Source organism: Rhodovulum sp. DZ06, assembly GCF_050586345.1.
Taxonomy (GTDB): Bacteria; Pseudomonadota; Alphaproteobacteria; order Rhodobacterales; family Rhodobacteraceae; genus JBOCEF01.
Genome location: NZ_JBOCEF010000020.1, coordinates 1 through 56592 on the forward strand (window position 1 = coordinate 1; position 56592 = coordinate 56592).

The 56592-nt window shown below is 72.3% G+C and carries 47 protein-coding genes and 1 tRNA gene (1 of these 48 only partly in view); 27 read left to right on the forward strand and 21 right to left on the reverse strand.

Annotation, left to right across the window (positions count from 1 at the left end; translation table 11 throughout):
* Window positions 1–90 precede the first annotated feature (90 nt).
* From accC to ACQ5SO_RS10575, 4 genes are all read right to left on the reverse strand, one after another.
* Entirely contained in the window at window positions 91–1437 is a 1347-nt protein-coding gene (accC, locus tag ACQ5SO_RS10560; RefSeq protein ID WP_430941562.1) for an acetyl-CoA carboxylase biotin carboxylase subunit, read from the reverse strand.
* 17 nt (window positions 1438–1454) lie between these two features.
* Window positions 1455–1946 carry an acetyl-CoA carboxylase biotin carboxyl carrier protein gene (gene accB / locus ACQ5SO_RS10565; RefSeq protein WP_430941563.1) on the reverse strand — a complete coding sequence of 164 codons (492 nt, stop codon included), beginning with the start codon at window positions 1944–1946 and terminating at the stop codon, window positions 1455–1457.
* Between the two features lie 159 nt (window positions 1947–2105).
* Entirely contained in the window at window positions 2106–2876 is a 771-nt protein-coding gene (locus tag ACQ5SO_RS10570) for a DsbA family protein (protein WP_430941564.1), read from the reverse strand.
* 153 nt (window positions 2877–3029) lie between these two features.
* Window positions 3030–4379, reverse strand: coding sequence for a M48 family metalloprotease (locus tag ACQ5SO_RS10575; protein ID WP_430941565.1), 1350 nt, complete (start codon window positions 4377–4379; stop codon window positions 3030–3032).
* 153 nt (window positions 4380–4532) lie between these two features.
* Here ACQ5SO_RS10575 and ACQ5SO_RS10580 point away from each other — a divergent pair, with 153 nt between their 5' ends.
* Entirely contained in the window at window positions 4533–5666 is a 1134-nt protein-coding gene (locus tag ACQ5SO_RS10580; RefSeq protein ID WP_430941566.1) for a pyridoxal phosphate-dependent aminotransferase, read from the forward strand.
* Window positions 5667–6007: 341 nt separating this feature from the next.
* Window positions 6008–6631 carry a choice-of-anchor E domain-containing protein gene (locus ACQ5SO_RS10585; protein ID WP_430941567.1) on the forward strand — a complete coding sequence of 208 codons (624 nt, stop codon included), beginning with the start codon at window positions 6008–6010 and terminating at the stop codon, window positions 6629–6631.
* Window positions 6632–7099: 468 nt separating this feature from the next.
* Here the strand turns inward: ACQ5SO_RS10585 and ACQ5SO_RS10590 are convergent, their stop codons facing one another.
* A complete protein-coding gene (locus ACQ5SO_RS10590) occupies window positions 7100–10642 on the reverse strand; it encodes an Rne/Rng family ribonuclease (RefSeq protein WP_430941568.1) in 3543 nt (1180 codons plus the stop codon).
* 497 nt (window positions 10643–11139) lie between these two features.
* On the opposite strand from ACQ5SO_RS10590, the gene ACQ5SO_RS10595 reads away from it, so the two are divergent.
* A complete protein-coding gene (locus ACQ5SO_RS10595; RefSeq protein WP_430941569.1) occupies window positions 11140–12366 on the forward strand; it encodes an N-acetylmuramoyl-L-alanine amidase in 1227 nt (408 codons plus the stop codon).
* Between the two features lie 290 nt (window positions 12367–12656).
* On the forward strand, window positions 12657–15686 hold the full coding sequence (locus ACQ5SO_RS10600; protein ID WP_430941570.1) for a penicillin-binding protein 1A: 3030 nt from the start codon (window positions 12657–12659) through the stop codon (window positions 15684–15686).
* Window positions 15687–15788: 102 nt separating this feature from the next.
* Here the strand turns inward: ACQ5SO_RS10600 and ACQ5SO_RS10605 are convergent, their stop codons facing one another.
* On the reverse strand, window positions 15789–21719 hold the full coding sequence (locus ACQ5SO_RS10605; protein ID WP_430941571.1) for a hypothetical protein: 5931 nt from the start codon (window positions 21717–21719) through the stop codon (window positions 15789–15791).
* A complete protein-coding gene (locus ACQ5SO_RS10610) occupies window positions 21716–23161 on the reverse strand; it encodes a hypothetical protein (protein WP_430941572.1) in 1446 nt (481 codons plus the stop codon). The genes ACQ5SO_RS10605 and ACQ5SO_RS10610 overlap by 4 nt, the downstream gene beginning before the upstream one ends.
* 512 nt (window positions 23162–23673) lie before the next feature.
* On the opposite strand from ACQ5SO_RS10610, the gene ACQ5SO_RS10615 reads away from it, so the two are divergent.
* The 4 genes from ACQ5SO_RS10615 to ACQ5SO_RS10630 all read left to right on the forward strand — a co-directional run bounded on the left by ACQ5SO_RS10615 (window position 23674) and on the right by ACQ5SO_RS10630 (window position 27251).
* The gene (locus ACQ5SO_RS10615; RefSeq protein ID WP_430941573.1) at window positions 23674–23994 is read left to right on the forward strand and encodes a hypothetical protein; all 321 of its coding nucleotides are present in this window, start codon (window positions 23674–23676) and stop codon (window positions 23992–23994) included.
* Window positions 23995–24609: 615 nt separating this feature from the next.
* A complete protein-coding gene (locus ACQ5SO_RS10620) occupies window positions 24610–24936 on the forward strand; it encodes a hypothetical protein (protein WP_430941574.1) in 327 nt (108 codons plus the stop codon).
* Window positions 24937–25038: 102 nt separating this feature from the next.
* Window positions 25039–26166: a peptide chain release factor 2 gene (gene prfB, locus ACQ5SO_RS10625; RefSeq protein WP_430941575.1), complete on the forward strand. Its 1128-nt coding sequence runs from the start codon at window positions 25039–25041 to the stop codon at window positions 26164–26166.
* Between the two features lie 692 nt (window positions 26167–26858).
* A complete protein-coding gene (locus ACQ5SO_RS10630; RefSeq protein WP_430941576.1) occupies window positions 26859–27251 on the forward strand; it encodes a hypothetical protein in 393 nt (130 codons plus the stop codon).
* A gap of 157 nt (window positions 27252–27408) precedes the next feature.
* Here the strand turns inward: ACQ5SO_RS10630 and ACQ5SO_RS10635 are convergent, their stop codons facing one another.
* From ACQ5SO_RS10635 to ACQ5SO_RS10655, 5 genes are all read right to left on the reverse strand, one after another.
* Window positions 27409–27957, reverse strand: a complete 549-nt coding sequence (locus tag ACQ5SO_RS10635) for a bactofilin family protein (protein ID WP_430941577.1) — start codon at window positions 27955–27957, stop codon at window positions 27409–27411.
* Window positions 27947–29365: a DUF5930 domain-containing protein gene (locus tag ACQ5SO_RS10640; RefSeq protein ID WP_430941578.1), complete on the reverse strand. Its 1419-nt coding sequence runs from the start codon at window positions 29363–29365 to the stop codon at window positions 27947–27949. The genes ACQ5SO_RS10635 and ACQ5SO_RS10640 overlap by 11 nt, the downstream gene beginning before the upstream one ends.
* Window positions 29366–29497 carry a hypothetical protein gene (locus ACQ5SO_RS10645; protein ID WP_430941579.1) on the reverse strand — a complete coding sequence of 44 codons (132 nt, stop codon included), beginning with the start codon at window positions 29495–29497 and terminating at the stop codon, window positions 29366–29368.
* 164 nt (window positions 29498–29661) lie between these two features.
* A complete protein-coding gene (gene argF / locus ACQ5SO_RS10650; protein WP_430941580.1) occupies window positions 29662–30591 on the reverse strand; it encodes an ornithine carbamoyltransferase in 930 nt (309 codons plus the stop codon).
* Complete coding sequence (locus tag ACQ5SO_RS10655; RefSeq protein WP_430941581.1) at window positions 30588–31784, reverse strand: aspartate aminotransferase family protein; 1197 nt, start codon at window positions 31782–31784, stop codon at window positions 30588–30590. The genes argF and ACQ5SO_RS10655 overlap by 4 nt, the downstream gene beginning before the upstream one ends.
* A gap of 337 nt (window positions 31785–32121) precedes the next feature.
* Here ACQ5SO_RS10655 and ACQ5SO_RS10660 point away from each other — a divergent pair, with 337 nt between their 5' ends.
* The 3 genes from ACQ5SO_RS10660 to ACQ5SO_RS10670 all read left to right on the forward strand — a co-directional run bounded on the left by ACQ5SO_RS10660 (window position 32122) and on the right by ACQ5SO_RS10670 (window position 32984).
* Entirely contained in the window at window positions 32122–32580 is a 459-nt protein-coding gene (locus ACQ5SO_RS10660) for a glyoxalase superfamily protein (RefSeq protein WP_430941582.1), read from the forward strand.
* A gap of 132 nt (window positions 32581–32712) precedes the next feature.
* A complete protein-coding gene (locus ACQ5SO_RS10665) occupies window positions 32713–32898 on the forward strand; it encodes a hypothetical protein (protein WP_430941583.1) in 186 nt (61 codons plus the stop codon).
* Window positions 32877–32984: transfer RNA gene (locus tag ACQ5SO_RS10670), tRNA-OTHER, on the forward strand. The genes ACQ5SO_RS10665 and ACQ5SO_RS10670 overlap by 22 nt, the downstream gene beginning before the upstream one ends.
* Before the next feature lie 163 nt (window positions 32985–33147).
* On the opposite strand, the gene thrS is transcribed toward ACQ5SO_RS10670, so the two are convergent.
* The 3 genes from thrS to ACQ5SO_RS10685 all read right to left on the reverse strand — a co-directional run bounded on the left by thrS (window position 33148) and on the right by ACQ5SO_RS10685 (window position 36217).
* Complete coding sequence (gene thrS, locus ACQ5SO_RS10675; protein WP_430941625.1) at window positions 33148–35109, reverse strand: threonine--tRNA ligase; 1962 nt, start codon at window positions 35107–35109, stop codon at window positions 33148–33150.
* 248 nt (window positions 35110–35357) lie between these two features.
* Window positions 35358–35777, reverse strand: coding sequence for a hypothetical protein (locus ACQ5SO_RS10680; protein WP_430941584.1), 420 nt, complete (start codon window positions 35775–35777; stop codon window positions 35358–35360).
* A complete protein-coding gene (locus tag ACQ5SO_RS10685; protein ID WP_430941585.1) occupies window positions 35774–36217 on the reverse strand; it encodes an NUDIX domain-containing protein in 444 nt (147 codons plus the stop codon). The genes ACQ5SO_RS10680 and ACQ5SO_RS10685 overlap by 4 nt, the downstream gene beginning before the upstream one ends.
* Window positions 36218–36557: 340 nt before the next feature.
* Here ACQ5SO_RS10685 and ACQ5SO_RS10690 point away from each other — a divergent pair, with 340 nt between their 5' ends.
* Window positions 36558–37583, forward strand: a complete 1026-nt coding sequence (locus tag ACQ5SO_RS10690) for an Hsp33 family molecular chaperone HslO (RefSeq protein ID WP_430941586.1) — start codon at window positions 36558–36560, stop codon at window positions 37581–37583.
* Between the two features lie 245 nt (window positions 37584–37828).
* Here ACQ5SO_RS10690 and ACQ5SO_RS10695 read toward each other — a convergent pair whose 3' ends face one another.
* Together ACQ5SO_RS10695 and ACQ5SO_RS10700 are read right to left on the reverse strand one after the other, a co-directional pair.
* Entirely contained in the window at window positions 37829–38908 is a 1080-nt protein-coding gene (locus ACQ5SO_RS10695) for a threonine aldolase family protein (RefSeq protein ID WP_430941587.1), read from the reverse strand.
* 1 nt (window position 38909) lies between these two features.
* The gene (locus ACQ5SO_RS10700; protein WP_430941588.1) at window positions 38910–39377 is read right to left on the reverse strand and encodes a YcgN family cysteine cluster protein; all 468 of its coding nucleotides are present in this window, start codon (window positions 39375–39377) and stop codon (window positions 38910–38912) included.
* Window positions 39378–39690: 313 nt separating this feature from the next.
* On the opposite strand from ACQ5SO_RS10700, the gene ACQ5SO_RS10705 reads away from it, so the two are divergent.
* Window positions 39691–40038, forward strand: coding sequence for a cyclophilin-like fold protein (locus tag ACQ5SO_RS10705; protein WP_430941589.1), 348 nt, complete (start codon window positions 39691–39693; stop codon window positions 40036–40038).
* Window positions 40039–40068: 30 nt separating this feature from the next.
* Here ACQ5SO_RS10705 and ACQ5SO_RS10710 read toward each other — a convergent pair whose 3' ends face one another.
* The gene (locus ACQ5SO_RS10710) at window positions 40069–40551 is read right to left on the reverse strand and encodes a cyclophilin-like fold protein (RefSeq protein ID WP_430941590.1); all 483 of its coding nucleotides are present in this window, start codon (window positions 40549–40551) and stop codon (window positions 40069–40071) included.
* Window positions 40552–40777: 226 nt separating this feature from the next.
* Between ACQ5SO_RS10710 and ACQ5SO_RS10715 the strand changes: the two genes are divergently transcribed.
* The 13 genes from ACQ5SO_RS10715 (at window position 40778) to bluB (ending at window position 53549) form a co-directional block, all read left to right on the forward strand.
* Window positions 40778–41227, forward strand: a complete 450-nt coding sequence (locus tag ACQ5SO_RS10715; RefSeq protein ID WP_430941591.1) for a (2Fe-2S)-binding protein — start codon at window positions 40778–40780, stop codon at window positions 41225–41227.
* 14 nt (window positions 41228–41241) lie between these two features.
* Window positions 41242–43542, forward strand: coding sequence for a molybdopterin cofactor-binding domain-containing protein (locus ACQ5SO_RS10720; RefSeq protein ID WP_430941592.1), 2301 nt, complete (start codon window positions 41242–41244; stop codon window positions 43540–43542).
* Between the two features lie 154 nt (window positions 43543–43696).
* Entirely contained in the window at window positions 43697–45208 is a 1512-nt protein-coding gene (locus tag ACQ5SO_RS10725; protein ID WP_430941593.1) for an adenylate/guanylate cyclase domain-containing protein, read from the forward strand.
* A 349-nt stretch (window positions 45209–45557) separates the two neighbouring features.
* Complete coding sequence (locus ACQ5SO_RS10730) at window positions 45558–46109, forward strand: (R)-mandelonitrile lyase (RefSeq protein ID WP_430941594.1); 552 nt, start codon at window positions 45558–45560, stop codon at window positions 46107–46109.
* 336 nt (window positions 46110–46445) lie between these two features.
* Window positions 46446–47498, forward strand: a complete 1053-nt coding sequence (locus tag ACQ5SO_RS10735) for a PQQ-dependent sugar dehydrogenase (RefSeq protein ID WP_430941595.1) — start codon at window positions 46446–46448, stop codon at window positions 47496–47498.
* A gap of 144 nt (window positions 47499–47642) precedes the next feature.
* Window positions 47643–48539: a LysR family transcriptional regulator gene (locus tag ACQ5SO_RS10740; RefSeq protein ID WP_430941596.1), complete on the forward strand. Its 897-nt coding sequence runs from the start codon at window positions 47643–47645 to the stop codon at window positions 48537–48539.
* 138 nt (window positions 48540–48677) lie between these two features.
* Window positions 48678–49439: a carboxymuconolactone decarboxylase family protein gene (locus ACQ5SO_RS10745; RefSeq protein ID WP_430941597.1), complete on the forward strand. Its 762-nt coding sequence runs from the start codon at window positions 48678–48680 to the stop codon at window positions 49437–49439.
* Between the two features lie 80 nt (window positions 49440–49519).
* Window positions 49520–50158, forward strand: coding sequence for an NADPH-dependent F420 reductase (locus ACQ5SO_RS10750; protein ID WP_430941598.1), 639 nt, complete (start codon window positions 49520–49522; stop codon window positions 50156–50158).
* Between the two features lie 33 nt (window positions 50159–50191).
* The gene (locus tag ACQ5SO_RS10755) at window positions 50192–50587 is read left to right on the forward strand and encodes a (R)-mandelonitrile lyase (protein WP_430941599.1); all 396 of its coding nucleotides are present in this window, start codon (window positions 50192–50194) and stop codon (window positions 50585–50587) included.
* Window positions 50588–50771: 184 nt separating this feature from the next.
* Window positions 50772–51461 (forward strand): dihydrofolate reductase family protein, encoded by a 690-nt coding sequence (locus ACQ5SO_RS10760; RefSeq protein WP_430941600.1) that lies wholly within the window; start codon window positions 50772–50774, stop codon window positions 51459–51461.
* A gap of 34 nt (window positions 51462–51495) precedes the next feature.
* On the forward strand, window positions 51496–51630 hold the full coding sequence (locus ACQ5SO_RS10765; protein WP_430941601.1) for a hypothetical protein: 135 nt from the start codon (window positions 51496–51498) through the stop codon (window positions 51628–51630).
* Complete coding sequence (locus ACQ5SO_RS10770) at window positions 51627–52823, forward strand: MFS transporter (RefSeq protein ID WP_430941602.1); 1197 nt, start codon at window positions 51627–51629, stop codon at window positions 52821–52823. Before ACQ5SO_RS10765 ends, ACQ5SO_RS10770 begins: the two co-directional genes overlap by 4 nt.
* Window positions 52824–52925: 102 nt before the next feature.
* A complete protein-coding gene (gene bluB, locus ACQ5SO_RS10775; protein WP_430941603.1) occupies window positions 52926–53549 on the forward strand; it encodes a 5,6-dimethylbenzimidazole synthase in 624 nt (207 codons plus the stop codon).
* A gap of 75 nt (window positions 53550–53624) precedes the next feature.
* Here the strand turns inward: bluB and ACQ5SO_RS10780 are convergent, their stop codons facing one another.
* The 3 genes from ACQ5SO_RS10780 to ACQ5SO_RS10790 form a co-directional block, all read right to left on the reverse strand.
* Window positions 53625–54563, reverse strand: coding sequence for a bifunctional riboflavin kinase/FAD synthetase (locus ACQ5SO_RS10780; protein ID WP_430941604.1), 939 nt, complete (start codon window positions 54561–54563; stop codon window positions 53625–53627).
* Between the two features lie 68 nt (window positions 54564–54631).
* Entirely contained in the window at window positions 54632–55075 is a 444-nt protein-coding gene (locus tag ACQ5SO_RS10785; RefSeq protein ID WP_430941605.1) for a MaoC family dehydratase, read from the reverse strand.
* A gap of 308 nt (window positions 55076–55383) precedes the next feature.
* Window positions 55384–56178, reverse strand: coding sequence for a protein-disulfide reductase DsbD domain-containing protein (locus ACQ5SO_RS10790; RefSeq protein ID WP_430941606.1), 795 nt, complete (start codon window positions 56176–56178; stop codon window positions 55384–55386).
* Window positions 56179–56302: 124 nt separating this feature from the next.
* On the opposite strand from ACQ5SO_RS10790, the gene ACQ5SO_RS10795 reads away from it, so the two are divergent.
* Window positions 56303–56592: the 5' end (the start) of a YqgE/AlgH family protein gene (locus ACQ5SO_RS10795; RefSeq protein WP_430941607.1), read on the forward strand. It continues 295 nt past the right edge of the window; the window shows 290 of its 585 coding nt (coding positions 1–290); the start codon lies at window positions 56303–56305; its stop codon lies beyond the right edge, outside the window.

Genomic DNA, 56592 nt, shown 5'->3' on the forward strand with positions numbered 1-56592 from the left:
CCCCCCCCCCCCCCCCCCCCCCCCCCCCCCCCCCCCCCCCCCCCCCCCCCCCCCCCCCCCCCCCCCCCCCCCCCCATTCCGCGAAGCGGATCAGGCGGTCATCTGCTCCAGCCAGCCTTCCAGCCAGCGGATGTCGTAATCGCCCGAGATCACCGCCGGGTCATGCACCAGCGCGTCGAAGAGCGGCGCGGTGGTGTCGATGCCGTCGACGATCAGCTCGGACAGCGCCCGGTCGAGGCGGGCGAGCGCGGCGGGCCGGTCCTCGGCATGGACGATCAGCTTGCCGATCAGCGAGTCGTAATGCGGCGGGATCCGGTAGCCGTCATAGATGCCGCTGTCCATGCGCACGCCGAGGCCGCCGGGCGCGTGGAACGCGGTGATCTCGCCGGGGCAGGGGGCGAAGCTGGGCAGGCGCTCGGCGTTGATCCGGCACTCGATGGCATGGCCGACGGGGACCAGGTCCTCCTGGCGCATGGTCATGCCCTCGCCCGCCGCGACGCGCAGCTGCTCCTTCACCAGGTCCACGCGGTAGACGGCCTCGGTCACCGGGTGCTCCACCTGCAGGCGGGTGTTCATCTCGATGAAATAGAACTCGCCGTTCTCGTAGAGGAACTCGATGGTCCCGGCGCCGCGATAGTTCATCGCCGCGACGGCCTCGGCGCAGGTCTTGCCGATCTCGGCCCGGCGCGCGGCGTCGAGCGCGGGCGAGGGGCATTCCTCGAACACCTTCTGGTGGCGGCGCTGGAGCGAGCAGTCGCGCTCCCCCAGATGCACCGCGCGGCCCATGCCGTCGCCGAAGACCTGGATCTCGATATGCCGCGGGCGGCCGAGATATTTCTCGATATAGACGGTGTCGTCGCCGAAGGCGGCCTTGGCCTCGGACCGGGCCGAGGAAAAGGCGACGGCGAGGTCGTCCGCCGTCTCGGCCACCTTCATGCCGCGCCCGCCGCCGCCCGAGGCGGCCTTGACGAGGACGGGGAAGCCCATCTCCTTCGCGACCTCCATCGCCTCCTCGACCGTGGCGACGCCGCCGTCGGAGCCCGGGACGCACGGGACGCCGAGCGCCTTCATGGTGTCCTTGGCGGCGATCTTGTCGCCCATCACCCGGATATGCTCCGCGGTCGGGCCGATGAAGGCGAGGCCGTGATCCTCGACCACCTGCACGAAGGCGGCGTTCTCGGACAGGAACCCGTAGCCGGGGTGGATCGCCTCGGCGCCCGTGACCTCGCAGGCCGAGATCACGGCGGGGATGTTCAGGTAGGAGCGCCCGGCGGGGGGCGGGCCGATGCACACGCTTTCATCCGCCAGGCGCACATGCATGGCGTCGGCGTCGGCGGTGGAATGGATGGCGACGGTGGAGATTCCCATCTCCTTGCACGCGCGGTGGATGCGCAGCGCGATCTCGCCCCGGTTGGCGATCAGGACCTTGCGGAACATTCAGGCGTTCCCCCCGATCACTCGACGATCATCAGCGGCGCGCCGTATTCGACGGGCGAGCCGTCGTCGACGAGGATCCGCTTCACCGTGCCGGCATGGGGCGCGGCGATCTGGTTCATGGTCTTCATCGCCTCGATGATCAGCAGCGTCTGGCCTTCGGAGACCTGGTCGCCGACCTTGACGAAGGCGGGCGCGCCCGGCTCGGCCTGGAGGTACACGGTGCCGACCATCGGGGACGGGACCGCGCCCGGGTGCAGGGCCGGATCCTCGGGGGCCGCGGCGGCCGGGGCGGCGGCGGCGGCCGGGGCCGCGACGGGCGCCGGGGCGGCGGCGGGGGCGGCCACGTGGTGAATCGCCGGGGCGACCGAGCTCTGGCGGCTGACGCGGACCTTCAGCTGGTCGTCCTCGCCATATTCCCGCTCGACTTCGATCTCGGACAGGTCGGTCTCCCGCAGAAGCTCGGCGAGCTGGCGGATGAAGGCGATGTCGCTGTCATGGGTCTTGGTCATGGGGATCTGCCGTCCGGATTTTTCACGCGCGGGTCGAAAGCGCCGCAGGGTTGGCGCGGGAGTACACCAAGGAACTAGGGATGAAAAGCGCCGCGGAAAAGAAGGGGCGCCGCAAGGGCGCCCCGGATGGGTTCGAATTTCGCCCGATCGGCGGGCGGATCAGCCCTCGCGCTCGGCCCGCACCACGTCCTGCAGGTCCTTGAGCGGCTTGAACCCGCGCACCAGCTGGTCGCCGATGACGAAGGTCGGGGTGCCCTCGATCCGCAGTTGCTGGGCCAGCGCGTAGGTGCGCTCCAGCTTGCCCTTGATCTCGGGGGACTGCATGTCCTCGCGCATCTGCGCCAGGTCCACGTCCGAGGCCTTGGCCAGCCGCTCGATCGTCTTCATGTCGAGCCGGCCGCGATGGGACATCATCGCGTCGTGGAACTCGTAATAGTCGGCGCCCTGCATCATCGCGGCCATGGCGGCGCGGGCGGCGAGGACCGAGGATTCGCCCAGCACCGGGAATTCCTTGATGACGTAGCGGATGTTGCCGTCCATGCGGAGCATCGCCTTCACGTCCTCATGCGCCTTCTTGCAGTAGCCGCAGTTGTAATCGAGGAACTCTACCACCGTGACGTCGCCGTCGGGATTGCCCGCGACGAAGGAATAGCCGTCGTCGCGCAGCTCGCCGCGCAGCGCGGCCAGCACCTGCGCCTCCTCCTCGGCCTGGGCGACGCGGCGGCGCTTCTCCAGCTCCTGGATCGCCTCCATCACCACCTCGGGATGCTCGAGCAGGTAGGCGCGGATCTCGGTGCGCAGCGCCTCGCGCGCGGCGTCCGACAGGCCCTCTTCGGCGGCGGCCTGCCCGGGGGCGAAGGCCAGCGCGGCGGCGAGCGCCGGGGCGGCGAGGGCGGGGGAGAGGCGGCGGAGCGCGGAAGCTCGGATCATCTGGGCGGTTCTCCTGGGCCGGTTGGACGGGCGGCGGCCCGGTCCTGCGGGGGTCTGTCGCGCCGCCCCTTGCCCGCGCGGCGGGGGAGCGGCGGAAAGTACGGGCCTCGCCCGTGGTTCAGGGCGGAGCCTAGCGGACGCGCGCGCGGGTTCCTAGTCGCGCGGCCCGAGGCTCGCGGTGATGTCATCGGCGCGCAGCCACTCGGGCGACCCCTCGGGCAGCAGCGACTTGGCCCGGCGCGCCTGGATCACCGCGTCGTGCCGGGCGCCGACCAGGGCCAGCCGCTCGGCCGTCGCCAGCGCCGCCTTGCCCTCCTCGCCCGCGCGGGCATAGGCGAAGGCGAGGTCGCGCAGCACCGACGGATCGCCCCCGTCGGCCTCGCGCGCGCCGGTCTCGAGCAGTGCGACCGCCTCGCGCGCCGCCGCCTCGCCCTCGCGGGTCAGCAGCGCGCGGCCCAGCTGGGCGCGGATCAGCGGCTGGTCGGGCGCCAGCCGCGCCGCCTCGCGATAGGCGGCGACGGCGTCGGGCCCCTCGCCCGACTCGAGCAGGAACTGGCCCTTGAGCTCGTGGTAATAGGCATCGTCCGGGTGCAGCGCGATCAGCCGGTCGACGGTCGCCTGCGCGCCCCGGGGATCGGGCAGCCGGTGCAGCGCGACCGCCCGGCGCAGCAGGTCGAATTCATCGAGGCCCTCGGGCCCGCCCACGTCGTTCAGCACGCTGGCGGGGTGGTCGAGGAACCCGTCGAGCTTGGCCTTCATCCGCGCGAAGGCATAGACGAATTCCGGGTCCGGCGCCTTCCCGGCGGCGGGGCTTTCCGCCGCCCGCCGCTGGGTGAACGCGAGGCGCGAGGAGCTGATCGGGTGGGTGGAGACGTAGGGGTCCCGCTGCGCGGCCGAGAAGATCTCCTGCCCGCGGAAGCGGTCGAGCACCTTGAGCATCCCCGCCGGGTCCACGCCCGCGGTCTCGAGATAGGTGAGCGCGGCCTGGTCGGCGGCGGCCTCCTCCGAGCGCGAATGGGCGAGGAGCGCGCGGCGCGCGGCTTCCTGCGGCCCGAGCCCGCCGGCCAGCGCGGCCTCGCCCGATCCCGCCGCGGCGGCCGCCGCGACCCCGAGGATCGAGGCGACCAGCGCCGGGCCCTGCAGGTTGCGCGCGGCGATGGCGCGGCGCGCCAGGTGCCCGCCGGTCATGTGCCCCGCCTCGTGCGCGATCACGCCCAGGAGCTCGTCCGGCCCGTCCATGTCCTGGATCAGCCCGGTGGTGATCACCAGCTGGCGGCCCCCGAACACGAAGGCGTTCGGGGCGCCGTCATTCACCAGGTAGATGTTGACCGCCTCGGGGCGCAGCCCGGCGGCCTGGAAGATCGGCCCGGACAGGGTGCGCAGCGTGGTCTCGATCTCGGCGTCGCGGATCAGCGACAGCGCCGCGGCGGGGGCGGCCGACGCGGCGGCGACGGCGAAGCTGAGGGCGGCGGCGAGGGCGCGGCGGCCGGGCAGGGGGCGCATGGCGGCGGTCTCCGGGTCGGCGCCCGCAGGGGGCGCGGCAGGGGCGCGGCAGGGGGCTGCGTTGACGGCGCGCGGGGCGCCGCGTAGCCCTGAAGGCGACGGCCGCGTCCCGATCCCGGGGGCGGCCGAACTGTTAGAATAGGGCGATCCATCATGAAGATTTCAAGGCGTTCCGCCGTCGAAGCGTTCCGTGTCATGGATGTGATGGAGGCCGCGCGCCGCCGCGAGGACGCCGGTCACGACGTCGTGCATCTCGAGGTCGGGCAGCCCGCCACCCCCGCCCCGCGCCGCGCGCGCGAGGCCGCGGCGCGGCTGCTGAAGGACGGCGCGCCGATGGGCTACACCGTGGCGCTGGGCATCCCCGAGCTGCGCGAGCGGATCGCGCGGCGGATCAAGGAGGAATACGGCGCGGACGTCCCGGCCGAGCGGGTGATCGTCACCTCCGGCTCCTCCGCCGGGTTCATCCTGTCCTTCCTGGCGCTGTTCGACGTGGGCGATTCCGTGGTGATCGGCGACCCGGGCTACCCGTCCTACCGCAACACCCTGGCCGCGCTGGGGCTGGCGCCGCGGCGGGTGGCGACGGGCCCGGCGACCCGCTGGCAGCCGGTCGCGGGGGATCTCGGCGACGCCGCGGGGCTGCTCGCCGCCTCGCCCGCCAACCCCACCGGCACCATGCTGGACGAGGCCGCGATGAAGGCGCTGGTCGACGCCTGCGCGGCCTCGGGCGCGGCCTTCATCTCGGACGAGATCTATCACGGGCTGCACTGGAACGGCCGCTCGGTCTCGGCGCTGGAGTTCTCGGACGACGCGATCGTGATCAACTCGTTCTCGAAATATTTCTCCATGACCGGCTGGCGCGTGGGCTGGATGGTGGTGCCCGACAAGCTGGTCCGCCCGATCGAGAGGCTGGCACAGAACCTCTTCATCTGCGCGCCGCATGTCAGCCAGGTCGCCGCGCTGCACGCGCTTGATGCAACCGAGGAGCTGGAGACCTACCGCGCCGTCTACGCCCGCAACCGCGAGATCCTGCTCGACGGGCTGCCGGGCGCGGGGTTCGGGAATTTCGCGCCCTGCGACGGCGGCTTCTACATCTATGTGGACGTCTCGGAGCAATGCGACGACAGCCAGGACCTGTGCCGCCGGATGCTCGAAGAAGCGGGGGTCGCGGCGACGCCGGGGGTGGATTTCGACCCGGATCGCGGGGCGCAGGGGCTGCGCTTCTCTTTCGCCGGGTCCGAGGCGGACATGGTCGAGGCATTGCGGCGCCTGCGCAACTGGAAGCGTTGAGGTTTTCTTAGGCATTGATCGAAGCGTGCCTTTAAGCGATGCTTTCCGAGGTTGCCGTGGGAACGGGACACCCTCGCGATTCCCACGGAGGCCTCGCGCCGCACCGTCAGACGGGCGGTTAACCCTTTGGCTTCGCTTGAAGACTCAATTCTTACTGAGTTCTTCACAAAGCCGCTGCGGTGCGGTATCGTTCGATGGAATCGAAGGGACGGGGGTGAGTCGGCTTTCTTGGGGCGTCGACGCAGTCTGAATAAACACCGGCCTCGGTTTCATTTTTTGGGGATTCATCCTTGGAGAGCATCATGCGCAACACTCTCATCGCTGCTTCCGCACTGGCCCTTATGGCCGGCGCTGCGAACGCCGCGTCCATCAGCTACACCGCGTCGACCGATGGCGCCGCCATCGTCGGCTCGACCGGCGGCGGCTTCATCCAGCTGCCCGACTTCGACTCCGTGCTCGGCACCCTGACCGGTATCACCATCGAGTTCACCGGCTCCTGGTCCGACGAGTACCGTGCGGTGGCCGACACCGCCGCGGGCGACGCCTCGGCCGCGGATGACTTCGCGACCGCGACCATCGCCAACACCTTCACCACCCCGGGCGTGTCCTTCGCCGACATCACCGACGACGCCGGCCTGGCGTTCGACGTGTTCGTCGACTTCGGCGCTCCGTACGGCCAGGTCGTCTCCGGCGCCCTGTCGTCGACCGAGAACGTCCTGGCGGCCTTCTTCGGCGGCTTCACCGACGTGGGCACCGTGACCTTCGGGTTCGACGGCGACGCCGACCAGTCGTCCTCGGCCGACTCGGGCGTGCTGACCGGCCTGGTGGACTTCGCGTACGACCTCGACGCGACCATCACCTACACCTACACCGCCCCGCCCTCCGACGTCCCGGTGCCGGCCGCTCTGCCGCTCCTGGCCGCCGCGTTCGGCGTGATGGGCCTGGTGCGCGCGCGCCGCGCCTGATCCTTACCGGATCGGAGAATTGGGAACCGGCGGCCTTCGGGCCGCCGGTTTTCGTTTGCGCGCATGGTCGGGCGGCGGGCCTTGCAGGCGCCACCGCGCGGCCCCGGGATGCCTCGCGGCCCCGGCGGGCGGATGGCGCCGCCGGACCGCGCGCTGCAAGGGACGGCGGAGAGACCGGGGCGAGGGGAGGAGCGCCGCAGACCGCAGGCCCCTGGCGCAGGCGGCAGAGCGGGCCTGCGGACCGTCGCGGGCGCGGTCCAACGCCGCCCGGACCCGGCTCCACGGGTCCTGAACGGGCCGGCAGCGCGTCCGCACCCTGTCCCCGGGCGCCTGGCCCCACGCGCCCGGACGCGACGCGCCCGGAGCGGCTCGGGCCCCAGTCTGCGGACACGAAAACGGCGCGCTCCTCGCGGAGCGCGCCGTTTCATTTTGCATCGCGGCGTCGGACGGCGCCGGGCCTCCGGCCTGTCAGCCCTTGGACCACCAGCCCTTGCGCTTGGGCTTGGGCGGGCCGTCCTCGGCCTTTTCCTCGACCGCGGGGGCAGGGGCCGGGGTCTCTTCCTCCGCCGCGGCGACGGGGGCGTCCTCGGCCGGGGCCTCGTCCTGCGGCTGGGGCTCCGCCTCGACCGGGGCTTCGGCCACGGCTTCGGCCATCACGGCCTCGGCGGGGGCCTCTTCGGCGGTCTCGGGCTCGGCCTCGGGCTCGGTCGGGGCCTCGGCAGCAGGCGCAGCCTCGGCGGGCGCCTCTTCCGCGGTCGCCTCGGCCTCGGTCGCCGCCTCGGCGGGCGCATCGGGGGCTTCCGCAGGGGCCTCGGTCACGGCCTCGGCCGCGGGGGCCGGGGCCTCGGCGGCCTCGACCGTCCCGGCCTCATCGCCATCCGACTTCCGCTTGCGGCGGCGCCGGGTGCGCTTGGGGCTGGGCAGCGCGGCGGCGGCGTCCTCGGCCGCGGCCTGCTCCTCGGGCGTCGGGGCGGGCACGGCCTCGACCGACTCGTCCACATTCGGCACCGAGGAGACGGTCACGCCGGTGCCCTGCACCGAGCCCTCTTCGCCCTCGTCCGACTTCTTGCGCCGACGGCGACCGCCGCGGCGGCCGCGGCGACGGCGGTTGTCGTCGTCATCCGCCGACGGCGCGGGGGCCGGGGCAGGGGCGGCGCGCGGCGCCTCGGGGGCGGCCTCGACCTCCACCACGGCGGCGTCCTCCACCGGCTCCAGGTCCGCGTAGACGGCGGCGGCGGTCACCGCCGGGCCGGCCACGGGATGCCCGCGGGAGCGCTGCGGGCTCTTGACCCGCTCGACCGAGTGCTGCGGCGTCACCAGCATCGGATCGGCCTCGATCCGCACGGTGATGTCGCAGCGCTGCTCGATGCGCATCAGGTGCTCGCGCTTCTGGTTCATCAGCCAGTTGGCGACCTCGACCGGCGCCTTGACCAGCAGCTCGGGGGCGCGGCCGCGCTGGCCCTCTTCCTCGAGCGCGCGCAGGATCGCCAGCGCCATGCTCTCGGGGCTCCGCACGATGCCGGTGCCGTGGCAATGGGCGCAGGGGGCGGTCGTCGCCTCCAGCATCCCGGGCCGCAGCCGCTGGCGGGACATCTCCATCAGGCCGAAGGACGAAATCCGGCCGGTCTGGATCCGCGCGCGGTCGGTCTTGATCGCGTCCTTCAGACGCTTCTCGACGGCGCGGTTGTTCCGGCTCTCCTCCATGTCGATGAAGTCGATGACGATCAGGCCGGCAAGGTCGCGCAGGCGCATCTGGCGGGCGACCTCCTCGGCCGCCTCCAGGTTGGTCTTCAGCGCGGTGTCCTCGATCGAGCCTTCCTTGGTGGATTTGCCCGAGTTGACGTCGACCGCGACCAGCGCCTCGGTGATGCCGATCACGATATACCCGCCCGAGCGCAGCTGCACCGTCGGGTTGAACATCGCGTTCAGCTCGCTCTCCACCTGGAAGCGGGTGAACAGCGGCGAGCCCTCGTCATACTTGACCACCGCGTCGAGGTGATCGGGCATGAGCATGGACATGTAATCGCGCGCCTCGCGCCACCCGGCCTCGCCCTCGACCAGGATCTGGTCGATCTCGCGGCTGTAGAGGTCGCGGATGGAGCGCTTGATCAGCGAGCCTTCCTCGTAGATCAGCGCGGGCGCGATCGACTTGAGGGTGAGGTCGCGGATCTGCTCCCACTGGCGCAGCAGGAACTCGTAGTCGCGCTTGATCTCGGCCTTGGTGCGCTTGGCGCCCGCGGTGCGGACGATCAGGCCCATGCCGCGCGGAACCTCGAGCTCCCCGGCGATTTCCTTGAGCTTCTTGCGGTCGGCGGCGTTGGTGATCTTGCGGGAGATGCCGCCGCCGCGGGCGGTGTTGGGCATCAGCACGCAGTAGCGGCCGGCGAGCGACAGGTAGGTGGTCAGCGCGGCGCCCTTGTTGCCGCGCTCTTCCTTCACGACCTGGACCAGCAGGATCTGCCGGACCTTGATCACTTCCTGGATCTTGTAGCGGCGCACGCGGGAGCGGCGGGGCGCGGCGGCGACCTCCTCGGCCTCGACCGCGGGGGCGCGTTCGGGGCGGGCGGGCTTGTCGTCCTCGTCCTTGTCGTCGTCGCGGCGGGAGCGGCGCGAGCGGGAGTTCCCGCCGCGGCGGGAGCGGCGGCGGCGGCGCGAGGAGCGGTCGTCGTCGCCATCGGCGTCCTCGTCGCCCTCGCCATCGTCCTCGTCGTCCGAGCCGTCCTCGTCATCGGAGGCGTCGTCGTCGTCGGAGGAGGCGTCATCGGAGGCGTCGTCGTCGTCGGAGGCGGTTTCGGCGTCGTCCTCGGCGGCCTCGGGGGCCTTCGCCTCGACCTCGGCCTCGACCTCGACCGGCGCTTCCTGCGCGGTGGCGGCCTCGGCGGTCTCGGCCTCGGCGGGGGTTTCTTCCGCCGCCTCGGCCTGCGCCGCGTCATCGGTCTTCACCGGGGCGTCGCCGCCCTCGTAGGGCTCTTCGATCTTGTCGTCGTCGAGGCCGGTGGATTCGGCCATGGATTTCGGATCCTCGCCGTCCTTCGGCGCGGACTCGTCCGTCTCTGCGGCCTGGTTCTCTTCGGCCTGGGCCTCTTCGGCCTGGGCCTCTTCGACCTGGGCCTCTTCGGTCGGGGCGTCTTCGGCCTCGGGCGCGGCCTCCTCGGGGGCGGCGGCCTGGGTCCCGGTCTCGGGCGTCTCGGCCTCGGCCGGGGCGTCCGCCTCGACCACGGCCTCGGGTTCGGCCACGGCGTCGGCGGTCACCGTCTCGGCCGCGGGGGCATCGGCGGCGGCGTCCTCGGCCGGGGCTTCCGGCGTGGTTTCGGCCTGGATTTCCGTCGGGGCCTCGGCGGTCTGCGCCTCGGCCTGAATCTCGGCCTGGGCCTCGGGCTGCTCCGCCGCGGTCTCGGCCGGGGTCTCCGGCGTGTCGGGCTGGGCGTCGCCGGCGTCGTCGCTCACCAGCGCGGGGGCGTCATCCTCGGACGCCGCATCACGCGGGTCGGCGGCGTCGCGCGGATCATCGGCGTTGTCCACGCCGATCCCGGAGGTGTCGCCCCGGCGACGGCGCGCGCGCCCGCCGCGGCGCGAACGGCGCCGGCGGCGGCCGTCCTGGCCGTCCTCATCATCCTCGTCATCGCCCTCGGACGGCGCCTCGGCGCGGCCGCGGGACTTCTTCGCGGGCGCCTCCTCGGCGTCCTCCTCGGCGCGGGCGCGGGACTTCTCGGCCTCGGCGCGCGCGGCTTCCTCCTCGGCCAGCAGCGCGTCGCGGTCGGCCTTGGGGATCTGGTAGTAGTCCGGGTGAATTTCCGAGAAGGCGAGGAACCCGTGCCGGTTCCCGCCATACTCCACGAAGGCCGCCTGGAGGGACGGCTCGACGCGCGTCACCTTGGCGAGATAGATGTTTCCGGCGAGCTGCCTCTTGCTGATCGACTCGAAGTCGAACTCGTCTACCTTGGCGCCGTCCAGCACGACGACCCGAGTTTCCTCGGAATGCGTCGCGTCGATGAGCATCTTCTTGGCCATGTTCTCCTGCCCCGGCGCGCCGGTCGCGGATCGGGTCCGCGGGCCGGGGCGCCGGCATTCTTGCGCGCGAGAAGGCCCCGCGCCCCGTCGCAGGACCGCCGGCGCACAGGGGCGCCCGGGCTGAGGTCTCTGCAGAGGGGGGCGAAGGGCATCGCGTCGGTCTCCTGAAATGACCCCCCTGGGGGTCGAAAAAAGCGGGTCGGTCCGGCGCGCGGATCCTCCGCGAATTTTCGCGGGGCGCGGCCGATCGGGCGGTTCGGGACACCGGACCCATGCACCGTCGGTTGTGGCCGGGGCGGGGTCAGGGGCCGCGATCTACCGAAGAACCTGTCGTTCCGTGGCGTAAGGAGGCCGGGCGAATCATCGCGCGCCTCCTGCAGCGACTTGGTGACTGTATGCTTGCCATGCGAGGGTTGACAATCAATCTCCGACGCGGTGAAGCGCAAAAGCGTTGCGCGCCCTAGGGGATGCGCGGATCGGACGGGGGCGGAAGGCCGGTGGAGACGGGGCTGAGAGCATGGGCGCGGCGCGCCGGGGCGGCGGCGCTGATCGTCGCGGCGGGCCTGGCATGGGCGCCGGGCGGACCGGCGCGGGCGCAGGGCGCGGCGTCTCCGGCCGGGGGCGTGCAGGTCCCCGCCGCCGAGGCGCCCGCGGCGCGCAGCCTGCGGATCGAGCGGCTCGACCGGCGGCGCAGCGAGCTGGTCCTCGACCTCTCGGGCCCCACCCCCTGGCGGGCGTTCTTCCTGGCGGACCCGCCGCGCATGGCGCTGGATTTCGGCCCCGTCGACTGGTCGCAGACGAAGGCGCGGGTGGACCCGGACGGCCTCGCCTCCGCCGCCCGCTTCGGCCTCTTCGCCCCCGGCCGGTCGCGTCTCGTGGTCGACCTGGCGCGCCCGGTCCGCATCCGCCACGGCGCGCTGAGCGATACGCGCGCGGGCGCCCGCCTGCGCCTGCTGCTCGAGGAGACCGACGCCGAGAGCTTCGCCGCCCTCGCCGGCTGGCCCGACGACGCCCGCCCCGCCGCGCCGCCCCCGCCGCCGCAGACCGACGGCCCGCCGGTGGTGGTGATCGACCCCGGCCATGGCGGCGTCGATCCCGGCGCGATCCGCGGCGAGACGATGGAGAAGGACCTGGTCCTCGCCTTCGCGCAGGACCTCTTCGCCGCGCTCGAGGCCTCGGGGCGCTGGCGGCCGGTGATGACCCGGACCGGGGACGTCTTCGTCAGCCTGCGCGACCGGGTGGCCTTCGCCGAAGCGGCGGGCGCGGCCGCGTTCCTGTCGATCCATGTCAACGCGCTGGAGAGCGGCGAGGCCACGGGCGCCTCGATCCACACCCTGAGCCGCGAGGCGTCCTCGGAGGAGGCCGCCGCCCTCGCCGCTTTCGAGAACCGCGCCGACCTGCTGGCCGGGGTGTCGCTGGAAGGGGAGGGGGACGACGTCGCGCGCGCGCTGATCGACCTGTCGCGCCGGCGCACCGACAAGCGCTCGCGCGGCCTCGGCGAGGCGCTGGTGGACGCGCTGCGGGGCCGCGCGGCGCTGCTGGAGGGGCGGGCGCATTCCCACGCGGGGTTCCGGGTGCTCAAGTCCCCCACCGTGCCCTCGGCGCTGGTGGAACTGGGCTTCATGTCCACGGAAGGGGATCTCGAGAAGATCCGCGACCCCGCCTGGCGGGCGCGGGTGGCGGCGGGGATGGTCGAGGCGCTGGCGGACTGGGCCGGACGCTGAGCCGGGCCGGGGCCTGGGCCTGGGCCTGAGCCGGGACCGCGCCGGGGCTGGGCCGCGATTCCGCCAGGCGGCGGGGCGGCGCGCCCGAAGGGCCTGATCCGGCCCAATTTTCGCCGCGCCGGGCGGTCATTCCCGGGGCAGGGCGCAGCCCGCCCGCGCTCCTGCACGGCCCCGCGCGCAATCCGTGCAAACGCGCAACAATCCCTGCGCCGCGGCGCCCGCCATCCTGTCGCGCGGCGCGCCGACGCTATATCGTCCCCCATCCCGCGCAAAACCCGAGTCGAGCCTCCATGAACCGCATCTTCGCCTCGCTCTTCAGCCTGATCTCCCTCGGCGTCCTCGTCGGCCTCGGGGTGGTGTTCGGCGTGATCGTGTTCATGGGCCGCGACCTGCCCAGCCACGAGAGCCTGCAGAACTACCACCCGCCGATGCTCACCCGCGTCTATGCGCGCGACGGCGAGCCGATCGCGGAATACCTCAAGGAGCGGCGCTTCTTCGTGCCCATCGACGAGATGCCCGAGCTGATGAAGCAGGCGGTGATCGCGGCCGAGGACAAGAACTTCTATTCCCATCCCGGCTTCGACATCCGCGGCATCGTCTCGGCCGTCATCGACGCGGCCCAGGGCAAGCGGCTGCGCGGCGCCTCGACCCTGACCCAGCAGGTGGTGAAGAACTTCCTGCTCTCCTCGGACCGGGCGCTGGAGCGCAAGGTGAAGGAGCTGATCCTCGCCTTCCGCATCGAGCAGGTGATGACCAAGGACCAGATCTTCGAGCTGTACCTCAACGAGTTCGAGCTCGGCGCCTGGTCCTTCGGCTTCCCGGCCGCGGCGCAGAACTATTTCGGCAAGAATGTCGACGACCTCGAGATCCACGAGGTCGCCTATCTCGCCGCCCTGCTGAAGGGCCCCTCGGTGCTGCACCCGGTGCGCTATCACGACGAGGCGGTGGACCGGCGCAACTATGTCATCGGGCGGATGGAGGCGGTGGGCTTCATCACCCCCGAAGCCGCCGAGACCGCCCGCGCCCAGCCGCTGGAGACGCTGCTGGACGGGTCCATCGAGAGCAGCCTGCCCGAGATCCCCGACGCCAACCATTTCACCGCCGAGGTCCGCCGCCAGCTGGTCGAGGAGCTGGGCGCGCAGGCGCTGGCGAAACACGCCTTCGCCTACCGCATCGACGGGCGCTCGGCCGCGCTGATGACCGAGGCGATCGGCGTTTCCGTCGCCGGCGGCGGCGTCGCCACCTTCGAGCGGCTGGACGACATCCGCGCCAAGGCCCGCATCCTGGCGCGCGAGGGGCTGAACCGCGGCCGCCCGCCGCTGCGCGCCGCGCAGATCGCGCAGCTTCTGCCGCAATTCGCCACCCCCGTGCGCGCCTCGGAGGTCGAGGCGGATGCGGGCATCGGCGGGCGCTTCATGCGCGGGACCCCGGTCTACGCGCTCGACGAGGACGGCGCCGAGGCGCTGTCGGAGATGCTGGGCGAGCCGGTGGCGGCCACCGCCATGCTCTCGGCCGACGCCCGCGCCGCCATCGTGCGCAAGCTGGGCGAGAAGGAGGTCCTCGCGGGCGGCCTCTCGGTCCGCGCCACGATCAACGCGCGCTACCAGGAGATCGCCGAGAACGCGCTGCGCGACCGCCTGGTCAGCTGGGACATCGAGCGCCGCGGCTGGCGCGGTCCGTTCGACGTGATCCCCGAGGAAAAGCTCGGGACCGAGGCCGACTGGCGCGCCGCGCTGGCCGAGCTGCGCGAGATCCCGCGCGACATCGACGGCTGGCGCCCCGCGGTGGTGCTGCTGGTGGGGAACAACGCGGCCCGCGTCGGCATCGAGGGCGTGGAAGAAGACGCCGACGGGCATTTCATCCCGGTCTCGGATTTCGCCTGGGCCCGCCCGCAGGACGAGGACGGGGAGCTCGGCCCCCGCCCGACGAAGCCGGGCGACATCCTCTCGGTCGGCGACGTGGTGTTCGTGACCGAGAAGCGCGGCGATGACGGCGCGTTCGAGGGCTGGTCGCTGCGCCAGATCCCCAGGCTGCAGGGCGCCTTCGTGGCGATGGACGCGCTCACGGGGCGCGTGCTGGCGATGACCGGGGGGTTCTCCTACCAGACCTCGGTGTTCAACCGCGCGACGCAGGCCAAGCGCCAGCCGGGGTCGAGCTTCAAGCCCTTCGTCTACGCCGCCGCGCTCGACAACGGCTACACGCCCTCGACCATCATCCTCGACGCCCCGATCACCATCGACACCGGCGCGGATGAGCTGTGGCGGCCCCAGAACGCCAGCCGCAAGTTCTACGGGCCGTCCCCGATGCGCGTCGGCATCGAGCAGTCGCGCAACGTGATGACCGTGCGCCTGGCGCAGGAGATCGGCATGGACCGCGTGGCGGATTACGCCGAGCGCTTCGGGGTCTACCGCAACATGCCGCACCACCTGAGCTACGCGCTCGGGGCCGGCGAGACGACGCTCTACCAGATGGTCTCGGCCTACGCGGTCTTCGCCAATGGCGGGCTGTCGGTGGAGCCGACCCTCGTCGACCGGGTGCAGGACCGCCGCGGGCGGACGATCTGGCGGCACGAGCCGGCGGTGTGCGAAGGCTGCGCCGCGCCGGTCGAGGTCGCGGATGCGCGGGCGGGCGCCGGCGTGGCGGCCGATGCGGCCGCGGCGCAGGAGCCCTGGGTGCGCCCCAATGCGCGGCGGGTCATGGACCCGGTGACGGCGTACCAGCTGACCTCGATGATGCAGGGCGTGGTGCAGCGGGGCACGGCGCGGCGGCTGGCGTCGCTGGACATGCCGCTGGCGGGCAAGACCGGCACCACCAACGACGCGCGCGACGTGTGGTTCCTCGGGTTCACCCCCGACATCGTGGTGGGCTGTTTCATCGGCTACGACACCCCGACCCCGATCGGGCGGGGCGCCGCGGGCGGCTCGCTCTGCGCGCCGGTGGCGCAGAGCTTCCTCGCGCAGGTCAAGGACGACCGCCCGGTCACCGACTTCCAGGTGCCCGAGACGGCCGTGGGCGTGAAGGTGGACCGGTTCTCGGGCGTGCGCCTGCCCGATGACGCGACGGGCGAGCACGTGGTGATCGAGGCGTTCCACCCCGAGGACGTGCCGCAGGTCGGCCAGTTCACCGGCGAGGGCGTGATCGGCGGCGAGCTGGCGGCGGCTTTCATGAGCGGCGAGGGCGACCTTCCGATGCGGGCCGAGGATGCGCCGGGCGAGGGCGCCGCGGCGCCGGTGGCGACGGGCGCAGAGGATGGCGGCGGCGCGCCGCGGCCGCCGCGGCCGGGCGCCGGGGGCGGCTTCGGCTCCGGGGGCCTGTACTGAGAAGGGGGGCGGTCCTGGCGGGCCGCCCTCTTGCGTTTGGGTGGGGCGTGGCGGGGGCTGCCGCCGCGCCTGAAGACGCGCTAGCCCGGGCGGCCGGCCGTGTCACCTGCCTTCGCCGGAGAAGTGGCGGAACCCTATGCGCGTGACGATCTCCTCCGATCCCGCGCCGCCGCTTTCGGCGCCCGCCCCGACCAGTTCGTGGACGGCCTCCAGCGCCTTCGACGGCGACATGTCCTGCAGGCCTGTCCCGGACGGGCCGCCCTTGCGGACGGCGTCGAGCCGTCGAAGCTGGAACTCCAGGTCGTTGCGTCCCGGGATATGGTGGATGGTCACCTCGTCGCGCGCTTTGCGGATCTCCTCGCGCGTGGCGTCCGAGAGCTCCCTCCCGAGCACGCTGCGCAGGACGCTGCTGCGCGCCGCGTCCACCATGCGCTGGATCTGCCCGTCCAGTTCGCGATCCTCCCGCGTGCGCACGGCGAGCGATGCATTGAACCGCTCCGCATCCGCCGCCGCGAACGGGATCGAGACCGGCCGCAGGAACATCTCGGTGCGCAGGACCTGGTGATCCTGGAAGATGGCGTGCTGGAGCGAGAACACGTCGTACAGACGCCGCGCCCCGTTCGCCAGCCAGGGCTTGCGCGCCTGGACGTCTTCGTCCTCCGGCGGCGCGTCGCAATGGATCAGCAGGTAGATGTCGCTCCAGCCCTCGCCCAGCAGCAGCGAGTCGCCATCGGCGAGGAAGCCGCCGATGGTCTCGACGGTCAGGGAGGGCAGGTCCCCGAAGCAGCGGGCCAGCTCGAGCGCGTCGCGCAGGCGCCCGCCGGAGGGGGCGGCGTCGTCGGCTTCTTCCGCGAGAACGTGGAACGGGTGCGTGGTCGGCTCGGCCTCGAACACCTTGCGCAGCGCGTCGGGCGTCCAGGCCGCACCGTCCCAGACCGGCGTGCACAGCGTCTTGAACCGTGCGGCCTCGGCATCCGCGAGATCGAAGCGCTCGTTCAGGCCGACGGCGCGCCGGAGCGCGCGGATCATCGCGGCTTCCGCCTGCGGGGTCGCCAGCGGGCGGTCCGGGCTGGTCCAGGCCCGGCGCGCCGCCCGCAGCCTGTGCACGAAGCCGAGGCGCGATGCGCGGCGATCAAGCCGGATCGACAGGACGGCGAGAAGATCGCTCTTCCTGTGCGGCGCAGCCCCGCCCCCGGACCCGGTCGGGGCGTTCCGCGCGGTCGCCGCGATCATCTTGTCGGCGAGCAGATCCACCGGCGGCGCGCCGAGCGAGACCGAGATGGTCTGCTCGCGGCGCTCGAAGAACGCCCGGAAGCCGAACTCCTGGTTGATCCGGCTGAACGGGCTTCCGGCCCGGTCCGCATAGAGCTTCCCGGCGACCCTCGGGGCGCGCGGATCCAGGATGGGCAGCCGCAGCTGCCCCAGCAGCTGCGTGTCCGAGAACAGGAAATAGTCGTATCGCCCGAGCGTCGCGAAGCGCCTGAGCCCGCGCGGCGCTCCGCCGTCAGGCGCGCCGATGCGGCGCGGGTCGGGCTGCAGGAAATGGGCCTGCGACGCCTCCGGATCCGTCGGCTTGGTCACGCAGCCGAAATCGCGCCACCAATGGGTGTCGATCAGGGACATGCGAGACAGGTTCATCGACCGGAAGCCGCGCAGGTCGCCCGCATCGGGCGGAGTCTCTCCGGGCGCCGTGCAGGCCTCGGTGAGGCCAGTGGAAAAGTCCTCCAGCACCGGGCTGCGCGTGCGCCGGTCGGCAAGCTGCTTCTCGCGGTCGGCCGCCAGCTCGAGCAGCGCGTTGACCGGACCGAAGGCGATCGCGGACCGCGCCATGGGGTCGATCACCGGGCGGATGTCCCGGAAGCGGCGCGCCTTGAGCGCCGACAGCCGCCGCGCCGTCCGCAGGTGCAGGCTGTGGCGCATGTGCAGCGGGCGGGCCTTGGCCTGCTGGAACCGCTCCTTCGCTTCCTGCGGGTCCCTGCTCGCGGTCTTGAGGATCTCCCACCCGTCGATCAGCGCCTGGCGCTTCAGCATCCCGATGCGCAGCAGCCTGCGCTTGAGCACGCGCTGCGCCGTGGCGCCGACCAACATGACGTCGGCGAGAGAGGGGGGCTCCCGCACGACCTGTTCGTGGGCGTCGTCCCGGAAAAGCCGCTTGATGTAGTCGCAGACCGGCTGGGTCGGCTCGTCCGACAGCTCCATCCACAGCACTTCGCGCTCCACCTCGCTCGCGGTGTAGGGCGGCTTTCCCTTCTTGGTCCTGAGCCGATCGAGCGCGGCCAGCAGCTTCTCCATCGACGCGCCGCTGCGGTCGCCCGGCACGCCGATGTCCCGGAACGGCTGCCGGTCGGGAAGGTGCATCGGCATCACCCCGTCCGGGTAGGCCCGGTCGAGCTTGAGGATCTGCAGCGCGCCGAGGCCCTCGAAATCCGCCGAGTCGAAGGCTTTTGCATTGTGCAGCCTGTCGGCGGCCCCGATCAGCCGGCCGATCTCGAACACCCGGAGGGACTGGACCATGTTGTCGCTCAGGCGGCGGACCAGCGGCGAAAACGCGAAGTCGCGGAGCGCCTTGATCTGCGCCGCCTCGTCCGTCGGGGCGACGGCGCTCTCGTCGATCTTCCTGAAGGTATGGTCGCGCTCGGCCCAGAACGCGCCGTCCAGGTTCTGCAGCATTTCGCTGCCGAGGTCGCGCGCAAGGCGGCGAAGGGCGACCAGGTGCGCCGAGGCCTGGCCCTGGAACGCATCGGCGTCGAGCTCGCGATACTCGTCCGCGATGTCGTTCAGCCGCTTGACGGCGGCGTCTCTCCAGTCGTCGAAATCCTTCGTGATCGGCTGCGCGGCAGGTTTCGCGGTTGCGATGGCCTTTTCGAGGTCGGCGCGGGCCTTCTCCACGCGCTCCGGGCGAAAGGGGCCCAGCTGGCGTTCCAGGATCTCGGCGAAGACCAGCGCGGCATGGGTGCGCAGGTGCGGCCGGCTTTCCTGCGCCAGCGCGCCGTAGGACTTGTCCCAGAATTCCCTCAGGAACTCGAGCTCGAGGAAATCGGCGTCGAGATCGGCGCCGAGCCAGCCGAGGATCACGCCGCCGATGCGCCTGGCGTAGAGTTCCCTGAGCTGGTCCCTGCGCGGCGCCCGGCCCGGGTCGCCGCTGGCTTTACGCGCGCGGATATCGGCTTCGACCTGTTCCAGCTGCCGGGCCAGCAGATCGGGCCAGCTTGGCGCGTCGGCCTGGGCCGCGCGGCCGCGCGGGTCCGCCAGGGCCGCCTTGGCCCAGGCTTCCCGGAGCCTCTCGAGCCCGCGCTCGAGCTCAGCGTCTCCCTCGCCCTCGCCCAGCGTGCAGGCGATGTCATGCACCACGTCCTGCATGAAGCGGTTGGTGCGCACGCCTTCGTGCCAGCGCGCCATGTCGCCGACGGGCCGCTCGGTCAGGTTCATCAGCATCCGGACCAGTTCGGCCAGCGCATCGGTCGCGTTCCGACGCTGGAAGAACCACATCTCGATGGCGAGCTGCACCACCTCGCGCCCAGGCGCGAAGTCGCTGGACAGGGTTTCGAGAAGGCACCATTCGCGCCCGTCCGGCGTGCGCCCGTTGACCTTGGCGAACAGCTCCATCGTCCGGAACATCGAGCTTTGCCAGGGGACGTCGCCGAGCTGCCGGAAGACGGGAACCCTCTCCACGATGTCGTCCAGCCGGTCGCGCTGCGCCTTCGGGTCTGCCGCCGGGCCCATGTCGGCCAGCGCCTGCCGGGCGCGGCGCATGTGGCGCAGGGTGCGGTCATCGGCGGTGACATAGAGGGCGGTGAACGCGATCAGGCTGTCCGCGGACCGCAGCGCCGGGAAGGTTGCGTCCAGCCCCTGGTCGACCGCGGCGGCCCAGGCGGCGAGACGGTCCGCGGCATGCAGCCCCAGGAAGGATCGCGCGGCCCTGAAGGGCGGCGTCCCGCCCTCCAGCAGGCGTCCCGTCCGCTCGGCGCAGCGTCCCGGCGTCAGCAGCCAGTGCGACGCGCGATCCGGTTGGGCGGCCTTGCGCTCGGCCATGAACTCCACGAGCCGGCCGTGCATCTGCCGCGTCAGCGCGCCGCCGGTCGGGGCGTCGTCCAGGACGTCGTTGCGCGCCTGCGCCGCCTTGGAATTCAGCCGGTCCGCCGCGGGCGCATGCAGCCCGCCGGTGTCGCGGCGAAACTGCATCAGCGGGTGCAGCGCGCCGGAGGTCCGGATGCGGGTGACGATCATGCGCGCGTAGATGTCCCAGTCGTCGACGTCCACGTCGTCGCCGAGCTTGGGGCGGTGCAGCGCCCTCAACCTGTCATGGAGCAGCCTGACGCAGCCGACCACGCCGTCCGTCATGGTGTCGGCCAGCCCGTCTTCAGCCGGCACGGGCTGCGTTGCATGAAGCACGTCCGCGATGACCACGAGCCGCAGGTACCAGAACCGGGAAAGCTTCACGTAGCCGGCGCCTTCCTCGAGGATCCGCTCCAGCATCCCGAGGTCCCGCCACTCCCTCCAGTCGCTGCGCTGGGCGATGCGCCCGACGGTCGTGCCGAGGAGTTCCTGGAACAGGGCGAACAGGTATCCGGGCCCCGTCACCGTGGCGGCGAGGATGTCGGCCAGGATCTCCCGCATCTCGCTTTCATGCCGGGCGTGGGTCTCCTCGGAATCGATCTCGGCGAGCCGGTCCGACTTGACCGACATCAGCCCCTGCCAGAGCTCCGTCAGCGGCTCGTGGAGCCCGGTCCGCTCCAGCGGGGACGCCATGTCGCCGAAGACCTCGACGAGGACGCAGTGCGCGGCTTCGTGCGCGATCACCGGCTGCAGGTCGGGCCGGTCGGGCATCCAGAAGCTGGTGTTCACCGCGAAGGAGGAGAAGGACGGCATCTGCGCGATGTAGTCCTCCGATTTCCGGCCGCGGCGCCGGCCGGTCGCGGAGCGGTTGGAGCGGGTGATGCCGAGCGTTTCGGCGTTGTTCGAGGTATAGTTGTGGGCCCACCGATGAATGAAGGTGGGCATGCCGGGAAACAGGGTGTCTTCGTCGCCCTCCTCGTCGTCTTTCGACAGAAGGCGGCGCACGAGCCGGGAGGTGTCGATGAACAGCTCTCGCGACCGTTCGCCCAGCATCTGGTGATACACGCCCTGTTCGCGCCGCCGCCCGGTGATCGGGCGGTGGTTCTCCTGCAGGCCGAGATCGATGGTCTTCTCGAAACTGGCGTGGAAGTCTTCGAGCCTGCGGATCGACAGCGCCATGTTCGCATGGGCGATCGACCGTGCGAGCAGGAAGTCGCCCCGGGCGATCCGCTTGCGCTCGTCACTGGCGCCCCTGACCCCGATGGCGGACGGGTTGAAGGCGCGCAGGCCGTAATAGGCGACATGCAGCTTGTCATGCACGAGGTTGCGCTTGAGGCTCTGCAGCGCCGCGAACCCGGCGTAGTGCGTCTCGAAGCTGTCGTCCCACTGCCCCGACAGGGCCCGTCGACGCAAGGCGCGGCTGATCGGGGCGACGGCGGCGCGCCAGGCGTCCGCGACGGCCAGGCGCGACTGGAATTCGGGGAAGGCGCCCTCGAGCTTCAGGTCGGGAAAGGCGGGCTCCGGCGTCCATTGGGCCTCCTTGTCCTGCGCGCCGCCGCCGGGCCGGCGCGCGCGCGCTTTCAGATCGCCGTCGGGCATCTGCGCGCGCTTGTCGTCGTCGCGCACGGGGAGCAGGGGGACGAAGGCTTCGGCCAGCCGCGGAATGGTCGCGCTCGGTCCCTTGAACAGACTGCTGGCGAACAGCCGGGTCCATCCCGCCTGTCCGCTCTGGCTCGGGCGGATCGCCTCCACGCCGCCGAAGATGAAGGATTCCTCGAAGCGCAGGGCGGCGTGGAGTTCCGGGAACCGCATGGTGTAGATGAGGTTCGCCTGGAGGTGCCGGACCTCCATCAGCAGGGTGTCGAACCGCTCCATGCTGTCGGCCAGCAACTGGAACGCCATCACCGCCTCGCGCTCCTGCTCGAGCGCGACGCCGGCGGAGTCCCTGGAGATCAGCAGCGGGCCGCGGCGGCTCATGCGTCCGTCTCCGGGTCCGTCTTCGCGTCGCTCTTGCCGATGGTCCTCGCGGTCGGCGTCGCCGTCGCCGTCCCGGGCGCGGGGACCAGGGCCGCCAGGTCGAGTTCGCACCTGGCGCGCCGCCACTCGCGTTCGTCGCCGACCGCGTCGTCCGGATCAAGGCCGAAGACCGCGTAGGGCGAGAAGGCGCATGTCGGGTCGCTCCGCAGCGACTGCACGCCGTTGGGATTGAGGTGCCCCCCCGCGGTCAAGGCGCCGAGAAAGGCCGCGAGCAGCCCGCCGAAAACGCCGCCGATCGCATTGCGCAGCTGCGGCCGCAGCTTTCTGTCGACATATCCCGCATTCGCGCGCGCCGCGTTCGCCGAGCTCGGCAGCACCCAGCTGGGCAGGGCCGCAAGCTCCTCCTCCGACGGTTTGAGCAGGTCGTCCAGCTCCTCCGACATCCGCGTCAGGTAGAGAAAGCACAGCCCCGACAGCAGGATGCCCGCGACGACCAGCGACGTCGGCAGCATGTGGCGCGACACCGCCGCCACCAGCAGGAAGCCCCAGGCCCCGACAAGGGGAAAGCTGGCCAGCAGGATCTTGCGATACGGCTTGTCCGTCATGCGCCGCACGAGGAACACCTTGGCCATCGCCGTTTGCATCGGGTCGCTGGCGGGCCTTTGCGCCAGCGTCGCGTCCACCGGCTTGAACGGCGCCGTCACATGCCCGAGGATGTGAAAGAAGCGCCTGAGAGAGCCGTGAACCATGGCATGCAGCACGGGCGCGATGTCTTCCAGCTGCGCCTGGCTTCGGACGGGGTCGGCCCGCGCCTCGTCCGCCTGCGCCATCAACTGCTTCGCGTGTTGCACCGACAGGCGGGTCGAGTTGAAGATCAAGGTGGGCGGCAGCGCCAGGAACGCGATGAAAACGCCGAACAGCCCGGCGGCGCTCCACCAGTTCACGGTGACGTCGAGCAGCCGCGCAGCCGCCAGCGTCGTCGCGAAGCCGAGGGCATACTGCCCGAGGGTCAGGAGGAAGCCGTAGTGGATCGCCAGGGCCTTGAGCCGCCGCAGGATCCGGTTGGGCCGCCGCGTCCGCGCGATCCATGTCGCGCCCTGGAGCAAGCCCGCCAGGCCGTGCATGCGCAGCGGGGCGGAGTGCGCGGTCCAGAGCACGGCCGCCGCGAAGCAGAGCGCCGCGGCGACCTGCAGATGCAGCCAGGGATCCCGGGACGCCGCGGCGTCCGCCGACATCGGCACGTGGTACAGCATGTCGAGGGTCAGCGCGCTCATCGCCGCGACCGCGAGCGCCCTGTGATGCATCAGCATCCCGTAGAAGGGCAGGGGGTGGATTTTCTTGAGGCGCTGCGACGCGCGCTCCTGCACGCCGATCATGAGCACGGGCGTCAGGTACTTCGCCGGATCACGTCCGACCGCGCGGGCCTTGCGGCCGATACGCACGCGGCGCAGGAGCTTCCAGCCCCTCCATATATTCACCCCCATTCAGACAGCGCCCCCCTGCAGCAGCTCCGACGTTCGGGGCGTTCCGGTGCGGAGACGGAAGGCGTCCGGGGCGTCGGGACTTGATTGCAACCCGCTCCCTCGAGGTCGCGGTTGGACCGGGTTCGGTCTGAAGGCGCCTCACGGGTTGAACGTTACTGAATGAACGGCGTATTTTACTTTTCGTCAACCTTTCTGCATCTGGCGCGCGGTTGCGCTCGGGGGCGAGGCCGGTCGGGGCTCGAATGACTGGTCCCGTAAAGGGGTCAAGCCGCCCGGACAGGCCCCAGTGTTGACGAGGCGTGTTGCTTCACCCTATTCTCCAGCGCCATGCAGTGCAGCAAACGGGATTGTTCATTGTTTGTTTGCATATTTCGGTCACTCTTCGCTCCGCCGCCGTAAGGGCGTGCCGGGGGCGGAGGCGGAGTCCGTTCTGCACCGGGCGCCCTTGGCGAGTTGGGCAAGGTAACGGGATGTTTGATATGGTTGACAGGAATCTGAGTGGCGAAGACGCCGGGCGAGACCAGGCGCATGGCCTCGAGGCGAAGGTCGACCGGCTCACGGCCGTTGCAGAGCGCATGGTGGTCTCCATGAACGCCATGTCCGCGAAAGTGGACGGCATGGACGGCCGTCTCGGCGGCGTCGAGACCAAGCTGAGCGACCTGGAGGCGCGGCTCACCGCGCTTGAAGTCAAGAGGGAAGCGGAAACAAAGCCTTACGGCAAGTATCGCTCTCCCGACCTGCGTGAGACGCGAGAGCGCGACGCGGGCTATTTCCTCATTTCCGAACTCTGACGCCTCCCGGCGAGGCGCGTCCGCGCTGGATCCGGGCAGGAAGCGACGCCGACGGCGCGCCCCCACGCGGGGCGCGCCGTCGGCGATTCTGGCCTGTGGCAAGAATTCGAGCGAGGGCGCGCGGTGGTCCGGGTCTTGGAGGTCTGGTATCCACGAAGAAACCGTCTGCGGTGCGGGGGCTGCCCAGCGCAGGGCCGTATTCAACGGTTCCATCCCGTAATAATCCCATGATTTAGGAGCGATGAGATCCTGAGTGCGCGTGGGGTTTGGCCGCAAGAAAACGAATCAGATTTCGGTATTCTCAGTGGAGTCTTCGGGGCGCCTGCGGGATTTCTTCGATGCCGAAGGCGCGGCTCATCTCGGGAAGCGAGCGCCGCGAAGCCATCTTTCCTGTGCGTCCGGGCGTTTCTTTTTCAGCGCCCGGCGGGAGCGGCGGGGCAAGGGCGCGCGCAGCGTGAACAAGCTCCCCTCCGGAGCGCATCGCGCGGATGTCGTTTCAGCCGGGCCGCCGGGGCAGGCGTCGGCGGACATCCTGTCCCGCAAATCCCGCGCCGCCCCGGGCTGTCCGGGACGCCGCGCACATGTTCAGAACGCGTTCCCACGCCGCAGGCCGCCATGACCCCGCTCACCCCCGAGATGCTCCGCTGCCTGCGCCTCTACGAGGTCCCCGAGCGCAAGATCGCGGCGCTGGGCGGCGACAGCCAGGTGGTCGCGGATGGCGGCATCTGGGGCGATGACTTCGACGATTTCTACGCGATCCTGTCCGAGGTCTACCGCTCGGACGCACTGATCCCGGCGGAATGCATGCCGGGCGAGGGGGAGCGTTTCCGCATCCCGCTGATCTGGATCCCCTTCCTGGCCCGCACGCGCGAGGCGCCGCGCACGCCCCTCTCCTTCGCCGAGCCGGGTGCGATCATGCGCGCGGGCGCCCGCCCCGGCTGACCGTCCCGCGCCGCGCCGTCCCGCGCCGCCCCTTGCCGCGCCCCGCGCCGTCCGGTATCCAACCGGACGCCCATTCCGCCCATTCCGCCGGGAGTCCTCCGCATGCGCGCCGAAACCCAGTCTATCGTCGCCGAGATCGAGAAGTCGCTCGAGCTGCTGCGTCAGCGCCTCGGCTGGGAGACGGTCGAGCACCGGCTCGAGGAATACAACGCCATGTCCGAGGACCCGGACCTCTGGAACGACCCGGAGAAGGCGCAGAAGCTGATGCGCGAGCGTCAGCAGCTTGTCGACGCCTACGAGGCCTGCACCGGCATCGCCCAGGAGCTCGCCGATCAGCAGGAGCTGATCGAGATGGGCGAGATGGAGGATGACGCGGAGGTGGTGAAGGAGGCCGAGCAGGCCCTCGCCGCCCTCAAGGAAAAGGCCGCGCAGAAGGAGATCGAGGCGCTGCTGAACGGCGAGGCCGACGGCAACGACACCTTCCTCGAGATCAACGCCGGCGCCGGCGGCGTCGAGGCCTGCGACTGGGCGCAGATGCTGGCGCGCATGTATGTGCGCTGGGCCGAGAAGGCGGGCTTCAAGGTGGAGCTCATGTCCGAGAGCGCGGGCGAAGAGGCCGGGATCCGCTCGGTCACCTACCAGATCAAGGGCGAGCGGGCCTACGGCTGGATGAAGACCGAGAGCGGCGTGCACCGGCTCGTGCGCATCTCCCCGTTCGACAGCCAGGCGCGGCGGCAGACCAGCTTCGCGTCCGTCTGGGTCTACCCGGTCATCGACGACAATATCGAGATCGACATCCAGCCCAATGACATCCGGGTGGACACCTACCGGTCCTCGGGCGCGGGCGGCCAGCACGTGAACACCACCGACTCGGCCGTGCGCATCACCCATATCCCGACCGGGATCGTGGTGACCTCCTCCGAGAAATCCCAGCACCAGAACCGCGCCAACGCCATGGCCGCGCTGAAATCGCGCCTCTACGAGATGGAGATGCGCAAGCGCAACGAGGCGATCCAGGAGCAGCACGACGCCAAGGGCGATGCGGGTTGGGGCAACCAGATCCGCTCCTACGTGCTGCAGCCCTACCAGATGGTGAAGGACCTGCGCACCAACGTGGAGACCTCGGACACCCAGGGCGTGCTGGACGGCGGGCTGGACAAGTTCATGGCCGCGGCGCTCGCCATGGACATGACGGGCAAGAGCCGCGCGGACGCGAACGCGGAGGACTGATCCGGGGGCCGGCGCGCGGCCTTTCCGGGGGAAGCGCGCGGGCGACCGGGACGGACGGCAGGGGGCCGGGGCGGCGCGGATGGCGCGGCCCCGGCCCCTTGCGTTTGCGGGGGGGTGGAGGGGCCGCCCCTTGCCGGTCCGGCCGCCGCTGCGGGCCCGGCCTGCGCCAGGGGCGGGGCTTGACCCGCGGGCGGCGGCGGCACAGGGGGCCGCTCCTGCGCCGGGGCGGGAGCTAGACCGGCGGGCGGCGGCGGCGCGGGCTTTTCCCTGCGCCCTGCGCCCTGCGCCCTGCGCCCTGCGCCCTGCGCCTATCCGATCGGTCAGGACGCCATGCCTTCGCGCGCGCCTCTCATCCCTTCCACATGTCGCGGACCCCGGGGCGTCCCGGGTATACGTAATCCAGCGCCGGGGGCATCCCCCCGCCTCCCGGCGCGACGGGGCGCAAGACCGGCCCCGCCCCGCGCCCGCCGTTCCCCCGCGGCGCGCCGGGGCGGGGCCGCCCCGGCCCGGGCCGACGGCCCGGGCAGGCCCGCCGGGGCCGCCGCACTGACGGCGGCGCGCCCCGGACCCGCCTTCCCCACGCGCCCGGAGGCATGCCGGGCGCCCCGGTGGACGGGCGCGGGCCGCCAGACGCCCCCGTCCGCGCGGCCCCCCGGCCGCGCGGACGCCGACCCAGGCAAGGAGCCCCGCCCATGACCGCCGTTCCCAGCGCTGACCTGCACGCCGCCCTCGACGCCGCCGCCGCCGCCGACACCGGCGCCGCCGCCCGCGGCCCGTTTCCCTTCCGCCTGCTGGCGCTGGGCTACGTCGCCGGGCTGGCGCTGGCCGTCGGCATGGTCGGCGCGGGCTTCGGGGCGCTCTCCGCCGCCGCCATCGGCTGGTTCGGCGGGGTGGCCGCGATGATCGGCATCCCCCTTGTCGAGGGCGGCGTGCAGCGCTTCCTCGCCCGGGTGAAGGCCGGCGCCCGGGACGAGGCGCGCCGCCGGGTCTCGCAGCAGGCCCGGGCCGAGGCGCAGGGCTGGGCCGAGCCGGGCGTCGACCGGCCGGCCGCGGCCGCGCTCCTGGTCCCCGTCGCGGCGCGCTGAGGGCTCGCCGCACCGCGCAGGGGGGCGGGCGGGCGGGGCGCCTCGCCCCCTTCCCCCCCGGGCATCCCCCCGAAACGCAGGAAAGGCGCGGACCGCGAGGTCCGCGCCTTTCTGCATGTCCGTCCTGCCGCCCCCGCGCGCGGGGGCGCGCCGGCGATCAGTCGTCCGAGGAGGACGGCGCCGGGGAGGCCGAGGGCGCCGGGGCCGACGCGGCCGGTTTCGGCGCGGGCTTGGCGCCGCCGCCGAGCGGGTCGTCCGAGCGCTGCACCGAGCCCTCGAAATGCGCGCCGCTCTCGATCGCGATGGTCTTGTGGATGATGTCGCCCTCGACCCGGGCCGAGGAGGTCAGGCGCACCTTGATGCCGCGCACCCGGCCCACGACGCGGCCGTTGACCACCACGTCGTCGGCGACGATCTCGCCGCGGATGGTGGCGGTCTCGCCCACGGTCAGCAGGTGGGCGCGGATGTCGCCCTCGACCTCGCCTTCCACCTGGATGTCGCCGGTGGTCGAGATGTTGCCCGTGATCGTCAGGTCCTGGCTCAGCAGCGACGGCGGCGCCTTGGGGCGCGAGGGCGCCGGGGCGCTGGGCGCCGAGGAGGCGGAGGACGAGGGCGGGATCGGCGGCGCGCTCGGCGACGGGGCCGGCTTGGTCGCGTCGTCGCGCTTCGCGTCGATCGGGTCGGTGATCTTGGACTTAGAGAACATTGCGCGCAGCCTCGATGTACTTGAGCGGGTTCACAGGCTTGCCGCCGACGCGCACTTCGTAATGCAGGTGCACGCCGGTGCTGCGCCCGGTATTCCCCATATCCCCGATCCGGTCGCCCTGCGCAACCCGCTCGCCCTTGTTCACGCGAAGCTTGTTCATGTGCGCATAGACGGTTTCATAGCCGAAGGCGTGCCGGATCTTGACCACGCGGCCATAGCCGGACTGCCATCCGGCGAAGGTCACGACGCCTTCGCCGGTGGCGTAGATCGGCGTGCCGCGGCCGGCGGCGAAATCGGTGCCGTTATGCATCCGGGCCCGGCCGTTCTTGGGATCGCGCCGCACCCCGAAGCCCGAGGTGAAGCGGAACGAGGACCGCACGGGCTTGGCCAGCGGCAGCTTCTCGGCGGCGATCTTCATCAGCGACGCGCGCTCCAGCCCCTGCATCAGGGCGGCGACGCGGGCGCCTTCAAGGCCCCCGGCGGCGAGGTCGGCGGCGCCCAGATCCCCGGCCACGGGGATGAAGGGGCCGCCGGAGCCGGCGTATTCGCGGCGCACCGACTCGACCAGCCGCTCGACATCGAGGCCCGCGCGGTCGAACACCGTCTCCAGCGCGCCAAGGCCCACCTGCACGGCGTCCTCGAGCCGGTCGAGCATCCGCGCCCGGCGGGCGGCGGCCTCGGCCGTCTCGGCCTGCAGGGCGGCCAGCGCCGCCTCGGCGTCCTGCGCCTCGGCCATCGCCGCGTCGCGGGTCGAGGCGGCGTCTTCCAGCGCGTCCGACACCGCCTGCATGGTCGCGGCCCAGTCGGTCTCGGCCTGCTCGACCGAGGCGAGGCGGTTCTCGGCCTCGCCCAGCGTCTCGGCCATGTCCGCCTCGGCGTCCACCGCCGCATCCCGGCGGGCGACGGCGTCGCGCAGCTTGGTCTGCAGGGTCTCGAGGGCGATCGACAGCTCGCGCTCGGCCTCGGCCGCCTCCACCAGGCGCATCTGCTGCGAGGAGAGCTCCCCGGTCAGGGCCGAGAGGCGGTCCTCGTGGGCGTGGAGGTCATGGCGCAGCATGTCGCGCTCGGCCACCAGCTTCGCCACCACGTCGTCGCGGCTGGCGGTCAGGCGGGCGATGCGGTCGTCCCGCTCGCGCTCGAGCTGGGCGATGCGGCTCTCGAAGCTGGTCTCGACCGCGACGAGGCGGTCCTCGAGGGCGCGGCGCTCAAGGCCGGTGGTCATCCAGGCGGCGGTGCTCACCGCGCTCCAGCCGACCAGCAGCAGGGCGGCGACGCCGAGGCCCAGCTGGGCGCCGGGCGAGACCCGCACGTAGCGGGTCGAGCTTTCGGTGCGGATGACGATCCTGCGTTCGGCAGGGCGCCAGCCGCGCGGGCGGGGCGCCCCGTCGCGGTCGTCGCTCGTAGTCATTCACGTCCCTCTGGCCGCGATCGAAAAGCGGCTCTTCGTTCCTTTCACCGCGCTGGGGCGCAGCGGCATGGTTTCGGGCATATATTTTTTATGACTGTTGCCCGCGCGCATCATTAGCGGATGCATGGTCATATTTCAACCATTTTCGTCAGTGGAACGGCATCCCGTTCCCCGGATGATTCGCGCCACGGGCCTGCGGCTTCGGCCGCGTTCGCGTCCCGCGTGTCCGTGTTCCCGGACGTCTCGCGGGACGCGGCCCCCGGGCCGCCGCGGGGCGGCGGTCCGGGCGGGGGGCTTCAGCCCCCGAAGCACCAGCGCAGGATGCCCTTCTGGGCGTGCAGCCGGTTCTCCGCCTCGTCGAAGATGACGGAGTTCGGACCGTCCATCACTTCCGAGGTCGCCTCGTCGCCGCGATGGGCGGGGAGGCAGTGCATGAAGAGCGCGTCGGGTTTCGCGTGCGACATCAGCTCGGCGTTGACCTGGTAGGGACGCAGCTGGTTGTGGCGCCGCTCGCGCGCGCTCTGGGGATCGTGCATCGACAGCCAGGTGTCGGTGACCACGAGGTCCGCGCCCTCGACCGCCTTGCGCGCGTCGCGCTCGATGGTCACGGCGGCGCCGCCGGCACGGGCGAAATCCACCGCGTCGCGGGCCGGGTCCAGGGTCTGCGGCCCGGCGAAGGTCAGGTCGAACCCGAAGCGCCCCGCGGCGTGCAGGAGGCTGGCGCAGACATTGTTGCCGTCGCCGCACCAGACCACCTTCTTGCCGGCGATGGAGCCGCGATGCTCCTCGTAGGTCATCACGTCGGCCATGATCTGGCAGGGATGCGAGCGGTCCGTGAGACCGTTGATCACCGGCACGCTCGCGTGCTCGGCCAGCTCCTGCAGGGTGCCGTCGTCGAAGGTGCGGATCATGATCGCGTCGACATAGCGCGACAGCACGCGGGCGGTGTCGGCCACCGTCTCGCCGTGCCCCAGCTGCATCTCGGCGCCCGAGAGGACCAGCGTCTGGCCGCCCATCTGCCGGATGCCCACGTCGAAGCTGACCCGGGTGCGGGTCGACGGTTTCTCGAAGATCAGCGCCACCATGCGGCCCGCCAGCGGCTGCTCGGCGTCGGGCGCGGCCTTGGGGGCGCCGTTCCGGGCGTCCTTCACCGCGCGCGCATCGGCGATGATCCCGCGCAGGTCGTCCGCGGGGATCTTGTCGAGGTCGAGGAAATGCCGGGTCATGCGACGCCCCCCTTCAGCTTCGCGGACACGGCCGCGGCGGCGGCGTCGAGGCGGCGCAGCCCCTCGTCGATCTCGTCGTCCGAGATGTTGAGCGGCGGCAGCAGCCGGCACACGTCGTCGCCCGCCGGGACGGTGATGACCTGGGCGTCATAGCCCGCCTTCACCACCTCGATCGGCGCCAGCTTGCACTTGAGCCCGAGCATCAGCCCCTCGCCCCGCACGTGGTCGAACACGTCCGGGTGCGCGGCGACCAGGCCCTCGAGGCCCTGGCGCAGGCGGCCCGCGGCGGCGGAGACGCGGGGCAGGAAGCTTTCCTCCTCCAGCAGCTCCATCACCTTGAGCGCGATGGCGCAGCCGAGCGGGTTGCCGCCATAGGTCGACCCGTGGGTGCCCGCGGTCATGCCCTTCGCGGCTTCTTCCGTCGCCAGCGTCGCGCCGATGGGGAAGCCGCCGCCGAGCGCCTTGGCCACGGTCATGATGTCCGGGGTCACCCCCGCCCATTCATGCGCCCACATCTTGCCGGTGCGCCCGAGGCCGCACTGGATCTCGTCGAACACCAGCAGCGCGCCATGCTCGTCGCACAGCTCGCGCAGGCCCTTCAGGCACTGCGGCGGGATCGGGCGGATGCCGCCCTCGCCCTGCACGGGCTCGATGAACACCGCCGCCACGTCGCCGCCCACCATCGCCTGTTTCAGCGCCTCGTGGTCGCCGAAGGGCACATGGGTGAAGCCGGGCATCAGCGGGCCGAAGCCGTCGACCATCTTGGCCGCGTCCGACAGCGCGATGGCGCCGGTGGAGCGGCCGTGGAAGCAGCCGCCGAAGCTGATGAAGCGGATCTTGTGGTCATTGCCGTCCGCGTGGTGCTTCTTGCGCGCCATCTTGATGGCGAGCTCGACCGCCTCGGTGCCCGAGTTGGTGAAGAACACGGTGTCGGCGAAGCTGATCTCGGTCAGCTTCCTGGCCAGCGCCTCCTGGTGGGGGATCTCGTAGAGGTTCGAGACATGCCAGAGTCGTCGCGCCTGCGTCTCCAGGGCTTCAACGAGAGCGGGATGAGCGTGCCCGAGGACGTTGACGGCGATGCCCGCGCCAAGGTCCAGGTATTTCTCGTTGCTCTCGGTCGTCAGCCAGGGGCCGCTTCCTTCGGTGAAGGTAAGGGGCGCCCGCGCATAGGTCGGAAGGACGGGCGTGATCACGCGCTTAAACTCCGGTTTGCACTCCGGCCGGGGGGCGGGAAATCAAAACCCCCTCCGCGGCCGGTGCGAAGGGGGAAGGCGATTTGATGGGGGCGCCGCGCCCGCGAGTCAATGAAAATGGCGGTTCCCGCTTGTTCAGCATGCGATTCCGTGCCATTGCCCGGCGCAAGGGGCGCGAAGGCCCCGCCGCCCGCAGGGCCGGTCCGGCCCATGGTGAACCCTTCGCATCCCGTCTGTCGACGCCTGCTTGTCCCAAGCGCGGCCTCGGCGGCAACGCGGGCGCCGCCTTCCGGGGGACGCTTCCCCCGACGCTCTCGCCGCGCGAGAGGATGAGACGATGACCACCGAACATGCCGGGCGCCGCCCGGTTCCGCCCGTCCCGCGCCTCAAGGACCAGGCTGCGCGGCTGCGCGCCCGCGCCCATGCGCGCGGCGAAGAGATGAGCGCGTCCCAGGCGCTCGAGGCGCTGGCCCGCCTGATGGGGGCGCCCGACTGGAACACCCTGCGCGCCAGCGCCGTGAAGGGCCCCGAGGGCGCGCCGCTGGAGGCTGAGGAGAAGGTCTGGGCGCGCTACATGGGCTCGGACCCCGTCCGCGCGAAGGTGCTGCGCGTGGCGCTGGGCGAGAAGCCGGGCCTCTGGCGGGTGCAGATCCAGTTCCTGGAAAGCCGCGAGGGCAAGAACCTCTCCCCCGTCCACCTGTCGCGCGAGCGGGTGCAGGCGGATGTGGACGGCGCCGGGGTCTCGGTCGGGCGGCTGTCCTCGGGCATTCCCCACCTGGCGCTGGAGCTGCGCTGAGGGAATGGAAGAAGCGAAGTTCTTTTTTTAATTTGGCGGTGGCTCTTGAAACATTCTGCCTCGTGGGGGGGCAAATCAGCCCTTGACTATACTTCGGTTTCCTGCTAGTTTTGGCTGAAATTCAGCTCGGCCTTGGTCGCTCTGGATGCACTCATCATCGGTATCGTGCCGTGGCTTGTTGCTTTCCTGCCCCTGTTTCGCTGGTTCTTGATTGTCTTGAGCTTTGAAAATGGAGGAAGTGGAATGAATATATACATTGCTGCAATCGACACTGTCTTGGCTATTCTGGCGGCGCTGCGGGGTCTGGGAAGCAAGTGAAGCCACGACAGTCGATGCCTCGAGTCCCATCCGTGACGCCAATCGCTGGGAGCCGCCGGGCGGTTCGAATCCGCCACCCCGCACCATATTCAGCCCCGGACCAAGGTCCGGGGCTTTTCTTGTGCTAGAGGTCAATGGTGCTGGGGCGGGGAAGAACACGATTGGCCTTTTGATCTTTCGGAAATTGAAAAGGGCGGCCCGCCGGGGCCGCCCTTTTTCGTTCCGATACGCCTGCGCAGCGCCGGGCGATCAGCCCTTGCGCAGGTCCGGCGGGGTCGCCTCGTCCGCCAGCGCCGCGACGGCCTCGTCGAGGCTCATCACCGTCTGGCCCTGGGCGCCGAGACGGCGCACCGAGACGGCGCGGTCCTCGACCTCCTTGCGGCCCAGCGCGATGATCGCGGGGATCTTGGCGTTGGAATGCTCGCGGACCTTGTAGTTGATCTTCTCGTTGCGGGTGTCGAGGCCGACGCGCAGCCCCTTCGCCTGCAGGGCCGCGACCACCTCGGCGGCGTAGTCATCCGCGTCCGAGGTGATGGTGGCCACCATCACCTGCTTCGGCGCCAGCCACAGCGGGAAGCGGCCCGCGTGGTTCTCGATCAGGATGCCGAGGAACCGCTCGAACGACCCGAGGATCGCCCGGTGCAGCATCACGGGCCGCGCGCGGGTGTCGCCGGCGGTGGTGTACTCGGCCTCGAGGCGTTCCGGCAGGTTGAAGTCGGCCTGGAAGGTGCCGCACTGCCATTCGCGCCCGATCGCGTCGGTCAGCTTGAAGTCGAGCTTCGGCCCGTAGAACGCGCCCTCGCCGGGGTCGATCTCATACGGAAGGCCCAGCGACTTGATCGCGCCTTCCAGCGCGGTCTCGGCCTTGTCCCAGACCTCGTCGGACCCGACGCGGGTCTCGGGGCGGGTGGAGAACTTGATGTCGAACTTCTCGAAGCCGAGATCCTCGTAGACCGAGGACAGCAGCTTGATGAAGTCCGCGCATTCCTTCTCCAGCTGGTCCTCGGTGCAGAAGATATGGGCGTCGTCCTGCACGAAGCCGCGCACGCGCATGAGGCCATGCATGGAGCCCGAGGATTCGTAGCGGTGGCACGACCCGAACTCCGCCAGGCGCAGCGGCAGGTCGCGATAGGACTTGAGGCCCTGGTTGTAGACCTGCACGTGGCAGGGGCAGTTCATGGGCTTGAGCGCGTTGGTGCGCTTCTCGTTCGCATGGGACCCGGCCTCGGACCCCTCGTCGATCTCCGTGATGAACATGTTCTCACGGTACTTGTCCCAGTGCCCCGAGGCTTCCCAGAGCTTGCGGTCCACGACCTGGGGGGTGCGGATCTCCTGGTAGCCGGCCGCGTTCTGGCGGCGGCGCATGTAGTCTTCGAGGGCGCGGTACACGGACCAGCCCGCCGGGTGCCAGAACACCATGCCCGGGGCCTCTTCCTGCAGGTGGAAGAGGTCCATCTCCTTGCCCAGCTTGCGGTGGTCGCGCTTGGCGGCCTCCTCCAGCATGGTCAGGTGGGCCGTGAGTTCCTTCTTGGTCAGGAAGGCGAGGCCGTAGATGCGCTGCAGCTGCTTGTTGCGGTGATCGCCGCGCCAATAGGCGCCCGCCACGTGGGTGAGCTTGAACGCATCCGGCGGCACCTGGCCGGTGCGCGCGAGGTGCGGGCCGCGGCAGAGGTCCTGCCAGTGGCCGTGCCAGTACATGCGGATCGGCTCGCCCTCGGGGATCATGCCGACGAGTTCGACCTTGAACGGCTCGTTGGTGGATTCGTAGTGGGCGATCGCGCGGCTCCGCTCCCAGACCTCGGTGGTCACGGGATCGTTGGCGGCGATGATCTCGCGCATCTTCTTCTCGATGGCCTCGAGGTCGTCGGGCGTGAACGGCTCCTTGCGGTCGAAGTCGTAATACCAGCCGTTGTCGATGACCGGGCCGATGGTGACCTTCACGTCGGGCCACAGCTCCTGCACCGCGCGGGCCATGATGTGGGCGCAGTCGTGGCGGACGAGCTCCTCGGCCTCCTTGCGGTCCTTCATGGTCAGCAGGGCGAGCGCGGCGTCCGCCTCGATCTTCTCGGAGAGGTCGGTGAAGCGCCCGTCGATGCGCGCGGCGATGGCGGCCTTGCCGAGGGACTTGGCGATGTCGGCGGCGACGTCCCCGGCGGTGGTGCCGGCGGGGTAAGTCCGCTGAGCGCCGTCGGGCAGGGTGACGGTCACCATGCGGTTTTCGGGCGCGTCGAGCATCGGCTTCATCCTTGGACTTGAGGTCATGAAATGGATCAGGCCCCCGCGCGGAGGGTCCGGGCGGGGCGCACGCACCCTATGCGGGGGCGGGGCCAAGTCAAGGAAATGCGGCGCCGCGGAGGGGGTGCGGAGGTGGGGACGGGGGCGCCGCGCCGGGCGTCATGCGGGCGGCGGGCCGGGCGCCCGCGGCGCGCGGCGGGCGGGGGCGCGGGCGGCAGGGGGCGTCAGGCGTCGTCGTGGTAGACGTGGAAGAGCGCGATGCAGAACGGGTCCTCCGCGTCGGTCTCGTCGATGATCCCGGCGGCTTCCTGCGGCCATTGCGCGAGATGCCCGTCCATCAGCGGCATCACGTTGTCGAGCGCGACGAGGGTCATCTGGGCCAGCCTGCCGTCCTCGGCCAGCTCGGCGTCGAGGGCGGCGCGGAAATCAGCCTCGTCCCCCATCGCAACCACCTGGGCGAAGGCGCCCTCGCCGGGGTCGAGCAGCTGGTTCGGGCCGCGCGGGCGCAGGTGGGCGAGGCCGGTCCAGGCCCAGGGCGCGGCGAGCGGGTCGTGCCCGTGCTCGTGCCCGTGGTCATGCCCGTGGTCATGGTCATGGTCATGCGCGCGGCCGTGCCCGCAGCCGGGCTTGTCCCCGCCGCTCATACCCGCCCGTCCAGCAGCGCGCGCAGGAACCAGCGTTCGCCCGAGACGCTGAGCCGCTCCGCCGCCTCCTCCGCGTCCATCCAGACGGGGGTGTGGTCCGGCTCGTAGGGCTCGGACAGTCGCCGACCGGCCTGGCACAGGTGGATATGGCAGATCTTGCGCGCCCACATGGAATAGTCCGGCATCCAGCAATAGCGCTGGAAGGCCCCGAGGCGGCGGACATGGCGCACGCGCCAGCCGGTTTCCTCCCACACCTCGCGGTGGAGGGCGGGCAGGGGCGATTCGCCGGGGTCGATCCCGCCGCCCGGCAGCAGCAGCGATTCCCCCTGGTTGGGCGTGGCGGCCAGCAGGATCTCGCGGCCCGAGAGGATCACGGCATAGGCGCCGGGGCGCTCGCGATAGGGGGCGTCGGGGCGGACGGCTTCGCCGAAACGGCGCATGGGCGGCTCCGTGAACTGGGGACCGGGGCAGGGACCCGGGGAGAGGCGGCGAGGGCGCGGCCGGGCCGCGGCCCGGCCTGGGGCCCCGGGAGCCGCCGCCCGCGAGGGGGGACGGCCCGAACCTCGGGGCGGCGGGGCGCGGGGTCAAGGCGGCGGCGGCGCGCGGGGGGCGGCGGCGCTGCGGCGGCAGGGCCCCTGCCGCCCGGCGAAAACCCCGCCCGGCGGCGGGGACGGGCCGCCGGGGGGCTGGAAGACGCGCGCGGGCGCCTATATGGAACGGCTTCACGCCCGGGGCCGTTCCCCGGGCCACCCGCGATCCGCGCGCGCCCGGAGGATTCCCATGACCGATGCCGCTTCCCGCAACGAGGACGTCGTCCTCCCCTTCCAGCTCGACGCCGCCGACGTGCGCGGCCGCGCCGCGCGGCTCGACGGCACGCTGGTGCGGATGCTCGAGGGGCACGACTACCCGCCCGTGGTCGCGGGCCTCGCGGCCGAGATCGCCCTCATCACCGCCCTGATGGGCCAGGCGATGAAGCTGCGCTGGCGCCTGTCGCTGCAGGTGCGCGGCGACGGGCCGATCCGGCTGCTCGCCACCGACTGGTTCGCGCCGACCAAGGAAGGCGAGCCGGCGACGATCCGCGCCTATGCCGGTTACGACCCCGAGCGGCTGGACCTGCTCGCCCCCGCCTATCCGCAGATCGGGCGCGGCATCTTCGGCATGATCATCGACCAGGGCATGGGCATGCAGCCCTACCAGGGCATGACGCCGCTGTCGGGCCAGTCGCTGGCCGATTGCGCCGAGACCTATTTCGCCCAGTCCGAGCAGATCGCCACCCGCATCATCGTCACCATGTCCGAGGTCGAGACCCCCGAGGCGGGCCGCACCTGGCGCGGCGGCGGCGTGATGCTGCAGCAGATGCCCAAGCCGGGCATGAGCAAGCGCGCCCCGGCCGAGGGCGGCTCGGGCGAGGGCGGGCTGCTGTCCTCGGCCGACGTCGCGGCGATGGGCGGCGAGGATCACGCCGAGAAGTGGAACCGGGTGAACATGCTGCTCGACACCGTCGAGCAGTCGGAGCTGCTGGGCCCGGAGGTGACGATGGAGACCCTGCTGCTGCGCCTGTTCCACGAGGAGACGCCGCGCGTCTGGGACAAGCAGCCGGTCGCCTTCGGCTGCACCTGTTCCGCCGACAAGGTGGTCGCGGCGCTGCACCAGTACTCGGCCAAGGATATCGGACACATGACCAATGACGAGGGCAAGCTGACCGCCGACTGCCAGTTCTGCGGCAAGCATTACGAGTTCGACCCGAAGACCCTCGGCTTCCAGGCCGAGGAGCGGCCGGAGGAGAACGGCGATCCGCAGGGGTGAAGTTCCGTTCGAACGTCATGAAAACGGCGGCCCCCCGGGGCCGCCGTTTTGCGTTTGGAGAGCCGTGGCGGGGGCTTCGCCCCCGATCCCCCATCGGGAGGGAGAACCCTCCCGAACCCTCCCCTTTTGTTAGGGGCTGATTCCTGAATCCGGGTTGCGGGAGGAGGGGGGGCGGAGGAGGAGGGGATGAATCCCCTCCTCCCCTGCGCAATTAAGCGCCGAAGTCAGCCGTTCCAGGCCGCCCCTCAGCCCCCGAACAGCCGCGCCAGGTCCTCGACGTCCCGTTCCGTGGTCGCCCAGTTGCACACCAGGCGGCAGGAGAGCATCTCGTCCTCCGGCCCCTCCAGCGACTGGTCGAAGGGCCACATGTAGTAATGCGCCCCTGCCGCCTGCGCGCGCTTGTGGGCGCCGCGGGGGGCGGAGATGAAGAGCATGTTGGCGTCGACCGGGTGCAGGAACTCCACCCCGTTCGCGCCGCGCAGCCCCTCGGCCAGCGCCGCCGCGCGGGCGTTGGCCTGGGACGCCAGCTGCAGCCACAGCCCGTCCTTCAGCCACGCATCCATCTGCGCCGAGACGTAGCGCATCTTGGAGAAGAGATGCCCGCCGCGCTTGCGCCGCAGCTCGATCTCCCACGCCTTGTCGCCGCCCATGCGGGCGTGCAGCGCCTCCGGCTCGAACAGCACGATGGCTTCCGCCGCCATGGCGCCGTTCTTGGAGGCGCCGAGCGAGAGGATGTCGACGCCGGCCTTCCAGCTCATCTCGGCCGGCGTGGCGCCCGAGGCGGCCAGCGCGTTGGCGAAGCGGGCGCCGTCCATGTGCAGCGGCAGGCCGAACTCCGCCGCCGCCGCGCCGATCCCGGCGGCCTCGGCGGCCGAATAGACGCCGCCGAGCTCGGTGACGTTGGTCAGCGTCACCGCGCCGCGCTGGACGTTGTGCACCCCGCCGCGGCCCGTGTGGGCGATTGTCCGGCGCAGCGCCTCCGGGTCCATCTTGCCGTGATCGCCGGGGACCAGCGTCAGCTTGGCGCCGTTCGTGTAGAACTCCGGCGCGCCGCACTCGTCTTCTTCCACATGGGCGTTGGTGTGGCAGAACACCGTGCCCCAGGGCGGGCAGAGCGCGCCGAGGGCGATGGCGTTGACCGCCGAGCCGGTGGCGGCCAGGAACACCTTGGCGTTCGGCGCCTCGAAGATCTCGCGCACCTGCGCCTCGACGCGGGCCGAGATCGGATCGGCGCCGTAGGAGCCGCAATAGCCGTCATTGGCCGCGGAAATCGCCTCGAGCATCGCGGGATGGGCCGGGCCGGCATTGTCGGAGGTGAACCACATGTCAGAGAACTCCTTTCACGACGAAGTCTTCCAGGTCGTCGTCATCGACCTCCCATTCGGGGGTGAGGCCGGTCGTCATCGCGGCCCCTGATTTGCGCGGGCTCTCGGGATCGCCGGTCACGAGGGGGTGCCACTCGGGCAGCTCGCGCCCCTCGAACAGCCGCCGATAGGCGCAGCTTTCGGGCATCCAGGGGGCGGAGGCCTCGATGGTGTCGGGGGTCAGCTGCACGCAGCCGGGGACCAGGCGCTTGCGATGCGCGTAGTTCCCGCAGCGGCAGGTGTCGGGGTCGTAGAGGCGGCAATGCACCGAGGTGTACATGACCTCCTCGGTGTCCTCGTCCTCGAGCTTGAGCAGGCAGCAGCGCCCGCAGCCGTCGCACAGCGCCTCCCACTCGGCGCGGTTCATGTCGTCGAGGGATTTGCGGCGCCAGTAGCCCGGGGACAGGCCGGTTCGGTCGATGTCGGTCATGGGGCGGGACAGGATCACAAGCGGCGGGGCAGGTCCAGCGCGGAAGCGGCGCGGGCGGGGCGTCGGGGCGCGGGCCTGACGGGGCGGCGGGCGGGAAGGCGGGCGGGGCGGGCGGCGGTGCGGCAGGCGGTGCGGCGGGGCGCTTGCCCGGGATGGCCCTGCGCGGGGATCTCGCGGGCCGCGCGCGGCTGATGAGCGGCGCTCATGACCGCCATCGACGCGCGCGGGCTTCCGCCGCGGCGGGGCGGGGGCCAGATAGGGTCGGCGGGCCCGCGCCCGCGCCCGTTCCCCTTGTCAGCCCCCGGAGCCCGCCATGACCGCCATCCGCATCCTGATCGGGGACGCCGTTCTTCCCGCGACGCTCGACGACACGCCCGCCGGGCGGGATTTCGCCGCGTTGCTGCCGCTGGACCTGGACCTGGCCGATTACCACGGGATCGAGCGGGTGGCCGACCTGCCGCGCAAGCTCGACCGCACGGGCGCCCCGGCGCGGGCGGCGGCGCATGCGGGGGACATCATGCTCTACGCCCCCTGGGGGAACCTGGCGATCTTCCTGGAGCCGTTCGGCTCGACCCCGGGGCTGGTGAAGCTCGGCGCCGTCGCGGGCGATCTCGGCGCGCTGCACAAGACCGGCCCGGCCCGGTTCGAGATCGCGGGCTGAGCGGGACGGCCCGGGCCGGCCCGGCGCCGCTTACTCCACCGCCTCGATGCGCACGGTCATCACCCCGGGGCGGCTGATCGCCGCCAGCGCGCCGCCATCCATGCGGCCCAGCAGGTGCAGCCCCGAATGCGCCGGCGCCGCCCCGTAGAAGAAGGCGAGGTTCCCCCAGGGCGCGAACAGGGTCATGTCCCCGGCCGCGGGCCTGTGCCCGCCCGCGCTGCCCTCGGTGCGGATCGCGCGCGGGGGCTGGGCGATCTTCTCCTTGCCCGCGTAATCCTCCATCTCGACCGAGACCGGCAGCATCGCGGCGAAATCCTGCGCCGCGGCGGTGTCCGCCAGCGTCGCGCCATGCGCGGCCCCGTCGATCACCAGGCGCAGCCGCGCGCCCTCGGCGGCATGCGCGTCGCGCGGGCAGCTGCAGGCGATCAGCGCCGCCAGGGCGCCGATGCCGAGCAGGGCGGGACCGAAGCGCCGGTGACGGTCGAAAGGGGGGAGGGGGTAAATGCGGGGCATGGCGAAAACTCCTGCCGTAAGGTCGCCTTAATAATCCACCCGCCACGCCCCGGTGACAATCGCCCCCACGAACATGTGTTTGATGAGCGCGGCTCATCATCCATGTGAATCCAAAGGCCATGCCGGGGCGAAATCGTTCCCTACCTCAACGGCCATGCAGCCTGCGCGCCGCCGCCCCCTCCCTCCATCGGCGGCGCGCGCCCAGCCAAGCGACAGGAGCCAGGACATGAAGCTGACCGTGAATGGCGAGACGCGCGATCTCGACATCGAACCCGACACCCCCCTCCTCTGGGCCATCCGCGAGGAGCTGGGCCTGACCGGCACCAAGTATGGCTGCGGCATCGCGATGTGCGGCGCCTGCACGGTGATGGTCGACGGGGTCGCCACCCGGTCCTGCGTCACCCCGGTCGAGGCGGTCGAGGGGTCGTCGATCACCACCATCGAGGCGGTCGAGCAGGACCCGGTCGGCGCGAAGGTCGTCGACGCCTGGGTCAGGCACCAGGTCCCGCAATGCGGCTACTGCCAGTCCGGGCAGGTGATGGCCACCACCGCGCTGCTGAAGGAAAACCCGGACGCGACGGCCGAGGACGCGGCCTACGCGGTCTCCAACCTCTGCCGTTGCGGGTCCTACAACGCCATCGACGCCGCGCTGGCCGAGCTGACCCAGAAGGCGTGAAGGAGCGAGACGAGATGTTCGACCGACTGCCCAAACCCGCCCGCACCGCCCGCACCGACGCCGCCCCCGGCGCCCCGCGCGTCACCACCGGCGACGCCCCGGCCCTGGCCCCCGGCCTGCGCGACGAGATCGCCCGCGCCAAGGGCCCCGTGAACCTGTCGCGCCGCGGCTTCCTCGGGGCCGCCGCGGGGCTGACCCTCGCCGTCGCGCTGACGCCGAAATTCGCCCGCGCCGAGGCGGCGGAGATCACCCCGGGGACCCGCGTCCCCGCCTTCCTGACCATCCGCGAAGACGGCTCGATCCTGCTGAACTCGCCCTTCGTCGAGGGCGGGCAGGGCGTCGCCACCGGCATCGCCCAGATCGTGGCCGAGGAGCTTGACGCCGATATCGAGGCGTTCGAGGTGGTCTGCGCGCCCCCGGGCCGCGACTACCAGGTGATGGGCGGCATGCGCATCACCGGCGGCTCCAGCTCGGTGCGGTCCTCGTTCATGACCATGCGCCGCCTCGGCGCCGCCGCCCGCGCGATGCTGATCGAGGCCGCCGCGACGCGCCTCGACGTCCCCGCCGGAGAGCTGACGACCGAGCCGGGCGCCGTCCTTCACGCCGCCTCGGGCCGCCGCATCGCCTATGCCGAGCTGGCCGAGGCCGCGATGGCGCTCGACGTCCCCGCCGAGCCGCCGCTGAAGCAGGGCGATTTCCGCTATATCGGCAAGTCGGTGCCGCGCATGGACGTGCGCGACAAGTCGACCGGCAAGGCGAAATACGCCATCGACCTCTCGGTCCCGGACATGCTGCTGGCCGCCGTCCAGCACGCGCCGCGGCTGGGGATGGAGCCGGCCTCGATCGCCAATCGCGCCGAGCTCGAGGCCATGCGCGGGGTGCATTCCGTGCATCTTCTGCCCGGCGCCGTGGCCGTGGTCGCCGACCGCTGGTGGCGCGCCCGCGCCGCCGCCGACGCCGCCGAGGTCGAGTGGACCGAGGGCGAGGGCGCCCGCTTCCCGCTGCCCGCCGATTTCTCCACCGACGGGCTGCGCGAGACGCTGCACGCCGCGACCGGCGATGGCGCGGTGTTCGAGGAGAAGGGCGACGCCGCCGCCGCCCTCGAGGGCGCGGCGCAGGTGGTCGAGGCGCGTTACGACGCGCCCTTCCTGGCCCATGGCCAGCTCGAGCCGCCCTCGGCCATCGCCCGTTTCAACGATGACGGCACGCTGGAGATCTGGCTGCCCAACCAGGCGCCCGAGATGCACCAGGCCGAGGCCGCGAAGCTCGCGGGCCTCGAGCCCGGGCAGGTGATGATCCACTCGCCCCAGCTCGGCGGGTTCTTCGGGCGGCATTTCTTCTACGAGAATTCCACCGGCCCGTTCCCGCAGGCGGTGCGGCTGGCGAAGGCCGTCGGCCGCCCGGTCAAGGTGCTGTGGTCGCGCGAGGAGGAGTTCCTGCGCGACGCGCTGCGCCCGATGGGCCATGCCCGCTTCCGCGCCGGGCTCGACGAAGACGGGATGCCGGTGGCGCTGATGGCCGAGACGGTGGGCGAGGGCCCCACGGGCCGCTGGTACGGCGCCCCTCCGGGCAAGGACCTGTCGGCCGTCGAAGGCGTCTCGGGCAAGTCCTACGCCATCCCCAACACCCGCGTCGCCCAGATTCATGAGAAGAACCCGGCGATGATCGGCTACTGGCGCTCGGTCGGGCACTCGATGCACGACTTCTTCTACGAGGGCTTCCTCGACGAGGTCGCCGCCGCCGGGGGCAAGGACCCGCTGGAGCTGCGCCGGGCGCTGCTGGCGGACAACCCGCGCCTGTCGCGGCTGCTGGAGGAGGTGGTGACCCTCTCGGGCGGCTGGACGCCGGGACCGTATGAGGACGGGGGCGTGACCAAGGCCCGCGGCGTCGCCATGGCCTCGCCCTTCGGGTCCGAGGTGGCGACCATCGCCGAGGTCTCGCTCGAGGCCGGGCAGATCGAGGTGCACCGGATCTGGGTCGCCATCGACTGCGGCACGGCGGTGAACCCCGAGGCGATCCGCGGCCAGGTGGCCTCGGCCGTCGCGCTGGGCCTGTCGCAGACGCTGCTGGAGGAGGTCGTCTACACCGACGGCGCCCCCGAGGCGCGCAATTTCGACATGTACTCGATCCTGCCCCGCGGCCGGATGCCGAAGGTCGAAACCGTGGTCCTGGAAAGCGACGCGCCCATGGGCGGGGTCGGCGAGCCGGGCCTGCCGGGCGTCGCCCCGGCGGTGGTCAACGCCGCCGCGGCGCTGACCGGGGTGCGGGTGCGCGCCCTGCCGACGATCAGGACGGAGTTCGCCTCGCAGGGCTGATCCGCGCCCCCCGGGGACCGCGTAGAGGAAGGGGGGCGGCCGCGCGCGCGGCCGCCCCCCTTTCGCCGTTCGACCGGCTTTCCCCTTGCGGCGCGTATGGCCGCGTCCCCCGCGCCCGGCCCGCCTCGGCCCGGCGCCCGTTCCGGGATCCGCAATGCCGTCCGTCTCCGCCGCCCGTCCAGCGGGAAGCCCCGCCGCCGCCCCCGCGCCCGACATCGCCGCGCCGGACGCCGCCGCGCCGGAGGTCGCTGCGCCTGACGCCCCCGCGCCGAACGCCGCCGCGCCGGACGTCGCCGCGCCCGCGCCCGCCCGCGGCCTGCTGCGCCGCCTTGCGCCGCCGCCGCCGCGCGACCCGGTGGGCCGGGCCATGGCGCGGGAGGAGATCTCGGCCCTCGGCTGGATGCTGGCCGCGCGCCTCGCGGCGCTGGGCCTGCTGGGGGTCTGGGTGCTCGCGACCCTGCCGATCGAGCGCGCGGGGCTTTACGCCGCCGTCATCGCGGGCTTCGCCGCGCTCGGCTTCCCGCCCTGGCTGCTGGCCCGGCGGATGGGGCACGCGACCCTGGCGGCGGCGCCGTTCCTGACGCTCGACGCCTGCCTGCTGGCCTATGTGCTGATCGTCCCGTCCTCCTACGCGGTCGAGGGCTGGACGCCGATCCTGAACCTGCGCCTCGGCAACGTCGTCTACATGTTCGTGTTCCTCGCGGGGATGGCGCTGAGCCAGTCGCCCCGGCTGGTGATGTGGTCGGGGATCAGCGCGGTGCTGGCCTGGACGGCCGGGTATCTCTGGGTCGCGGGGCTGCCGGGAGCGCGGGCCTACACCTCGGTCGAGGCGCTGGAGGGCGCGGCCTCGACCAGCGCGCTGATCGCCGATTTCCTGTCGCCCGACGCGGTCAGCCTGACGCGGCTGGCGAACGAGGTCATGGCGCTGTCGCTGGCCACCGTGATCCTGACGCTGACCGTGCAGCGCGGCAGCGGACGGGCGCGGCGGCGGCTGGAGGCCGAGGCCCACCGCGCCGCCCTGTCGCGCTATTTCCCGCCCGAGCTGGCCGAGGAGCTGGCCGCCGACCCCGCGGCGCTGGACCGCCCGGTGAAGGGCCCGGCGGCGGCGCTGTTCGTGGACCTGGTCGGGTTCACCGCGCTGTCCGAGCGCCTGCCGCCCGAGAACGTGCTGGCCCTGCTGGGCGAGCTGCAGGCGCGGGTGGTGCGCGCGGCCGCGTCCCATGGCGGGGCGGTGGACAAGATGGTCGGCGACGGCGCGCTGGTGCATTTCGGCCTGCCGCGCCCGCGCGGCGACGAGGCGGCGCGGGCGCTGGCCTGCGCGGGCGCGATCCTGGCCGAGATGGAGGCCTGGCGCGAGGAGCTCGCCGCCCAGGGCGGCCCGGCGGTGCGGGTCGGCATCGGGCTTCATTTCGGCGAGGCCATCGCCGGGTCCTTCGGCGATGCGCGGCGGCGGGACTACACCGTGCTGGGCGACACCGTGAACGTGGCGAGCCGGCTGGAGCGGCTGACCCGCGCCCATGGCGCGCGCCTCGCGGTCAGCGCCGCGACGCTGGCGGAAGTGCGGCGCGCCGGGCGCGACCCGGCGGCGCTGGCGCCCCCCCTGCGCGCCGTCGGCCCGCAGCGCCTGCCGGGCCGGGCCGAGCCGGTGGAGGTGTACATCGCCTGACGGTGGCCTGCTTGGGGGCCTGGCGGTGGCCTGGCGGTGGGTCTGGCGGTGGCCTGCTCGGGGGCCTGGCGGTGGCCTGGCCGTGGGCCTGGCGGTGGCCTGCTTGGGGGCCTGGCCGGGCGCGCGCGGGGCAAAGGTCGGGCAGGCGCCCGGCGCGGGGCGGGCGCGGATTGATGAGCGCAGCCCATGACCGGGATCGGGCGCGGCGGCATTAACCGGGGCCCGGCGGCCCCTACCTTCTTCCCCAACGGCAGCGCGCGGCCATGCCGCCCGCCCCGTCGCCGCCCAGCGCCCCCCCCCTCCTCCCCCCTCCCCGGGGCCGGGCGCACACGCATTGAAGGAGACGATCATGACGACCGCCCCCAACGCCGCCCACAAAACCGCCGCAGAATCCGCGGCCCGCGCCTCGCTGCGCGCCGCGGGCGTCCTCGCCCTCGCGCTCGCCGCCCCGGCGCTGGCGCTGCCCGGCGCCGCCGCGGCCCAGTCGATGGAGGTCCGCAAGGGCGCCGAGCGGCAGGGCATGATCGGCTCGTCCGAGGTGTTCACCGGCACGGTCTACGTGGAGATGATGTTCGGCGCCGAGGACCCGATGCGCTCGAGCGCGGGGCGCGTGGTGTTCACCCCCGGCGCCCGCTCGGCCTGGCACACCCACCCGCAGGGCCAGATGCTGATCGTCACCGACGGGACCGGCTGGGTGCAGGAGCGCGGCCAGCCGAAACAGGTGATGACCGCCGGCGACGTGGTCTGGTGCCCGCCGGGCGTCGAGCACTGGCACGGCGCCACCGACAAGTCCTCGGTCACCCATTGCGCGATCCAGCAGCAGGACGAGAACGGCCAGAACGTGGCCTGGGGCGCGCATGTGACCGACGCCGAGTACCACGAGGGTCATGCGCACGACTGACCCGGGAACGAGCGACGCGGCCGGGCGGCCCGCCGCCCGCGCGCAAGGCCCCCTCCCCGGCCCGGCGCGCGGAACCCCACGGCGGGTCGCCCCCCTTGCTCCGCCCGGATCCCCCCCAGGTCGGGCGCGGCCCGGCGCAGGCCTTCCGCCCTCCCCCGGTGGCGGGAGGCGGCGCCTGGACCTCCGCCGCATCGCTTCAGCCCGCCGCGCGTCTTCCTCCGCGCGGCGGGCGCTTTCGCATCGGGGCCGCGCCGCCCCGATCCGCGAGCGCCCGAAGCCGCCGCCCGCCATCCCGCCGCCCGCCGGCCGCGCCCGCCAGCCCCCGGAGGTTCCGCCATGCCCCGCCCGTTCCCGCGCCGCCGCGCCGCCGCCTTCGCGCTGGGGCTCGCCGCCCTCGCGCCCGCGCTCCTGTCCGCCCTGGCCCCCGCCCCCGCCGCGGCGCAGGAGGGGGTCGAGGAACTGCTCTCCGGCCTCTCCTATCCCTGGGACGTCGCCCGGCATGGCGATGCGATCTACATCACCGAGAAGGACGGGACCCTCGGCATCCTCTCGGGCGGCGCCTTCACCCGCCGGCCGGTGCGCAGCGCGGTCCCGATCCTGTCCCATCGCGGCGGCGGGCTGATGGGCCTCGCGCTCACCCCGGATTTCGAGACCTCGGGGCGCGTCATCCTCTATCACCACGCCGGAACCCCCGACTCCCGCTTCAACCGGGTGATCGAGGCGGAGCGGCGCGGGGACGAATGGGTCGAAACGCGCGAGCTGGTCGCGCGGATCCCGGGCCACCCCCTCTACAATGGCGGGCGGGTCGCCTTCGGGCCGGACGGGATGCTCTATGTCGCCACCGGCTGGACCGAGCGGCGGGCGGCGCCGCGGGACCTGTCGGACCTCGCCGGCAAGATCCTGCGCCTGACCCCGGACGGGGGCGTGCCCGCGGACAACCCGTTCCCCGGCTCTCCCGTCTGGTCCCTTGGCCACCGCAACCCGCAGGGGATCGCCTGGGACGGTGCGGGGGTCATGTACGCGGCCGAGCACGGCCAGTCCGGCCATGACGAGGTCAACCGGATCGAGAAGGGCGGCGATTACGGCTGGCCCGAGATCCAGGGAGATGACGCGCGCGGCGACATGCGCGCGCCGCTGGCCCATTCGGGCGGCTCGACCTGGGCGCCCTCGGGCCTCGCCTGGGACGGCGACCGGCTGCTGGTCGCCGGGCTGCGCGCGCAGGGGCTGCTGGAGGTGACGCCGGGGGGCGACGTGACCCGCATCCCCCTCGGGGCCCGCATCCGCGACGTGGACGCGGCGGGGGACGGGATCCTGGTCATCACCACCCAGCGCTCGCCCCGCCGCGAGGGGCCGAGCCGCGACCGGCTGCTGCGCCTCGAGCGGCGCTGAGCGCGCCGCCCGGCCCCCGGTCCTCCTTCCAGGCGGCGCCATCGCACGATGTCGACATTTCATGAGCGCGGCGCATATCGTGCCCCAAGCAGCGCGCGCCGACCCGCCCCCCTCGTCCCGGCGCGCCAGACCAGGGCCGCCGCCATGCTTCGCGAAAACATCACCGACCTGATCGCCCTCGCCGCCGTGGCCGAGGAGCGCAGCTTCACCCGGGCCGCCGCGCGGCTCAACGTCTCGCAATCCGCGCTCTCGCACACGATCAAGGGGCTGGAGACGCGGCTGGGGCTGCGGCTGCTGACCCGCACCACCCGCTCGGTCGCGCCGACGGCGGAGGGGGAGGACCTGCTGGCCACCCTCAACCCCTGTTTCGAGCGGATCGAGCGGCGGCTGCAGGCGCTGGTGGATTCGCGCGACACGCCGAGCGGCACGGTGCGCATCGCCGCCACGGATTACGCCATCGACATGGCGCTCTGGCCCAAGCTGGCGCCGGTGGTGCGCGAGCATCCGCGGGTGAACGTGGAATTCGTGATGGAATACGGGTTCACCGACCTCGCCGCCGCGCGCTGCGACGCCGGGGTGCGCTATGGCGAGCAGGTGAGCGAGGGGATGATCTCGGTCCGCATCGGCCCGGACGAGCGCATGGTCTGCGTCGGCGCGCCCGCCTATTTCGACGCGCATGGCGTGCCGCAGACGCCGCAGGACCTCGACGCGCATGAATGCATCAACCTGCGGCTCGACACCCATGGCGCGCTGTACGGGTGGGAGTTCGAGGACGAGGACGGGCACGAGTTCCGGGTCAAGGTGGGCGGGCGGCTGTGCTTCAACACCATCCTCCCGGTGCTGCGCGCGGCGGTGGAGGGGCACGGGCTGGCCTATGTCCCCGAGCGGCTGGCCGAGGCGGAGCTGGCCGACGGGCGGCTGGTGATGTGCCTCGAGAAGTTCTCGCCCTTCTTCGCGGGGCTGCATTTCTATTACCCGTCGCGGCAGCGGCCCTCCTCGGCCTTCCAGGTGGTGCTGGACGCGCTGCGCGAGCGGGGCTGAGGCGGGGTTTGCGTCGCGCGGGCCGATTGATGAGGCGCGCTCATGGGCAAGGTGACGCGATCGGGCATTCAGGATCGCGCCGCGCACGCCAGATCAGGGGGTACGGGACGACCGAAACCCCCTGAAAGGATTTCTCTCATGAAGATGCGACTCGCCGCTTCCGCCCTGGCCCTGATGACCTCCTCCGCCGCCGCCCAGGACGCCGGGCGGATCGTGCCCGACGCGGTCGCCACGGTCTCGCCGGCGCTGTCGGCGCACCTGGGCCAGTACCTGGCCGAGGGGCGGTGGGGGGACGAGGCGCTGTCGCCGCGCGACCGCGGGCTGATCACCTTCGCCGCGCTGATGACCCGGCACGAGGCGGACGCGCTGGCGGCCCATGCCGAGCTGGCGCTGGACGCGGGCGTGACCCCGGCCGAGCTGTCGGAGGCGATCGCGCACCTGGCGTTCTACACCGGCGTCGGCAACGGTTTCGCGGCGGCCGAGGCGGTGGCCCCGGTGTTCGAGGCGCGCGGCATCGCCCCCGCCGACCTGCCGCCGGCGCAGGCCGAGCTGCTCGATTACAACGAGGAGGCCGAGGCCGCCCGCCAGGACTTCGTGTCCTCGACCTATGGCGATGTCAGCCAGGGCGTGGTGGACGACACCCAGAAGCTGCTGTTCCTCGACCTGTGGCGCCGTCCGGGGCTGGCCCCGCGGGACCGCTCGATGATCACGGTGGCGGGGCTGATCGCGGGCGGGCAGCCCGAGCAGATGACCTTCCACCTGAACCGCGCCATGGATAACGGGCTGACGAAGGCCGAGGCGGGCGCCATGCTCTCGCACCTCGCCTATTACGCGGGCTGGCCGAAGGTGTTCTCGGCCATGCCGGTGGCGAAGAAGACCTTCGGCGACCGCGCCGAGTAAGCGGCCGGACGACGGCGGCGGGGGCGGTGGCGCCTGCGCGCGCCCCCGCCCCCGCCCGGACCGCCCGGAAAGGACGAGAGATGAAGATCGGCATCCTGGGATCGGGCCGCATGGGCGGCGCGCTGGGGCGCAGCTGGGCCGCCGCGGGGCACGAGGTGATGTTCGCCTATGCCCGCCGCCCCGCGAAGCTCTCGGCGCTGGCGGCGGAGACCGGCGGGCGCGCCGGGACCGTGGCCGAGGCGGCGGAATGGGCCGACGCCGTGCTGCTCGCCGTGCACTGGACCCGGGTGGACGAGGTGCTGGATGCGGCCGGGGCGCTGGCGGGCAAGGTGGTGCTGACCTGCTGCGTGCCGCTGGACGAAGCCGACAGCGGCCTTGTCATCGGCCCCGATGACAGCGGCGCCGAGGCGCTGGCGCGGATGCGCCCCAAGGCGCTGGTGGCCGCGTGCTTCAACACCAACCCGTCCGAGAGCTTCGCGCCGGTTTTCGCCGCGCGCGGGCAGGGGCCCGCCCCGCAGACGCTGGTTTACGGCGATGCGCGGGCGGCGGTGGATGTCGCCTCGGCCCTGGCGCGCGACGCGGGGTTCGAGCCGCTGGAGGCGGGCGGGCTGAGCACCGGGCGCTTCGCCGAGCCCTTCGCGATGGTGACGGCGGTGCTGGCCTATGGCACGCCCGGCGGCCCGGCGCTGACCTATCGATTCGAGAAGCTGCGCGCCTGAGGTTTCGGGCGCGCGAAGACAAGGAAGACGGACATGAAGATCACCAGGGCAGGACAGAACGCCTCGGCCAGGGGGCCGGAGGACTGGTTCACCGGGACCGTGCGGCTCGACCCGATGTTCGCGGCGGAAGCGCCGGGCCGGGTGAGCGGCGCGCAGGTGACGTTCGAACCGGGCGCCCGCACCGCCTGGCACACCCATCCCGCGGGGCAGACGCTGATCGTCACCTTCGGCCGCGGCCGCGTGCAGCGCGAGGGCGGCCCGGTGGAGGAGATCCGCCAGGGCGACGTGGTGTGGTTCCCGGCCGGGGAGAAGCACTGGCACGGCGCCGCGCCCGACACCGCGATGTCGCATATCGCGATCCAGGAGGCGGTGGACGGCTCGGCCGTGACCTGGATGGAGAAGGTGTCCGACGAGGATTACGGCGGCTGATCGCCCCGCAGGGGGGAGCGGCCGGGTCTCGCGGCCTGCGCCGCATCGCCCGCCCGCCCGGGCCTGCCGGCCCTTCCCCCCTGGCGCCCGGCCCCCCGCGCCATTCCGCGCCCCCGGGGGCGAGCGCCGTTTCCGCGGCCCGGCGATGCGCCGGGCCGCGCGCCTGCTTGAAGGAGACCTCGCCATGCCGCGTCCGCGCATCACCTGCCACATGATCACCTCGCTGGACGGGCGGCTGCTGACCGAACGCTGGGGCCGTCCGCCCGAGGAGATCCTGGGCGTCTACGAGGAAGCCGAGGCGCGGCTGGACGCGCAGGGCTGGATCGTGGGGCGCGTCTCGATGGCCGAGCTGGTGGGCGAGGGGGCGCCGAACATCGAGGCGGGGGCCGAAGGGTCTCCGCGCGCCGACGTGATCGCCGCGCCGGGCGCCGGGCGCGTGGCGGTGGCGTTCGACCGGGACGGGCGGCTGGACCCGCAGGAGAACACCTGCCACGGCGATCACCTCGTGCTGGTGGTCTCGACCCGGGTGGCGCAGGCGCATGTGGACCGGCTGGCGGCGCGCGGGGTCTCGGTGATCTTCGCCGGGAAGGCGGGCGACGAGATCGAGGACGCGCTGTCGCGCATCGCCGCCGGGTTCGGGGTCGATCACCTGCTGCTCTGCGGCGGCGGGGTGATGAACGCGGCCTTCCTCGAGGCCGGGCTGGTGGATGAGACGAGCACGATCCTGTTCCCCGTGCTCGACGGCGCGCGGAGGATCCCGGCGATCTATGACGGCGCCGACTCGAGCGCGGCGGCGGCGGCGCTGGAACTGCTCTCGGTCGACACGCTGACGGGCGGCGCGGCCTGGCTGCGCCACAAGGTGCTGCGGGGATGACCGGCGCGGAGCCCGCGCCGCCCTGCGCGGGGCCGTGACCGATGCGCCGCTGGCGCTGGTCGCGGGCGCGACGATGCTGGCGCTGGTGGTGTTCACCGCGGTGCTGACCACGCTTCCGGCGATGACGGCGGACCTGGGCCTCTCCGCGGCGCAGCAGGCCTGGGGATGAGCGGCATGCCCCTCGGGGCCGCCTGCGGGCTGCTGGCCGCGGGGGCGGCGGGGGATTCGCGCGGACGCCGCCGCGTGTTCCTCGGGGGGCTGTGGCTGACGGCGCTCGCCTCGGTCGGGGCGGCGCTGGCGCCCTCGGGCTGGGCGCTGATCGCGGCGCGGGTGGTGCAGGGGCTGGGCAGCGCCGGGATCATGGCCTGCGGGCTGGGCCTGCTGGGGCTGGTCTATGACGGCCCGGCGCGGGCGCGCGCCGCCGGGGTCTGGGCCGCGGGGCTCGGGGCCGGGGTGGCGGTGGGGCCGATCCTGGCGGGGCTGGTCCCCGGCCCGGATGGCTGGAGCGGCATCCACTGGATCTGCGCCGCCGCCGCCGCCGGGCTGGCGACGCTGGCCCGCCCGCGCCTGCCCGAGACGCCGCGCCTGCCCGCGCCGCCGGACCTTGCGGGCGCGGTCCTGCTGATGGTCGGGCTGGGCTGTCTGCTCTCGGCCCTGACGGTGCTGCGCAGCGGCGGGATCGGCCCCGCGGCGGGGCTGGCGGCGGCGGGCGCGGCGCTGCTCGGCGCCTTAGCGGCGGTGGAGCGCCGGGCGCCGCACCCGATCCTGCGGCTCGATTTGTTCCGCCGCGCCGATTTCGCCGGGGCGACGCTGGCCGCCTTCGCCTCGGGCGCCGGGGTCTTGGCGCTGATGTCCATGGTCCCGACCGTGCTGGTGCGCGGGCTGGGGGAGACCCCGCTCGAGGCCGCCGCGGTGCTGCTGGCCTGGTCGGCGGTCACCGCCGTCGCCGCGCTGGGCGCGGGGGGGCTGAGCTTCGGCCTCTCGCCGCGGATGCGGGTGATCGCGGCGATGGGGGGCTGCACGCTGGGGCAGCTTTTGCTGCTGCTTCTGGTTCCGGGCGCGGGCTGGGCGGCGGCGCTGCCGGGGCTGCTGGCGGCGGGGGTGTCGAACGGGCTGCTGAACGCCGCGCTCGGCCATGCCGCGGTGCAGACCGTGCCGCCCGAGCGGCAGGCGATGGGATCGGCGGCCAACAACACGGCGCGCTATGTCGGTTCGGCCTTCGGGATCGAGCTGATCTCGCTGCTCACCGCCGCGCCGGGGCAGGCGGCGCTGTTCGATGGCTGGCGCTGGTCGGTGCTGGCCTGCGCGGGGGCGAGCCTTCTCGGCATCGCCGCCATGCTGGCGCTGGGGCGGCGGGGCTGATCGGCAAAGGCGGTCCGTCCCCCCCATCGCCCCTCTGGTCAGGCGGGCCGCGCCGCGCTACCCCTCGGGCCGGTTTCCGGCGCCGGATGGGAGTTGCGCGAGATGAAATTCGACGAGACCGCCCGCGCCGCGCTGTCCGAGGTCCTGCGCTGGCGCCGCGACGTGCGCCATTTCCGCCCCGATCCGCTGGACGAGGCGGTGCTGGACCGGCTGCGCGCGGCGATGGAGCGGGCGCCCTCGGTCGGCAACAGCCGCCCCTGGCGGGTGCTGCGGGTCGAGGACAAGGCCCTGCGCGCCGCGGTCAAGGCCAGCTTCCAGCGCTGCAACGCCGAGGCCGCCGCGGGATACCGGGGCGAGAAGGCGCAGGCCTACGCCCAGCTGAAGCTGCAAGGCATGGACCAGGCGCCGGTGCAGCTGGCGGTGTTCACCGAGACCGATCCCGAGGCGGGCGCCGGCCTCGGCCGCCGCACCATGCCCGAGACGCTGCGCCAGTCGACCGCCATGGCCATCCACACCCTCTGGCTCGCCGCGCGGGCCGAGAATGTGGGCATGGGCATGGTGTCGATCATCGACCCGGAGGAAGTGGCGCAGATCCTCTCCGCCCCGGCGAACTGGGCCTTCGAGGGCTGGATCTGCCTCGGCCATACCGAGTTCGACGACGACACCCCGCTGCTCGCCCGCGTCGGCTGGCAGGAGGATGCGGAGACGGTCTGGAAGACGGTCTGAACGCGGGTCGGGCCCCCGGCGAGACCCGCGCGCGGCCGGGTCCGGCGGCGGCGGCGCCCCCGGGCAGGGCGGAGGTCAGAGGCCCTCGGCCTCGAGGATCCGCGCGGCCTTCTCGCAATCGGCGCCCATCTGCTCGACCAGCGCCTCGACGCCCTCGAACTTCGCCTCGCCGCGCAGGAAGGCCACCAGGCCCACCGACAGCTCGGCGCCGTAGAGGTCCCCGGAGAAGTCGAACAGGAACACCTCGAGATTGGGCGCATAGGAGCCGAATTGCGGGCGCACCCCGATCGAGGCCGCGCCGCGATAGCGCCCCTTGCTCGGCCCGTCCAGCACGTCCACCGTCACCGCGTAGACGCCGAATTTCGGCTGGTGCAGCCCGTCGAGCGACATGTTCGCGGTGGGAAAGCCAAGCTCGCGCCCGCGCTTCTCGCCGTGGATCACCTCGCCGTCGATGCGGTGGAGATGGCCGAGCATGTGCGCCGCCTCCTCGGGGCGCCCCTCGGCCAGCGCGGTGCGGATGGCGGTGGAGGAGAAGGCGTCCTCGCCCCCCAGCAGCGGCACGGCGGTGACGCCGAAGCCGTGATCGGCCCCGAGCGTCGCCAGCCCCTCGGCATCCCCCGCCCGGCCCTTGCCGAAGCGGAAATCGGCGCCGACGGCGACATGGGAGACGCCGAGGCCGTCGCCCAGCACGCGGCCCGCGAAATCCGCGGGGGCGAGGCCCGCGAGGTCGGCGTTGAAGGGAATGACGAAGAGGCGTTCCACCCCCAGCTTGGCCAGCCGGTGCGCGCGCGCATCGGCGGTCAACAGCCGGAAGGGCGGCGCGCCGGGGGCGAAGAAGGCGCGGGGATGCGGCTCGAACGTCACGACGCCCAGGGGGGCTTCCGGCCCGGCATGGGCGCGGGCGGCGTCGATCACGGTCTGGTGGCCGCGATGGACCCCGTCGAAATTGCCGAGCGCCACGGCCGCGCCGCGATCTTCGGCGCGGACCGCCTCGAGACCTTCGATGATGCGCATGAACCCTCTCGCGACCCGGTGGGGACCCCGCCGCGGCGGGGCCGCGGGGCCGCGCGGGGCGGCCGGGGTCAGTCGAACTTGCGGGACGGCGCCAGAACCAGCGCGTCGCCTTTCAGAACGACCGTATCGCCCACGAGGCATTTGCAATCAAGGGTGACGCGGCGCTTGCCGTAGTCGATGTCGCGCACGGTGACCTCGGCATGGACCGAGTCGCCGGGGCGGACGGGGGCCATGAACTTGAGGTTCTGCGACATGTAGATCGCGCCGTGGCCCGGCAGCTGCTCGCCGATCACGGCCGAGATCAGCGAGGCGGTGAGCATCCCGTGCGCGATCCGGCCGCCGAAGAACGTGTCCTGGGCGTATTCCTCGTCCATGTGGACGGGATTGTGGTCGGTCGACACCTCGGCGAACATCGCGATGTCGCGGTCCTCGATGGTCTTGCGCACGTAACGGGACATGCCGATTTCCATGTCCTCGATGCAGATCGTGCCGCGGGGCAGATTGTCGAACATCTCGCTCTCCTGGTCCAAGACCCGTGTTCCCGTGCCGCGGGGGGACGTCCCCGCCTGTGTCGCCTGCGCGGGGGGCTGGGTGATTCACCCGGGTTACCCCTGCGCTGCACTGCACATAACCTTTCGGAGGCGAGGGCGCAACAATCTTGCGCAATTTTTCTGCGGCACATTGGTCGCATATGGAACTTTGTTGCGCCGTCTTTGCGCCGGACTCGCGGGGCGTCCGGCGCGGCGCGCGGGCGCGCAAAACGCGAAACCCGCCGCGCGGATGCGCGGCAGGCGTGTGGAGCTCGGCGGTTCGGGAAGGGTCAGCGGCAGCCGAAGGCGACCATGGCCTGGTCGTCGCCGAGAAGCGTCACGTCGATGCTGTCGCGGTCCACCCACTGGTCCTCGCTCAGCAGCTCGACCTCGGCGCCCGCAAGGATCGCGTCGCCGTCGAGCGTGACCTCGGCCGGGGCGATCCAGACGTCCTCGCCCGCCTCGACCACCACGACGGGCGGTGTGGTGAAGGGGGCGGCGGCGCGGAACCGGCCCTCGAACCGGCGCTGCAGGCCGGCGCCGGCGATGGTGCAACGCTCGACCGACAGCCCGGCCTCGGCGGCGGGCAGGATGCGGGCGGCCCAGGCGGCGCGGATCGGCGCCTCGCCCCCGGTCTCGCCCGGGGCGATGTCGATGGCGAGCTCGGCGGCCTCGGGCACGCAGATGTCCGAGCAGACGCCGTATTCCATCGACAGCCGCAGCGCGATCGGCTGGGCGGGGTCGACCGGGGTGACGCGCAGGGGCAGCGTCACCTCCTCCTTGTAGCCGATGGTGCGGTAGCCGAACGCCTCGAACGCGTGGGGGCGGGGCCAGAGGACCTGCACGTCCGCGACGTTCGAGGAGCCGGACCAGTCGAAGCGCGGCGGGATGCCCGCGTCGCCGGGGTTGCGCCAATAGGTCTTCCACCCCGGCGCCAGCGCGATGCGCAGCCCGGCGAGGCGCGCGCCGTCCTCCTGCTGCCAGCCGGGCAGCAGGCCCGCGTCGGCGCGGGGCCCCGGGCCGGCGGCGAGGGCGGGCGCGGCGGCGGCGCAGGCGATCAGGAGGGCGGGATAGGTTCTGTTCATGAGGTCTATGTAACCTCTGTCGCGAGCCTGCGGGAGAGGGCGGCGTTCACAAGGCGGCGACCGTACCGCAATGCAACCAAGCGGAAGATTGATCGCGGGAGGGCGCTGGGTCATCATCATGCCCATGGATCGTTCAAACACCGTAACCCACGACGGATCGCTGACCGGCTCGATGCTGATCGCGTCCCCCGCCATGGGCGACCCGCGCTTCGAGCACACGCTGATCTATGTCTGCGCCCATTCCGAGGAAGGGGCGATGGGGCTTATCGTGAACAAGCCGAGCCGCGAGGTGGACGTGGGCGACCTGCTGCAGCAGCTGAAGATCGACAAGACCCCGGACGCCGAGGGCATCCGGGTGCATTTCGGCGGCCCGGTGGAGATGGGGCGCGGCTTCGTGCTCCATTCCGATGATTT

Coding starts and splice junctions, on each gene's coding strand:
- prfB (WP_430941575.1), top strand. CDS start 25,039: ATGCGCGCCGAAACCCAGTCTATCGTCGCCGAGATCGAGAAGTCGCTC.
- ACQ5SO_RS10750 (WP_430941598.1), top strand. CDS start 49,520: ATGAAGATCGGCATCCTGGGATCGGGCCGCATGGGCGGCGCGCTGGGG.
- ACQ5SO_RS10635 (WP_430941577.1), bottom strand. CDS start 27,957: ATGTTCTCTAAGTCCAAGATCACCGACCCGATCGACGCGAAGCGCGAC.
- ACQ5SO_RS10685 (WP_430941585.1), bottom strand. CDS start 36,217: ATGCGCCGTTTCGGCGAAGCCGTCCGCCCCGACGCCCCCTATCGCGAG.
- ACQ5SO_RS10760 (WP_430941600.1), top strand. CDS start 50,772: ATGCCGCGTCCGCGCATCACCTGCCACATGATCACCTCGCTGGACGGG.
- ACQ5SO_RS10690 (WP_430941586.1), top strand. CDS start 36,558: ATGACCGATGCCGCTTCCCGCAACGAGGACGTCGTCCTCCCCTTCCAG.
- ACQ5SO_RS10755 (WP_430941599.1), top strand. CDS start 50,192: ATGAAGATCACCAGGGCAGGACAGAACGCCTCGGCCAGGGGGCCGGAG.
- ACQ5SO_RS10590 (WP_430941568.1), bottom strand. CDS start 10,642: ATGGCCAAGAAGATGCTCATCGACGCGACGCATTCCGAGGAAACTCGG.
- accB (WP_430941563.1), bottom strand. CDS start 1,946: ATGACCAAGACCCATGACAGCGACATCGCCTTCATCCGCCAGCTCGCC.
- accC (WP_430941562.1), bottom strand. CDS start 1,437: ATGTTCCGCAAGGTCCTGATCGCCAACCGGGGCGAGATCGCGCTGCGC.
- ACQ5SO_RS10770 (WP_430941602.1), top strand. CDS start 51,627: ATGAGCGGCATGCCCCTCGGGGCCGCCTGCGGGCTGCTGGCCGCGGGG.
- ACQ5SO_RS10630 (WP_430941576.1), top strand. CDS start 26,859: ATGACCGCCGTTCCCAGCGCTGACCTGCACGCCGCCCTCGACGCCGCC.
- ACQ5SO_RS10740 (WP_430941596.1), top strand. CDS start 47,643: ATGCTTCGCGAAAACATCACCGACCTGATCGCCCTCGCCGCCGTGGCC.
- argF (WP_430941580.1), bottom strand. CDS start 30,591: ATGACCCGGCATTTCCTCGACCTCGACAAGATCCCCGCGGACGACCTG.
- ACQ5SO_RS10730 (WP_430941594.1), top strand. CDS start 45,558: ATGACGACCGCCCCCAACGCCGCCCACAAAACCGCCGCAGAATCCGCG.
- ACQ5SO_RS10660 (WP_430941582.1), top strand. CDS start 32,122: ATGACCACCGAACATGCCGGGCGCCGCCCGGTTCCGCCCGTCCCGCGC.
- ACQ5SO_RS10620 (WP_430941574.1), top strand. CDS start 24,610: ATGACCCCGCTCACCCCCGAGATGCTCCGCTGCCTGCGCCTCTACGAG.
- ACQ5SO_RS10720 (WP_430941592.1), top strand. CDS start 41,242: ATGTTCGACCGACTGCCCAAACCCGCCCGCACCGCCCGCACCGACGCC.
- ACQ5SO_RS10645 (WP_430941579.1), bottom strand. CDS start 29,497: ATGACCATGCATCCGCTAATGATGCGCGCGGGCAACAGTCATAAAAAA.
- ACQ5SO_RS10570 (WP_430941564.1), bottom strand. CDS start 2,876: ATGATCCGAGCTTCCGCGCTCCGCCGCCTCTCCCCCGCCCTCGCCGCC.
- ACQ5SO_RS10735 (WP_430941595.1), top strand. CDS start 46,446: ATGCCCCGCCCGTTCCCGCGCCGCCGCGCCGCCGCCTTCGCGCTGGGG.
- ACQ5SO_RS10715 (WP_430941591.1), top strand. CDS start 40,778: ATGAAGCTGACCGTGAATGGCGAGACGCGCGATCTCGACATCGAACCC.
- bluB (WP_430941603.1), top strand. CDS start 52,926: ATGAAATTCGACGAGACCGCCCGCGCCGCGCTGTCCGAGGTCCTGCGC.
- ACQ5SO_RS10700 (WP_430941588.1), bottom strand. CDS start 39,377: ATGACCGACATCGACCGAACCGGCCTGTCCCCGGGCTACTGGCGCCGC.
- ACQ5SO_RS10710 (WP_430941590.1), bottom strand. CDS start 40,551: ATGCCCCGCATTTACCCCCTCCCCCCTTTCGACCGTCACCGGCGCTTC.
- thrS (WP_430941625.1), bottom strand. CDS start 35,109: ATGGTGACCGTCACCCTGCCCGACGGCGCTCAGCGGACTTACCCCGCC.
- ACQ5SO_RS10695 (WP_430941587.1), bottom strand. CDS start 38,908: ATGTGGTTCACCTCCGACAATGCCGGCCCGGCCCATCCCGCGATGCTC.
- ACQ5SO_RS10790 (WP_430941606.1), bottom strand. CDS start 56,178: ATGAACAGAACCTATCCCGCCCTCCTGATCGCCTGCGCCGCCGCCGCG.
- ACQ5SO_RS10580 (WP_430941566.1), top strand. CDS start 4,533: ATGAAGATTTCAAGGCGTTCCGCCGTCGAAGCGTTCCGTGTCATGGAT.
- ACQ5SO_RS10680 (WP_430941584.1), bottom strand. CDS start 35,777: ATGAGCGGCGGGGACAAGCCCGGCTGCGGGCACGGCCGCGCGCATGAC.
- ACQ5SO_RS10745 (WP_430941597.1), top strand. CDS start 48,678: ATGAAGATGCGACTCGCCGCTTCCGCCCTGGCCCTGATGACCTCCTCC.
- ACQ5SO_RS10780 (WP_430941604.1), bottom strand. CDS start 54,563: ATGCGCATCATCGAAGGTCTCGAGGCGGTCCGCGCCGAAGATCGCGGC.
- ACQ5SO_RS10600 (WP_430941570.1), top strand. CDS start 12,657: ATGAACCGCATCTTCGCCTCGCTCTTCAGCCTGATCTCCCTCGGCGTC.
- ACQ5SO_RS10585 (WP_430941567.1), top strand. CDS start 6,008: ATGGCCGGCGCTGCGAACGCCGCGTCCATCAGCTACACCGCGTCGACC.
- ACQ5SO_RS10705 (WP_430941589.1), top strand. CDS start 39,691: ATGACCGCCATCCGCATCCTGATCGGGGACGCCGTTCTTCCCGCGACG.
- ACQ5SO_RS10615 (WP_430941573.1), top strand. CDS start 23,674: ATGTTTGATATGGTTGACAGGAATCTGAGTGGCGAAGACGCCGGGCGA.
- ACQ5SO_RS10575 (WP_430941565.1), bottom strand. CDS start 4,379: ATGCGCCCCCTGCCCGGCCGCCGCGCCCTCGCCGCCGCCCTCAGCTTC.
- ACQ5SO_RS10640 (WP_430941578.1), bottom strand. CDS start 29,365: ATGACTACGAGCGACGACCGCGACGGGGCGCCCCGCCCGCGCGGCTGG.
- ACQ5SO_RS10605 (WP_430941571.1), bottom strand. CDS start 21,719: ATGAGCCGCCGCGGCCCGCTGCTGATCTCCAGGGACTCCGCCGGCGTC.
- ACQ5SO_RS10725 (WP_430941593.1), top strand. CDS start 43,697: ATGCCGTCCGTCTCCGCCGCCCGTCCAGCGGGAAGCCCCGCCGCCGCC.
- ACQ5SO_RS10785 (WP_430941605.1), bottom strand. CDS start 55,075: ATGTTCGACAATCTGCCCCGCGGCACGATCTGCATCGAGGACATGGAA.